This window comes from Flagellimonas crocea, from assembly GCF_033441595.1.
Taxonomy (GTDB): Bacteria; Bacteroidota; Bacteroidia; order Flavobacteriales; family Flavobacteriaceae; genus Flagellimonas; species Flagellimonas crocea.
The window spans coordinates 1-57,671 of the sequence record NZ_JAUZVX010000006.1; the positions used below are offsets into that span (position 1 = coordinate 1).

Consider the following 57,671-nt stretch of genomic DNA (forward strand, 5'->3'; position numbering starts at 1 on the left):
CTGCCACACCAGGTGGGAGAGTAGGTCGCCGCCTTCCTCAAGGCCCTTCACAAAAGTGAAGGGCCTTTTTTTGTTTTTATGCATTATCTTTAGTGAAAACAAAACCAACCATGCGGAAATCTCAACTAACCCTTTATTTTTTACTTATCACATTTTGTGTGTTTTCCCAAGAAAGCCATTTAAAAGCTCTGGTAGGAGGAACATTGATTGATGGGTACGGCTCAGAACCCATCAAAAATAGTGTAATCCTTATTGAAGGCGAACGTATTAAGGCTGTAGGAACAGTGGAAACTCTTCCTATACCGGAGAATGCAAAAATCATATCCACAGAAGGAATGAGCGTACTGCCAGGTCTTTGGGATATGCATGTGCATACTATGATCAATGGTCATGCCGACTACGCCTACTGGGACAAAACCTATCCTCCTTTGCTCAAAGATGTTATCATGCCGGCTTCTGCACACCAATTGTTGTTGGCGGGTGTGACCAGCGCCCGAGATTTGGGAGCGCCGTTGGAAGAAAGTATTGCTGTGAGGGATGCCATCAATTCAGGAAAAATACCAGGGGCGACTTTATACGTTTCCGGACCTTTTATCCAACATGAACCGTATCCAGGAACGGAGGATTTTAGATGGGGCGTCAATGGTCCTGAGGACGGTCGAAAAAAAATAAGGAAATTGGCCAATGCTGGAGTAGATGTCATCAAACTGATTGACCATGACCAAATGACCATGGAAGAGCTGAATGCTGTTGTGGACGAAGCACACAAACATAACCTAAAGGTTGTGGCACATGGACATCGACCTGAAGAAATCCGTAGGGGGTTGCAAGTAGGGGTAGATTGTTTTGAACATACAGGATTATCATCTGCGCCAAGTTATCCGGATGATATCATAAAGATGATTGAGGAGCGTACTGCCCAAATGAACAAAGGTCCTCTGTTTTGGTGTCCGACCGTGGAAGGACTATATAATTATGAATATTTGCGGGACCATCAAGAGGTACTGGACAATGATTCATGGCATTTGGGATTACCGGATTCGGTCATCACCGACATCAAAAACAGTTTTAAACATCCCGATAGACTTCCTTATTTTCAATTAACGCCTTCGCGAAGACCAACTTTACAGACCAAAGTACAACAATTATTGGATGCCGGTGTGGTGTTATTGATCGGCACAGATAGTGGAATTCCAATGAAGTTTCATAGCCAATCCACATGGAATGAGCTTGATGTTTGGGTAAACGAGTTTGGGATTGATCCTATGTATGCCATTCGGTCTGCTACGTATTGGCCTGCCCTTTGGATGGGAGTGGCGGACGAGGTAGGAACGGTGACACCAGGTAAATATGCCGATATTATTGCTGTAAAAGGTGATGTGTTGCGATATATTAACCTGCTTCAAGATGTGGATTTAGTGGTGAAACATGGTAAACAGTATAAATAGCTTTTCTTGACATTTAAATCACGTTCAGTCTTACTTGAGGAGAAATTAAATGCCTACTCCCATGCTGTTGGAATTGTATTTGCTGTCATAGGGGGAGTGGTTTTATTTAAAAACTATTTGGGCAACATCCCTTTTATGAAGGTAAGCATCATTACCTATACTTCATCTTTGATTTTGTTGTTCACCGCCTCCACCATTTATCATGCGGTGGAAAATCCCAAACTCAAAAGACGGCTAAGGATTCTAGATCATATCAGTATTTACTACTTGATTGCTGGCACCTATACCCCTGTGTGTCTTACAGTGCTTTTGCCCTCAAAAGGATGGTTGTTGTTTTATTTGGTGTGGGGCATTGCGTTGTTCGGAACAGTGCTTAAAATATTTTTTACAGGAAGATTTGAAGCATTTTCTTTAGTGCTATATGGTGTGATGGGCTGGCTTATCGTAATAGACCTACCTTATTTATTGGAGCATATGTCAACCGCAGGATTGTTCTATCTTTCGCTAGGAGGTGTTTTTTATACGATTGGAATCATATTTTATGCTGTAAAAAAAATACCGTACAATCATTTGATATGGCATTTTTTTGTGCTAGGAGGAGCAATTTCACATTGGTACTTAATACTTGAAATATTAAATTAAATGGATTCTAATCAAATAGCCAATAAAAGTAGTCATAGGAATCGCTGGTAGCCAATGGATTTCTATTGAATACACTTTCTATTCTAGGGGATGCCAAATGAGGAGATTTATTATCTTTTATCACTTTTTGTAAGTAATCGTCATAATTAGAAATACCTTCATATTTTTTGATATCCACTTGTTGAATGAAGAGGGCTTTCTCCACAAAATGGGTATAAAAATCCCATGACTTTATGGTCTCAGGTAATTCTGGAATTTTAACCGAACTTGTTTCAGCACTGTTGAAAATTATGTTCCAATCGTACGGAACAAAATTTTCATCTCCATGATTATCTATTCCAAGTTCAATTTTTCCCAATATATCACCTGAACTGGATTTGTTTATGGTAATTTCTCTATTGGTTTCAACCCAATCAACCGTCCATTCTGGAACAGTGAATGACTCGATTACTGATCCAAAACTTGTAAGCTGGTAACCTTGAGTTGAGGGTTGATAATTGCGTAGTTTGATTTTAGTAGCGTAGGATTTAAAGTCATCATTATAATTATATCCAATGCCATTTGGACCTACTTCCCAATAGCTTATTGAATTTTCATCCATTAGATGATAATTATCACCTATAAACTCTTCTTCATTTAAATAGCCCAAAATTTGCAAATGAAGTTGGTAATTACTCGATGGGAGGTTGTAAGCTTGTACGAATCTTTGTTCGATACCCGCTGTGGTAAAGTTTCGTTTATCTAAAACGGTATTATCATCTATCGGAGCTGGTATCCATGTATATTGGTAAGGTTGTGTATCAGAATCTAATATTATAAAGTAGTAATTCTCCATTTCATATGCCGGACAAGTGGAACAATCCATATTATAGAATTGGAATCTATTTGAATCATCCCAAACCAAATTACCTTGATATTTAGTACTTGCAGCCCTTACTGCATGTCTGTCATCCGTAGTAAAACCACTAGCTTGATAATATTCATAGCTGTGCTCCAATATCGGTTTATAGTCTAGATTGATGATAGGAAGTACATTGATGTCAATATCTGAAATAGAATAAAATCTTGCGAAATCATTATTATAGCTAGGACTGTTTAACGCGAAGGTTAACATCATTTTATCCTCCGGTTCCAAATCCAAGGCAGTTCTAAAAACAATCTGTTGCTCATCTTGTGAAACTATGGACTCATCCAATAGGGAGCCATCCAGTTTGGAAAGAAAAAGTATTACTTCAAGATTATTTTGAAAATAATTGGCTGGAATGTTTACTTCGAGCAAACGTCTTAGAATAGTTACTGGGATTTCTAACTCGGTAGTATTCAATAGTGCATCTTTTGCAATAATTTTGAATGTGCCAGGTCCAGTTGGATACTGATTCGGGTCAAAATCCAACAACTCAACTATACCTTCTGTAGACGCGGTGAATTCAACAGCTGCGGTTAATATTTCTATATCTGTAAGTAAAATCTCAATATGGGTTACCGTTGAGTACTCATCTGTTAGAGAAGTAGATAGTACGATGGGTTTATCTAAAATTTGATTGGCTTCGATGGAATTTAAATCAATCACTGGACCTGTATTATCAGAAATGAAAGGAACTTCAAAAAGAGCAATATTGTCCGCTAAGTCTCGTGCTACAATCTTAAGTGTGTTTGCTCCGTCTGTTAGACCTGATGTTTGCAAGTTAAAACTAAAACTGTCGGTATCAAGTTCTTGATACAGTTGGTTGTTGAGATAGATTTCAACGGATTCCAAACCTTGGTTTTCTTCAATATCAAAGGTAACTTCATTTAAGTCGCCCCCAATGATAGTATTCTCCGAAATGGAAATATTGGAGATGACAGGAATCTCATTATCGATGTTGATTACTTGTTCCTTGGAAGTCTCATTTCCGGAAGTGTCGGTAGCTAAGATTTTAAGCACATAATCCTGGAATTTTGATGTTCCAGCTGTTTTGGAGGCAAAGCCCGAAATATCAATTGTTATTTGATAGGGCGCGGTAGTGTCTTCCCCAACTTTTTCTCCATTGATAAATGCTTCCACTTTTGCTATTCCTCTTTCGTCTTCTGCATCAACATTAATTTGAATTTGACTGCTGACCACCACGGTTTGGGAGTTTTCGGAATCAGGTACGCCTGCAATGGTAAAATCAACTGTAGGTGCTACAGTATCAGGTTCTGAATTGGGGTCATCAGAATCTGATGAACAAGAAAACAACAAGAGTGCGTAAAAAAGTATGAGATAATTTAGGTTGGTTAATTTCATTGTGGCAATTTAAACGAACCTAAATCTAAACCTTTTCTATTTGATTGAATAACTTCAACCTGTAAAGGGTGGGGAAATTCGTTAAAAAGTAGGTAAGACTATATGTGTTGTTTTAAACCAAATAGGCAATCCCTATTCCTAAAATGATTACGAGAACTTTACGAAGATTAAAGGAATGGCCCTGGGAACTTTCAAACAGGATAATGGTGGATATGTGGAAAAACACCCCAATGGCCAAGGCCGTCAATAAATGCCCATAATTGGCTATCCAAGGCGAGGTGGAGATATAACTGCCCAAAGGGGTCATCAATGAAAAAGAGGCGATGAACAATAGGGTAGTGGCCAACTTCATTTTTGAATTGATCAAAAATATACTCAAAATGATGGCTATCGGAATCTTGTGAATGATGATTCCGTAAAGAATGGAATCGTTATCATGTATGGGAACCCCCTCAACCAAAGCATGTATGGACAAACTCAAAAATAGCAACGTAGGGAATTTGTTTTCTTCCAAATGGACGTGCATATGCCCATGTTCTGCTCCTTTGGAGAAAAACTCCAAAAATACCTGCAGCAATATTCCTCCCAAAATATAAAGTGCAATGGTCTTGGGATTATCATGCGCATAAACATCGGGCAATAGTTCAAAAAACGTTAAGGACAATAGGAATGCACCACTAAAGGCCAACAAGAGCTTAATGTTGTCGTTGTTCTTGGGTTTTGAGAACCAAACAAAAGCAAAACCTGCCCAAACGGCCAAAATGGGAATAATATAAATGATGCTGGAAGGAAAATTCATGCTCTAAATCAAGGGAGCAAAAATAGTCTATTTTTGTTGAAAGAAATTACAGGATCATGTCAGGAAATTTTAAGATGATGGCCAAAACCCTTTACGGATTCGAGCCGATTTTGGCGAAGGAACTACGTAATCTGGGTGCTGGCCATGTGGAAGAAGGGGTTCGTAACGTAACTTTTGAAGGGGATACCGGCTTTATGTACAAGGCCAACCTGTGTCTTAGAACGGCATTGAAAGTTTTTAAACCTATCAAGACCTTTCAGGTTTTTAACGAGAAAGATCTTTATAGGCATATTTATGACCTGGATTGGCCAGGTTATTTTGATATAGAGAAAACCTTTGCCATTGACAGTATTGCCAATACAGAGGTTTTTGACAATTCCATGTTTGTTTCCCTCAAGGCAAAAGATGCCATTGTGGACAAATTTAGGGACTTGGTAAGGGATAGGCCCAATGTGAAGACCCAGGACCCGGATGTGCGAATCAATATCCATATTTATAAAAATACCTGTACGGTTTCATTGGATAGTTCGGGAAACTCGCTTCATCAACGTGGGTACCGTATTTTGACCAACATTGCTCCGATTAACGAGGTCTTGGCGGCAGGTCTTTTGCTTCAGAGCGGATGGGACGGTCAAACCGATTTTTTTGACCCTATGTGCGGAAGTGGAACTTTTTTGATTGAGGCCGCCATGATTGCCTGCAATATTCCAGCGAACATCAACCGGGAGTCCTATGCATTTATGCATTGGAAGGATTATGATTCTGAGCTGCACCACAAAATCGTGGACACCAGCCTGAAAAAAGTCCGGGAATTCCATTATAAAATTATAGGTCATGATAAAGCGCCATCTGCGGTAAGGAAGTGCCAAGAGAATATAGAGCATGCAAACTTAATGGAGTATATTACGGTGGACCGGAAGGATTTTTTCAGGACCGATAAACCAGTGACCGGAAAATTGCACATGGTATTCAATCCCCCTTATGGTGAACGTTTGCCTATAGAAATGGAGGCGTTTTACGGTAAAATAGGAGATACCTTAAAACAGTGTTACCCGGGAACGGAGGCATGGTTGATTACTTCCAACCTTGAGGCATTAAAGCACGTAGGGCTAAAACCATCCAGAAAAATAAAGGCCTTTAATGGAAAATTGGAGGCCAGATTGGTGAAATATGATATTTATGAGGGCAGTAAGAAAACCAAGGTTCACAATAACAATTAGTGATATTTATAACAAACTAGAGGTGGATTGCCAAAAAATGATTTGGCGCAAAGCAAAATAAATGTTTAGATTTGGACGTGTTTTTAAAACACAACTAACTAACTCAACCAAATTTTGATAAAGGAGTCCCTAGCGGGGCTCCTTTTATTTTTCGGACCATATAGCGAGCTCGTTTCCCGATGGGTCCGCAAAATGGAACCTTTTGCCTCCAGGAAATTCGAAGATTTCTTTTACGATTTTACCACCTGCAGCAAGTACTTTTTCTTTGATTTCAACGAGATTGTCATGATGCAACACGACCAGTACACCATTTACAATCGGTTCGGTGGTCAGTTCAAAACCGCCATCAACACCATTTTTGGAAAATGAAGTGTAGTTGGGGCCATAATCGGTGAAGACCCATCCAAAGGCTTCCTTATAAAATTTCTTGGTTTGCCCTATATCGGTGGTCTTGAATTCGATGTAATCTATAGGTGTCTTCATTCTATTGGCCTTTTTCTTCTTTCTTTTTCTTGTCCTTTTTATAAAGAGGAATAAAATAGCTGATGGAGTAATTGTAGTTCACCCCAAAATTACTGCCGTCGGTGACCTTGTTGAACCCGGGAATCCAAAGGTTTGGAAATTGTTCATCTTCCTTGTTTGTGATAAGATACCCCAAACGTGCGCTCATTCCCACGAAGATATTGGCAAATAGCTCCACTTTGGCCCCCACCACAAACTCCAACCAAGAAGCGGAAAGGCCACTAAACTCCCGATTGGGATTTTCACCGGGCAGAAAATCCGGATTAAAGAACTGACTGGTTTCATAAAGGCTGTAATCGTTCAATGTTTGGCTAAAACTTGCCACTGCATAGCGACCACCTATGGTAATGGCATTGTTCATCCCATACCAGTTCTCATAGGTGTTCATATCCACCCCGGCCTTTATATAGCTACCAGAGGTTTCATAATCATATAGGACCGTATTGTTAAGATTTTCGTCCTGTCTTTTGGTCTCGTTGCCAATTTCTGCTGCCAAGTATAGTTTATGGGTAAGCCGGTAGTCCCCAACCAGTTCAAGTCCTGTGTAATCTTCGTCAGCAAAGGAAAGTATCAGTTTACTAATGTCGGCCCCAACACGAAGACCATATCTCTCCTTGTAGACCACGGTGTCTTTTTGCGAAAGATCTATGGGTTCACCTTGCGCTTGCGCTATAATGGGCAGTAGTCCAAGGAAGATACTAATGAAATATTTTGACATGGATGTTATTGCTATTTTCTACGTTAGATTTGACCACGTTAATATCTTGAATCCAGTTTTCCTCACTTTCCGGTACGGTAACGGATATATTATTGTAATTGGCCACAAAACCACAGGCTCTCGAAACAAAAGCTTCACCAAGTTCGTAGGTGATGGTCAACGTATCAATATTTCCAGTTTCCTGATCGGTCTCGTCATTATCCGCTGAACCCGAAATGATGGCATAGGTGGTAGTGGTCGCATTGCTTCTTAAAGGAACGCGCAGCGAATCGGGCGAATTTGAACGATCGGTGAAAGAGTCGTTGGTCAGGATGCTATCTATATCAATGTTTCTGATGCGGATGGAAGAAACCCTTTTGGCCACGGTGGTGTCGTTAATGTCAAAAAAACCGATCACTAAAAGCGGGGTGTCACCATCAACGCAGATATCGTCCTTTTCGCAAGAGGAAACATACCCCAGTATTGTAATGATAAGTAGGATGGGAATTATTTTTCTCATTCAGGTTATTTGTGGATTTTGGTTCAAAAATTATACCCGTTTTTTCAAAAGTACAACATTTTCAACGTGGTGCGTTTGCGGGAACATATCAACGGGCTGCACCTTTACAATTTCGTATAGTTCTTTCATAAGGGACAAATCTCTCGCCTGGGTGGCACTGTTGCAGCTCACGTACACAATTTTTGGCGGTGCCACTTGCAGCAGTTGCTCCACCACTTGTTTGTGCATGCCATCCCTTGGAGGGTCGGTGATAATGACATCGGGCCGACCGTTTTTGGCAATAAAATCGTCATTGAACACATTTTTCATGTCTCCCACATAAAATTCCACGTTGGAAATATCGTTGTGCCGCGCGTTTGCCTTGGCATCTTCAATGGCTTCCGGTACCGATTCCACGCCAACCACTTTTTTTGCATTTTTTGAGACAAATTGTGCTATGGTGCCCGTTCCGGTATATAGATCATAGACCAATTCGTTCCCGGCAAGACCGGCAAAATCGCGTGCGACCTTATAAAGTTCATAGGCCTGCTCGGAATTGGTTTGGTAAAAGGATTTTGCATTGATCTTGAACTGAAGCCCTTCCATCTCCTCAAAAATATGGTCGCGGCCAGAATAACAGACCACCTCTTGGTCGTAAATGGTATCGTTGCCTTTGGGATTGATCACGTATAGCAGGGAGGTAATTTCAGGAAATGTTTCCTTCAGATGCCCCAGCAATAACTCTCGGCTCGTAGCATCATCTGCAAAGAACTGAATAAGCACCATAATTTCTCCCGTGGACGATGTACGAATCATCAAGGTTCGTAAAAGCCCTTCCTGTTTTCTTGGGTTAAAAAAGGCAAGGCCGTTTTTGTTGGCAAAATTTTTCACTTCCAACCTGATTGCATTGGATGGGTCCTGCTGTAGGTGACATTTTTTAATGTCCAAGATCTTATCCCACATTCCGGGTATATGAAAGCCCAGTGCATTTCTATCTTCAATCTCCTCTTCCGAATTGATTTCACGTTGCGTCAACCAACGGCTATCAGAAAACGAGAATTCCATTTTGTTCCTGTAAAAATATTGCTTTTTGGAACCAAGAATCGATGATGTTTCGGGAAGTTCCAAATGGCCAATGCGCTTTAAATTGTTCTCTACTTCTTTTTGCTTAAAGTGGAGCTGGTGCTCATACCCCATGTTTTGCCATTTGCAACCTCCACAGGTTCCAAAGTGTTCGCATACCGGCTCTGTTCTTTTATCGGAAAGCGTGTGAAAATCGGTGGCAACACCCTCATAATAAGCTTTTCGTTTTTTCGTGGTCATTACGTCCACGACATCGCCGGGCACTGCATTGGTCAAAAAAATGACCCTTCCGTCCGGGGTCTTGCCCACGGATTTCCCCTTTGCACCTGCATCGACTACCTCAACGTTTTCGAACGTTTTTCTTCTTCTGTTTTTACGCATGCCGCAAAAGTAAGTTCTTTTTGCTATTTCGTGGAAAACCACTTCTTAAATTGCGTTTAAACTTTTGGTGTGATTGACTGTAATGAGCGTTGGAAAAATTATATTTTCAGCAATAAATTTGTAATTTGCGGGCACTCCAAGGGATGATTTCTCTCCCACGCTGCTTTTTCGCCCCGATTGCTATCGGGACTTCGAAAGAAAAAAGGTACAGTAGGAATGGTTATTTTATCAATTTTAATCATTTAATGAAATGGCTGTTTTAGAGCATTTAACGTCGCAGCAAGCGATAGATTTGGAAAACAAGTACGGAGCACACAACTATCACCCGCTACCCGTGGTTTTGAGCAAGGGCGAGGGGGTTTACGTGTGGGACGTGGAAGGAAAAAAATATTATGATTTTCTTTCGGCTTATTCCGCAGTAAACCAAGGGCATTGCCATCCCAAGATTGTTGGTGCCATGATAGATCAGGCACGGAACCTTACTTTGACTTCCCGTGCTTTTTATAATGATATGTTGGGGAAGTACGAGAAATATGTGACGGAAACCTTTGGTTTTGATAAGCTATTGCCCATGAATACCGGGGCAGAGGCGGTAGAAACTGCCTTAAAGATCTGTAGAAGATGGGCGTACGAAAAGAAGGGCATTCCTGAGAACCAAGCCAAAGTGATTGTTTGTGAAAATAATTTTCATGGAAGGACCACCACTATTATTTCCTTTTCCAATGATGAAGTGGCAAGGGAAAATTATGGGCCGTATACCGAAGGGTTCGTGAGGATTGAATACGATAATCTTATTGCTTTGGAAAAGGCACTGGAAAGCAATCCGCACGTAGCAGGTTTCTTGGTGGAACCCATTCAGGGCGAAGCCGGGGTCTATGTGCCCTCCGAAGGGTATTTGAAAAAGGCCAAGGCCCTTTGCGAAAAATACAATGTACTTTTTATCGCAGATGAAGTGCAGACGGGCGTGGCCCGAACCGGTAGGCTTTTGGCCACCTGTGGCAATTGCTCTTGCGAGGATAAAAATTGCAGTGGTACACCCGAGGTTAAACCGGACATTCTTATCTTGGGAAAGGCACTTTCAGGAGGAGTATATCCCGTTTCCGGTGTTTTGGCAGATGATGAGATCATGGAAGTGATCACCCCCGGTAGCCATGGGAGCACTTTTGGTGGGAACCCTGTTGCCGCGGCGGTGAGTACTGCGGCCCTTGAGGTGGTCAAAGAAGAAAATTTGGCCCAGAATGCCTATGAATTGGGTGAATTGTTCCGGGAAGAACTCAACAAGTTTATCCCTACCTGCGATTTGGTGGTGAAGGTCCGCGGCAAGGGATTGTTGAACGCCATTGTGATCAATGATTCCGAAGAGAGTTCTACGGCCTGGGATATTTGCATGGCACTGAAGGAAAACGGACTGCTGGCAAAGCCTACCCATGGTAACATTATCCGATTTGCACCGCCTTTGGTAATGAACCGGGAACAATTGATGGATTGCGTATCCATTATCATCAAGACCTTAAAGGAATTTCAGAAATAAAAGTTCGGACCTTATTATTGATTCAACCAGAAGGTCCCGAAAAATAAAAGGCGGGCAAAGATTTCTTTGCCCGCCTTTTTTATGATAACTAAATGTTGTTACAGGAATTTGTAGCCCAATCCAACGGTCAAGTAATTGCCCTTAACTTTCACATCTTCACTACCGGTATAGGAGTTGTTCACTTGGAACGTGTACCTAGCTTCGATAAAAAAGTCTTCGTCGATGTCGTAGCCTAGTCCACCTGCAATGTCGAATTCAACGCTGCTAAAATCTTCGGGTGTTTCTTCAAGCGAGAAAACCAATTGTGGACCAACCTGAATATTGAACTTTTCAGAAATAGCGAATTTTCCTAGAATGGGAAGAAGCAAACCGTCCGATTCATCGATAACACCGTAAAGCAGTTCTGGTTGGATACTGAAATTTTCAGACACACCAAAGTCAGCTACAGCGCCTACATAGAACCCGGACTCCGAAGCGGAAACACTGATTCCCTCAGCTTTAACGCTACCCCTTACATTCAGGAAACCGGCTGTGGCCCCAAAACGAACATCTTGAGCTTGGGTAGAACAAACAAATACAAATGTCGCAACAATTGATAGAAAACTATTGTACCCTTGTTGCAATTTTGACCCGGCTATATTTCTTCCTTGGATTCAATGGACATTTCGCAGCCATAAGTGTCCGCGAAAAAGTTGTCCAGATCATCGGCCTTTAAGGCAAGATTCTTTAGATTTTCCTTGATGGTTTCGGCGTGATCGGTGAAAATATCAGAAAGGTGTGCCCTATACGAAAGATAGATTTGGTTTTGGTGGATACCTAAATAATAGGGTTCCACATTCTTCTCCAGCAAATGGGTCAAGAGTTCCTGAATGTTTTGTTTTGGCAAATTGTTCATGGGTGATGTCGCTACCAAATAATCGCGTTTGAACACAAAAATCCTGATAAGCGCACTACCTTGGTGAAACTGCCAAAAATCCCTGCCAGCTCTTCCCAACACTGGGTCAATCCCAAGGTCGGTGAGGGCGCTTTCCACAAATTGGGCAAAATGGCTTTTCTCAAATTCCTCCCAAATCGATATATCCATGTTGTTGCCACAATTGCTACAGAATTCGGATTCTTGATCGGTATAGTTATCGCAGGAATTGCACTTTACATTGTAGTGTACGGTATTTTGCAGAACGGCAAAATCATTAAGTTCCTTTATCAGGTCCGTATGTTTGATCCCAAACCCGACATTATCGGCATTGTTGAATTTGGAAGTGGTCACACCAACAAGCACTCCAGCTTCGTTCAACATGGGGCCACCGGAGTTGCCCGGGTTCACTGCGGCATCCGTTTGGATATAGTTTCTACTGCCCATGGGCTGGCTCACGGATGACACGATGCCCTCGGTAATGGTGTAGGGCATACCAAAGGGATAGCCATTTATAAAAATTCTCTGGGTATTGGCAATTACGATTTCTTCCTGTAATGTGATATCCGCCTGGGTGTTCTCAAACCCATCTATGCTCAAAAAGGCGAGGTCCACTTCTGGATTCACCATAACCACCTTTGCCACGAACCTATCTTTTTTATAGTCTTCCACGGCCACCGTTTTATCCCCTTTGATTACATGGTAATTGGTGATGATATGATTGTGGCCATCTACGGTAAAACCACTTCCTGTACCGGAAGCCGTAACGATTTTGAATACTGATTTCCTTATATTTTCCACTTGATTGTATGTTTTTTATTAACTGAATAATTTTGCAAAAAGGCTTTTTTTAGCAGGCTTTCCGGAATGGGCACCACTGATCTTACCCTCTAAAAAGCTCTGATAGGTATGCAGCAACATGGGCTTGGCCTCATGCATTTCTTTCCCGGAAACCTTTTCAAGAACATCGTAGATGGCATTCTTTTGATGCTCTTCCAAGTTGTAGTCATAAATCAATTTTAGAAGAGAGTACTGCAGATAGTAACAGAGCATCATATTGTTATTGTCCTTAATGTAGGTGTTCACATATTTCTCCATGTTCTGGGCATAATTCTGTACTATTTCTGTGGAGCTCCGCCATTTTAAGGAAATCAGTGTCTCAGCATGATAGATGTTCTCAAAAAACTCTTCTTTCGGTTTTTCAAGAAGTTTTTGCATAAAGTTTACGCCTTTGTCTATCCTGTGGTTAAAATCGATTTGCCCATTGAACAAGTTGGCCACATATTCTTCTAGTTTGGTCCGTAAGGAACCGTGTACGCATGGGATGTTTGCAATTTTCAATAAGGAGACCACGATAATGTCCCACTGAAAATCATCCCATCTTTTTTCTTTGAAAAATAGGCTGAAGTTGTTGTAGTCCTCCAAAATTTCACTGATCTGCTGCCAAACTTTTTCTTTTTCCTCCTCCGTTAGGGGCGTCACTTTTGGTTCTTGGTAAAAATCTGCCTTGTACTTGTCTATGAATTCATCATCATAATTATCCGCATATACACTGATTTCACGCAATAGATCATAGACCTTGTAGGGTTGGCACAGGGCTATTGGTGTTTCATATTCAAACCAAAGCGTATCCTGTTTGAGATGAATCTGTGTCAAAGTCAATGGATTAAAGTTGATTTCGGCCACCCTTCGGAACAGCGCAACTTTGTTGGTCTGTTCGGTAATTTTCACAAAAGGTGCCGTAATGGTAAAAGTGTCCTTTGTGATGGAAATATGGATTTCCGCCGAACCCTGTCCTTGGACAATTTGGATATCTCCTTCGGTGGAGCAATTTTCCAGAACATTGGAGTTGATGTAATTGATGGTTTCGATCAGGGCGGTCCGATAATCTTTGGCATCATAGGCATCCATTGCCTTGGTCCAGTAAGAAACATCCATACGTGGGTCGTCCTTACTAACAATAGGTCTTTGAAACCTAGGTAGTACGTTTTTCATAGATTCGTAGGTTAATAAATTACAATTCAGATATAAACGAGGCTGAGGTGCTGTTTCTGAAGAGGTTGTGATGAAACAGCCGGACTAATATCGTCTTTTTTTTAAAAAAACGATGAAAAAAATTAAGAAGATGTGATTTCTGAGAATCGGGTCCTTTGTTAGAGGACAGCTGCTTCCATGAGCCGCAATTGTTTTTTATGAGCGTTAAAAGATGCTTCCACCCCAACGGGAATAGTAGCGTTTTGTGGAATGTGACCAAAGCTCATACCATAAACTGCGGGGACACCCAATCGGGAAATTCGGTCCGTGATGACTTCTTTGAGTGTAAAGTTTTCCGTTGTTCTTTTGCGATCACAGCCTTTGCAGACACCGAAGATTACCCCTCTAGCGTTTAAAAAACTCTCCACATTGAGGAGTTGGGTGAGCATACGGTCCATTCGGTATGGAGCCTCTTCCACATCTTCCAGAAAAACGAGTTTATCGGTAAAATCGATTTCATAGGGAGTGCCTACCATGGCGGTAACCAAGGAGAGACTTCCTCCTACAAGTTCGCCCTGTGCAATTCCCGGGGTTATGGTATATCGGTAGTATTCGCTGTTGCGGTATTGCTTTGGATCCTTGAGAATGGCATTTTTTATAACAAGCGATTCCTGGGGTTCCATCAACACCTTTTTAAAGTAGGATTGACTGTACTCGTCGTCAATGGTGCTGCCCACAGGTCCATGAAAGCCTACCAGTCCTGTTTTTTTATAGATGGCGTTGAGCAATGCCGTAATGTCACTAAAGCCGATCAAGGCTTTCGGGTTGTTTTCAATGATCTCGTAATCCAATAGATCCAGGATACGTGTGCAGCCATAACCGCCCCTTGCGCAAAGAACGGCATCTATATCGGGGTTGGCGAACATTTCGTTTACATCCTTTGCCCGTTCTTCGTCGGTATTGCTAAAATAGCCGTAATTGCCTTTTATGCGATCGGTATGATAGGTTTTGAACCCCATTTTTTCCAATGCTTCCAATGCGAGATAAAGCGTTTCCGGCTTTATGGCAAAACCAGGTGCTACCAGACCAATAGTGTCCCCAAGCTTTATTTTCTTTGGCTTTATCTTGGTCTTGTTCTGCGCAGTAGGCAGGTTTCCCCAGCTTCTTTGGTGTAATAGGGTGGCCGCGCCAAGCGCTGTTGCCGATTTTATAAAGCTTCTTCTTTTGGACATTTTCTTCGAATTATGCAAAGCAGGGATAAAAATGCGCAAAATTTAGAAGAAAATCATTAACTAATCACTGTTTCTTTCCTCGCGGCGTAGTTGTCTCTGGATTTTTCTGATGGCCGATTCAATGGATTTTTCAGGTTCAATAATGTTGTATTCGCCCCAAAAGTCAGGGTCGGAAAACCCAGAGGCCTCATCACTCAGGATGATGGATTTTTTAATTCTTTCCCGATATCTCGGTTTGTCGCCATCCATATTTTTCTCCCAGTCCGTAATGGCCATCTCCGCCGTCATACTGTATTGTGAATTGAACCATTTATCGTTCCAATCCACTTTAAACTCCATAAAAACACTGCTGTATCCATAGAACCACTTTCCGTCTTTTTCCCTGTAATCCACACGGTAAGAAACTTCTGTGGGCCAAACATCCACTTTGGCCGGTTTTTTTCTGACAAAGAGCTGTGCTGCCATGTTCCTATCTGTAATGTTCAACGAGAAAATGGCACCGGTCAATATTTTCTTTTCTACATCAATAAAGAGTTCCCCACGATAAAGAGGTTCGGCAATACCTTCGTATTGATCGAACCTGATCACATAGATCAATCTATCGTTGGTTCTTGTGGAACGATCAAAAGAGAATTTATAGTTGGCCAGGGATTCTTCGGAAAATATGTACTCCGGATACTTCATCATATCCACATACAACGTATTGTAGGGACCGCCCTGAAGTTTTAGGGCCACTGTGTCCAATTTGCTGTAGTCCGTGCTTTTTCTGGCTTTGTAAAGTTCTACGGCATCATCCCTTGTGGAGCTGTACGGAGTCTTGTAAACACTTACCACCGCCTCTGCCAAGGAAACATTCTTTCTGCGTTTTTTGATGGTCTCCCGGTAAAAAGCGGTCATTAGGGCCGGATCTTCAAAATAGTTTTGGTCACGGTTCTTCAAGGTTTCCTTTACCAGTGCCAATGCATCTTTTGGGGCATTGATGTTTATTTCGGAAAGTTGGGTAATGGATACCTCCAGCGAAATTTTATTGCCTTCGGGCTGTAGGCTCGCAAGTGGAATGGCCTTGGTCCTATACCCCAAGAAAGAGACCATAACATTTCTGTCCGTATAGTTTTTTGGCACCTTTAAAAGAAAGTTGCCCTCGGTGTTGGTAATGGTGCTGATATTGGTGCCTTCCACAGTAAGGGTGGCAAAAACCAAAGGTTTGTTGCTTGATTCTTCCGTGACTTCACCACTATACTGATCAAAGTCTACGCTAACATCGTCTTCTTGTTGGAGTGCCAGAGATTCTCCCGGCCACAACATGGACAAGGCACATATTGTGAACAACGCAAATGCCTTAGATCTTAAATTTACAATCAGTGAAGAGGTTCTCAGTTTCATATCCGCAATTTTTCTTTATTATTATTAATAAATATACAAAAACGGGATATAAGAACATACAATATGCTAGTTAAAAAAAGCAATAATTGTCTTTAAATCAGGCAGAAGGATGTTTAGTCAACCATAAAAAGCGCATTGGCAAAAAATAGCTTCCCATTTTCCCAAAATCCACGGAAAAGAGGATTGTCCACCATATATATCACTTGGCCACGCCCGTAGTTTTCTGTTCCGAAAATCAATGACCCAGAAATCTTCTTGAGCGCCTCGGTACCGGCAAAGCCTGAAAATGGTTTTGCGTTTTCTTCCAAATAAGCGGCGTTTCCGTTTTCTAGGTATTCATAGGCACTACTTCCCAATTTTAACGAGAAATAATCCGCACCATACCCGTAGGCCAATGGATTGGTATTGTCCACCTTGGTTTTGAAGATAGCACCTGTAATGGCACCTTTGATCCGTTCCCTTTCCCAATCCTTGTAGGGCTGGGGGGTGTTTTCACTGGAATCCTTTTCCAATTTCTTTTTTTCTATTCCAAAGCCTTTTTCACCGTCAAGAGCATCGATGGAACCGCCCATGGCAATGATCTTTCCTCCTTTTCTTACCCAGTCCTTGAGCTCGCCCAGTTGGTCCTCATTAAAATGGTTTCCGTATCGGCCATCGGGCAAAACAAGAATGTTGTATTCGTTCAAATCCACCCTATTGGCATACTCATCATCGATTACCGTGAGGGGATAATGCAACTGCTGCTCAAAAAAGTGCCATATTTCCCCAAACCGAAGGGTCGAAGTAGGACCTCCCGACAATACTGCAATTTTGGGTTTGGTGATCATTTGAATGGAAGAAGATCCAAAGTCCTTTCCAGAATCCACAAAACCGGTACTTGTAGCGGTGATATCTTTTTCAAATTGGGTCGCCAAGGTTTGAAGCGTTTTAATGAACCCTTCTTCATGTTCGTTATCACCTTTGGTAATAATCAAAGTGCCACGGTCAAATGATTTTCCTTCTATACTGAACGGATGGTCTGCTTTTCGAACACGAATGCCTTCCTTGAGCAAAGCTGCCAAAAAGCGGGCATCATCCATACTGTTCCAATCGGTGAGGTAAGCATAACTTCCGGGATCAATACTGGAGGAGCCCATTCTTTGCTGTGACTCCTGACCAGTTATGGGAGAGGTGGACGCTATTGCATCCAGCCCATAAGCATAGGGTAAGGACCAAGCAGTGATGTCATAAGTGAGCGAATCCGAAAGTTTTGCATTGGGCTCGAACAAAACTTTGACCAAGGTACCTTTGGGTTGGTCGGTGGAGACAACCATACCATTTTCTTTAATGGACAGGCTGCCCGTATTTCCAGTGCTATAGTCATGGCCTTTGTAAGAACCGCTCGCAAGGTCACCGTATTTTATGTTATGTTTTTCCAGTAGCGATTTCAGGGCCTTCAATTTGTCCTTGTCGCCCCGTAGCACATAGCTTTTATACTTGAAATTTTTGTTTTCATGGAATTTCCTGAATTCTTCGTTCAATTTTTCCGCATTTTGAGAGGAAACTTCCACCGTGGAAATCCCTGTTGTAAAATGGTGTGCAATCCTGTCCTTCAAGGTCAGTGTGTCGCCAATATCCGTGATTATTCCCAGTCCGGCCCTTCCGCTGCCGCCTTGCTCGTAGGTCATTCCAATGGAGCCGTTATAAATGGGATAGGTATCACCATAGCTGGGATAAAGAAGATCAAAAACTTCTTTGGTGAAGTAAAACCAGCCATTCGCATCAAAATATTTTGCATGGTTTCTACCCAAGGTCACTTGGAAATTTCTTTGAAAATCAGTGATCACTTCGTGATAGGGCTCTGCGGCAGGAGCAAAATAATAGGGGTTGTTCACTCCCTGCTCGTGAAAGTCCACATGGATATGAGGAAGCCACTGATTGAACATTTTAAGCCTCTGTTGGCTTTCTACCTGTGTAAGCCACGCCCAGTCGCGGTTTAGGTCGAACATATAGTGGTTACTGCGCCCGCTCCACCAACCTTCGTGGTGCTCCTTGCTATTGGGGTCCACTTGGTAAGGTGTGTTCTTATATTGGTTGTACCAGTTACTATATCGGTCCCGCCCATCCGGATTGATACATGGATCCATGATCACAACGGTATTTTCCAGGTACGAGCTCTTTTGGGTCAAGAGTTCATAAATCGTCTTCATGGAGGCCTCGGTGCTCACGCTCTCGTTGCCATGCACGTTGTAGCTCAACCAAACGATGGCTTTTGAGGAATTTCCCGCTCCTTGGGTATCCTTTAAATGCTCTTGTCTGATGGTTTCCAAGTTGGCCAAATTTTCCGCGGACGACACGTATGCCAGTATCAATGGCCTGCGCTCGTTGGTTTTCCCATACACCGTAAGCTTTACCCTATCCGGGGCCGATTCGGCCAAATATTCGTAATAATCCACAACTTCATGATGACGGGTGAACTGGGTTCCAAGTTCGTAGCCCAAGAATTCAGAAGGGGACTTAAGTTGCTGTGCAGAAAGGGAAATCGATGCTAAAACAATGAGGGAAAATAAAAATTTGGTCATGCTAAGGTTAATTGGTTTAACCAAATCTAATAATAAATTGAAGCAGAATCCTAATTTTATTGGGGTTGCCAACTTAAATTTGTGAAAAATTCAATTAACGTATTTTTAGGCTGAGAAAAAAAGAAGAGACTTATCTTTGAAAACCTCATTACAGATTTAATGGAAGTAGAATGTATACCTTTTAAGGACACCGGTTATTTTTCCCAACTTATTTGCGATTATATTGACCAAAAAGAAGTGCTGGCCCCTTTTTTTAACCGATTTCCGCTACCCGAAAATTTTACGGCACAGATTTCCGAGAAGGCGGTAAACTATCCAAAATCCAACAGGGCAGTGCTCGTAAGCTCCTTAAAAAGACAATACCAAGGCATTGAGGTAAGCGGCACTACACAAAAGAACATCGACGCGCTATCGGCGGAAAATACCTTCACTGTAACCACAGGGCATCAATTGAATTTGTTCACAGGGCCATTGTATTTCCTCTATAAAATTGTTTCCACGATCAATCTTTCCAAAAAACTCCAAAAAGAACATCCTAAAAATCATTTTGTGCCGGTTTATTGGATGGCGACGGAGGATCACGATTTTGAAGAAATCAATTTTTTCAATCTCCATGGCAAAAAGGTCCATTGGAACCGGAGAGCAGCCGGTGCGGTGGGTAGACTTTCCACAGATGGGCTGGATGATGTGTTCGAGATTTTCTCGGCAGAATTGGGTAATTTGGGATTGACGGAGGAATTAAAAAAGCTGTTCAAAAACGCATATTTGGAACATGAAACCTTGACGGAAGCAACCCGTTACCTTGCCAACGAGTTGTTTAAAGATCAAGGTTTGGTAATTGTTGATGGTGATGATAAGGATTTGAAGGAACTTTTGATCCCTTATGCCAAAAAAGACATTTTGGACCACACGCCCAATGAAAAAATAATGGAGACGATAGGTGCATTGGAGAAGGTTTCCTCCGATTACAACATTCAGGTAAACCCTAGGGAAATCAATTATTTTTATTTGAAGGATGGCATACGGGAACGAATTATAAAGAAAAAGGGAAAATTCCATGTGATCAATACCCATATTGATTTTTCGGAGGAAGAACTTTTAGATGAGTTGTCCGCACACCCCGAAAGATTTTCGCCTAATGTGGTGGCACGTCCCCTGTACCAAGAAGTGATCTTGCCCAACCTCTGCTATATTGGAGGAGGAGGGGAGCTGGCTTATTGGTTGGAGCTAAAATCCTATTTTGATGAGGTCGGAATCACATTTCCTATGCTGATGTTACGGAATTCAGCTTTGCTGATAACCGAAAAGCAGTCCGAAAAAGTGGAAAAAATGGGATTGAAGGTTTCTCATTTATTCATGAAGCAGCATTCGCTCATCAATAAAAAAATCAGGGACATCTCCAATATTGACATTGATTTTTCGCCCCAAAAAAAGCTGCTGGAAGAACAGTTCCAGCACATGTACGAACTCGCGGAACAAACCGATAAGAGTTTCTTGGGCGCGGTAAAGGCGCAAGAGGTAAAACAGAAGAAAGGTCTGGATGCTCTTGAAAAGCGCCTGTTAAAAGCCCAAAAACGAAAATTGCGGGACCATGTGGTGCGGTTGACAGATCTTCAAAACGAATTGTTCCCCAACCAGTCGCTGCAAGAAAGACAGCTTAACTTTTCAGAAATGTATTTGGAAATGGGCGACACTTTGATTCCTTTGTTATTGGAAAAATTGGATCCATTCTCGGATCAGTTTACCATTTTAAGGCGTCGTTAAATAGCTATTCCCTGCCACTGAATATTCTTCGTTCAGAAAAAAAATAAAATCCAGGTAGGGTATTTTTTCTTCCGGTTGTTATATACATGAAAATTGCTATGAAAAAGTAAACTTTTTGAGTTGGTTAACTCATATGTTTAGGTTGGTTTTGATTTTATTGAAAAGCCCCGGAGTGGTTCCCGGGGCTTTTTGCTTTTTAGAGTCAAACAATTTTAGAACAGTTCCTTAAAGTAAGATTTGACCTCGAACAGCGTCGCCTCCTTCATGGTGTTGAACCGAATATCCGCGTGTCCTACCCGTTCTTCTGGACCAATGCCCACACTATGGAATTTTCCGGCTTTGGCGGCATCGATTCCTTTTTCGGCATCTTCAAAAACAATACAGTTTTGCGGTTGCAGCCCCAGTTTTTCCGAAGCATACAGAAAAATATCGGGAGCGGGCTTGCTCTTGGAAACACTGTTTCCATCCCCGATCACATCAAAATAATGAGTGGCCTTGAGCTGTTGCAAAACCTTATGGGCATTCTTGCTTGCACTTCCCAGCGCCACGCTGAATCCTTCCGAACGTAAATGAGTCAAAAGCTCCCTGGCACCAGGCAAATAATCATTGGGTGTCATACTGTCCAAACTTTCCACGTAGATGTCGTTTTTTTTCGTGGCCAGTTCAACGATGGTTTCCCTGTCGAGGGATACCCCATTGTGATCCATGATCACTTTTATGGAATCCATTCTCGAAATTCCCCTCAACGATTCATTCAGGTCGCGATCAAAATGCCAGCCCATTTCATCCGATAACTTTTTCCAAGCCTCATAGTGAAGTTCGGCGGTATCCGTAATTACACCGTCCAAATCAAAAATAAAACCCTTGATCATGGTTTGTGTTGTTTTAAAGCAAAGAAATAAGGAAAAAACCTAAGAAAAAAATTATATAAGGGTTTGATTTTTCATAGAAAAATGTAAGATTCACCCAAAATGAAGGGCTTGTTGATAACCCGTTGGAATAACTACGTGGAAAAACTTGTCATAAATATCCTTTAAAAGATACTTTTGCAACTAAAGCAAATTGCTATTTTTGCCCATGCATAACAACGTACTCATCCTAGACTTTGGTTCCCAGTATACTCAATTGATCGCAAGGCGCGTGAGGGAACTCAACATTTACTCGGAAATTAAGCCATACAACAAGTTGCCCGAAAACTTATCGTACTACAAGGCAGTGATCCTATCGGGATCGCCATCTTCAGTTCGGTCGGATAAGGCTCCGCACCCGGATCTATCCCAAATAAAAGGTAAGTTGCCACTGCTCGGTATCTGTTACGGGGCGCAATATTTGTCGCACTTTCATGGTGGTAATGTTGCCCCATCGGCAACCCGCGAATACGGAAGGGCCAATCTGTCCTACGTGAAGAAAAATGAAGAATTTTTACAGGGTTTGGGCGAAGGAAGCCAAGTGTGGATGAGCCATAGCGATACCATTAAGGAACTGCCCGAAGGAGCTGTTCGCTTGGCAAGTACCCACGATGTGGAGAATGCCGCTTACAGGATAGATGGTGAAAGAACCTATGGGATTCAATTTCACCCCGAAGTATACCATACCACCGATGGCAAAAGACTGTTGGAAAACTTTTTGGTGAACATTGCAGGTCTGGAACAGGATTGGACCCCGGATGCTTTCGTGGAAACAGCCGTTGAAGAATTAAAAAAAGAGATAGGGGACGAAAAAGTGATTTTGGGTCTTTCTGGAGGAGTGGATTCCAGCGTAGCAGCCATGTTGCTCCACAAAGCCATTGGAGACCACCTTTACTGTATCTTCGTGAACAACGGTCTTTTGCGCAAAAATGAGTTCGAGAGCGTTCTGGACCAATACAAGCACATGGGACTGAACGTTAAGGGCGTCGATGCTTCGGCACGTTTTTTGGATGCCTTGAAAGGTGAGTCCGACCCGGAAGGAAAAAGAAAGATCATAGGAAGGGTTTTTATCGAGGTTTTCGATGACGAATCCCACCAAGTGGAAAATGCAAAATGGTTGGCCCAAGGCACCATTTATCCGGATAGAATTGAATCCGTTTCAGCTAGTGGAGGGCCATCAGCAGTGATAAAAAGTCACCACAATGTCGGAGGATTGCCCGATTATATGAAATTGAAAGTAGTGGAGCCCTTGAAAATGCTGTTTAAGGATGAGGTAAGGAGAGTAGGGGCCAGTATGGATATGCCCGCGGAAATTTTGGGAAGGCATCCGTTCCCCGGACCTGGTCTTGGAATCCGTATCTTGGGGGACATAACCCCGGAAAAAGTGACTATTTTGCAAGAAGTGGATGCCATTTTTGTTGAGGGATTGAAAAAATGGGGACTTTATGACAAGGTCTGGCAGGCCGGAGCCATGCTTTTGCCCGTAGATAGTGTAGGAGTTATGGGAGATGAGCGTACCTATGAAAAATGTGTGGCGCTCAGAGCGGTGGAAAGTACCGATGGTATGACGGCCGATTGGGTAAATTTGCCCTATGAATTCCTGCAAAAGACCTCGAATGATATAATAAACAAGGTTAAAGGCGTTAATAGAGTGGTGTATGACATTAGCTCAAAACCACCGGCAACTATAGAATGGGAATGAAAAAAAATATTTTACGACTGGTTTTTACCGTGGTCTTTTTATTGGCCATGGTACCGGTCTCTGCACAAAACTATGCAACACATGCCGTAAAGGAGGGGGAGACCCTTAAGAGTATATCCCAAAAATACAGGGTAACTCCGTACAGCATATTACAGGCCAACAAGGAAATTAAAAGTGCTTCCGACGTAAAGGTGAACACTATCCTTATTATTCCATTGAGCGTGAAACCGTTTGAGGAAAAGAAAGTGGTCAAGGAGGAAGAACACCAGAAGGAAGAAATCAAACCAATCCGTTTTACCCGCCATCGGGTGCGCAGAAAGGAAACACTTTTCGGCCTGACCCAGAAATACAACATTACTGAAGAGCAACTCAAAAGGTACAATACCAGGTTATATTCAGAAGTTCTGGACAAGGGTATGGTGCTTCAAATTCCGGTATTCCCAGAGGTTGACCCCGAAGAGGAAAAAGAATTGGATTTTGAGGTCTATACCGTTCAACCCAAAGAAACCCGATGGAGCATCGCCCATAAATATGGAATAAGCGTAGACAGTCTGTTGGTACTGAACCCAAAACTGGACAAGAACACCAATTATTTGGCCGCAGGGGAAGAACTTAAATTGCCTCGGCCGAAAGGGGACAGTCTTAAGGAACAAAAAACGGAAATCTTTACATCTTATACCGTTCCACCAAAAATGACCCTTTACAGTTTGGGCAGGGAATACGGTATTCCTACGGATTCCATCGTAAGGTTGAACCCAGAGATCATGAAACAGGGCGGACTTAAGGAAGGCATGGTAGTCCGACTTCCTAAAAAGAAGGATAAAGAAGGAATTGTGAATACCGATAACTTTATCTTCTACGAAGTAAAGCCCAAACAGAACATTTTTAGAATCACCCAAAATCTTAAAATTACGCGTGATGACCTGTTCCGGTTGAACCCCGCACTGGAAAATGGGCTTAAAGCTGGAATGGTGCTAAAATTGCCCAAAGAAAAGGCTGGCGAATTAGAGGTGAAGAATGCACTGGTATTGGACAAGATCAATTTGGTGGACAGCATCAATGTGGAGAATAGACCCAAATTGGTGTTTATGCTTCCCTTTAGATTGGACAAGGTAAATGTCGCCGACACAGAAAAAGCCGAGGAGCTTATAAAAAACCGCAGGGACCTGGCCCTGAGCCTTGGTTTTTACACCGGGGCCATGGTGGCATTGGATTCTATCAAAAAATTAGGAGTATCGGTCGATGTAAAGACGTATGACACCCAGTTGGATCAGGCCAAAGTCAAAGAAATTTTGTTCAGGGAGAACCTCAACGGGGTGGATGCCATCATAGGCCCATTGGCGGCAGGCCCTTTGGATGAAGTAGCCGTGCAGGCATCTGCAAAAAATATACCCGTGATAGCACCTATTTCCTCCGACAGTAAATTGAGCCATGGCAATGTGTTCTTCTCAGTGCCCACGGACGCCATTCTTAGGGATAAAATGCTATCCTACGTAGAAAAAATACATAAGAACGAGAATATCATAATTATTGCAGACTCTACGCATCAAGTGGCGCACGATTCCATTTTGAGCAAGTTTCCTTCGGCCCGGATAGCCAAGGTAATCGACAACAAATCTTTGCATCTGGATGAATTTTTGATACAACTTTCAGAGGACAATGAAAACTGGGTCTTTTTGGAAACAGACCAACCGAACATGGTGGCCAGTGTCACATCCATTTTAAATTCTGCGAACACCGCTGCGATGAACTCCGAAGGAGAAAGGCTGATCAAGGTGCGTATGTTCACCACAAACTACAACGCTGCCTTTGATGACGATGCCGTGTCGAGGACACATTTGTCCAACCTTAAGTTCACGTACCCTTCTATAAACAGGGAATCGGACAATGATTCCTTCACTAGGGCATATATGAAAAAGTACAATGGGGTTTTCCCCGATAGGTATGCCGTACGAGGGTTCGACCTTACCATGGATGTATTGTTGAAGCTAGCCTACAAGAACAATCTTTTTGAAACATCAAAATATATAGGTCTTACCGAATACGCCGGAAACGGTTTCGATTATTTGAATGATTGGACCTCGGGCTATTTCAATAGAGCATCTTTTATCATGGAGTACGATAACCTACAAATTAAAGAAGTAAAGCCAAAGGATGACTTCAAAAGTAACCTATAACGGAAACCTGCGCACCACATGCGTACACCTGCGTTCCGGAAACGAGTATATTACCGATGCCCCGGTGGACAACAATGGCAAGGGCGAAGCGTTTTCTCCAACCGATACCGTGGCCACCGGACTAGCTAATTGCATGATGACCATGATGGGCATCAAGGCAAGGGATTTGGAAATAGATCTAACAGGGTCGACCGCTGAGGTGACCAAGCACATGGCCGCGAATCCACGGAGGATTTCCAAGATCGAGGTCAAGTTTGAACTACCGGCATCAGTGTCCGAAAAGAACCGTAAGATATTGGTGCATACCGCCAACACCTGTCCGGTACATTACAGTTTGCATCCTGATATTGAAAAAGTAATCGATTTCAATTGGGTAAAGTAATCATTTTAGGGATCATTATACTTCTTGGTTTTTTGGGCTTTTCGCAAGAAATCGAGGAAGTTGTTCCATGGAATGAAAACAAGCGCCTTAATTGGTCGGATTTTAAGGGAAAAGTGCCTCCGGCAGAAGAATCTGCGGCAACCACAGCAAGCGGTATCAGTTACTCGTACTCTGCCAATCTTTTGCATCATGAGGTGAAGCTGGATTTTGAGGTGAACGCCTATTTTTACCCGAACGAATCTTGGTACAAGCCCGAACTGTGCAACGAAAACACCTTGGCGCACGAGCGTCTTCACTTTGACATTACGGAACTTTTTGCCAGAAAAATGCGTGAAAAACTTCGCCGTACCTCCTTCTCGGATGATGTAAAGGCCGAGGTCAGAAAAATCTATACCGATATTTTAAGGGAGCTGCAGGACTATCAGGAAAAGTATGACTGGCAGACCAATTTTTCCCGGAACAGGGAAAAACAAGCGGAATGGAACCAAAAAATTGCGAGTGCGCTTAAAAATGAAAGTTCATATTGAACTTGTGCTTGATTTCATCATTTAATTTCTTGATCAACCCTTTTTTTCAATTTACGCCCGTTTTCCGCGACAGTTTTGGCCATACGCCTGGTTCGGTACCCGTACGTGAGTTCGTGATCGATAAGTTGGCGAAACTTTATGGTTTTCAATTCCTCCAAAAATTCACCAATGTCATAGGTGTTGACATAGCTGGGATTGTCATTGTCGAAAGGGCGAATGGAATTTATATAATTGCCATATTCCGTATTGTACCTTTTGGATAGCTCCGCTTGTACTTTCATGTCGGTGTAGAACTCGGACAACCCCTTTCTTAAGCTATCGTTACTGATCAAACGCAAATTACCTGTACTTACAAGTTCTTGATACGCCTCATCATCTACCAGATAAAAACCACTGAATGATGCAGCTCCTTTTGCAATGGTATTGATAAAATGAATGGTATCTACAATGGTATAGGGTGCCTCTATATATTTTTTTGCAAAAAGTAGATTCTCAATTTTTTCGTCAAATTGGTCCACATAAATGCGCTGTGTATTAAAAATTAAATTTTCCAGATCGGCCGAAATGGAAATAAGATAATCTTGCTCTAGGTCTGCATTTTTCCGTCCCTCATTCCAATTATTGATTTGCAGTGCTATCAAAATTCCAATCACCACCAAAATGATTTCACCAAAAGCATATAGCAGGTATTTGCTGATTTTATTCCCGGAAATCAATTGTTCCCTGATTCTTCTAAAAAAGGTGAGCATGTAGAGGTTGGTTGATATTTATGTATTAAAACTACGATTAATTATGGTTTGCGTCCATAAAAATCCATCTTCCACCCCAACGATTTTATCATTCCAGATAATGGTTCTTTCACAATTTATTTGTTTCTCTCCAGTTAGTGAGACCAACCTTCAGTATGCTTAGCAATCTTTTTTAAGATACTGTCAAATAAATATGTGTAGCTTCCTTCACTGTCCAAGGTCTTTAGTTGGTTAATGATGAAATAGAGTTCATCTTGGATGTATTTGTCGTTTTTTCCATAGTTCCAGATGGGGAGGATACATTTCTCGAACAGCTCTTTGAACGTTGATGAAGGTCTATATATTCTTGGGGTTCCTTCATCATCATGTATGGTTTCCGGGAGTTTATGGGTCATCTTAAAGTAAAATAGGTCCGAAAGTGCATGCAATGCGATCACTGCGGTTCCAGGGTCATTAATGCCAGGGCTCAATGCTTTTATGGCTACTTCGCTCAGTTGTGTAAAACCATAATCGGAATTTCTTTCAACAGGTTGTCCGTCATAAAAATCAACTGTGGAGAGGATGATTTTGATATCATCATCATCAAGGCTTTCCTTCCCATAAATTTCCATGAAAACAGCATTTTTTAAAACGTAGGTGGTAGGTTTGAAAAGAAAATTGGCATGTAAGTTTTGATCCGTCATCAACTGCAATAATTTTTTTTCGTCAAAACTTTGAAAATAGTTTGATGCTGGGGACTTTAATTCAATCTTTGGCAACGTTTCCCAATTCGGTCTTTGCGTTTGGCCCTTTTCGAATTTGGATTCCATGGACTCCATCACTTTGTTCTGCAAGCGACCAATAACGGTCTCGTAACGCACGGTTTTGGTAACATAGTCCAAAAAATAAATGAAGAGGAAAATATCGATGACCGTCAACAAAATCAGTACGTAGACACTCAGCGAAGGCACTGTAATACCACTACTGTTATCCCGAATGGTACTGAGGAGCAATAATGCGTACACAATGGTGCCAATATAAAAGCCAAGGATCAACTGCTGAAAGCGGTTCTCGATCATTCCATGCAGCACCCGATTGCTCATTTGTGAAGCCGCCTGGTTCAGTACGATCATCACCATGGAAAAACTGAACACCGTCAATGAGATTATTGCAGCTGCCACAGTGGAAACAAGTGATCTGGCCGTGCTGGCATCCTTAATTCTCAACCAACTAAAATCAGCTTTTAAATTTTGGCCCCATTCCGAAAAATCAACAGCCAACAAAATCCATATCAGCAAAAGAAAAGCAAGGGCGCTAATTCCAGGAATAAAGGCAATGCTCCCTGTAACCTTGTTGTAATATATACGTATCCATTTGCTTATGGGTATTATCATTTTAAAACATTAAGACGGTTAAACGAATACGTACCTGCAGTACTATTTTAAAAGCTTTTCTTGAGTGGGAGCCAATTGATCCTATCCGCAAAATTTAAATATCACACCGCATAAACCCATCTTTGAGCGCCGCGATTTTATCCTCCCAGGTCACAATAAATTCTTGGGCCACGTAGCCCTTGAATCCCGTTGCATGGATGGCCTTGATAATGGCCGGATAGTAAAGCTCTTGGGTCTCATCGATTTCGTGCCTGCCAGGAACACCGGCAGTGTGGTAATGCCCAAAATACGGGTGGTAGTTCTGTATGCTTCGGATAATATCACCTTCCTGGATCTGCATGTGGTAGATATCGAACAACAATTTAAAATTATCGCTGCCCAAGTGTTTGCAGAGTTCTACGCCCCAAAGCGAATTGTCGCACATATAATCGGGGTGGTTCACTTGGTTAAAGAGCTCCATCTGGATCACGACACCGTGTTTCTCGGCCAAGGGCATGATCTGCGATAGCCCGTCCACACAGTTTTGCAATCCCACATAATCGTTCATGCCATCACGGTTTCCACTAAAACAGATAAGATTGGTATAACCGGCCTCGGCCACTTTCGGAATCATTTCTGTGTAGTTTTTAATGAGCTGCTCGTGGTATTTGGGATTGTTCCAACCCTTGTCCAGACCAATTTCGGCACCATTGCACATGGAACAATGGATATCGTACTTCTTCAATATGGGCCATCTATCCGGCCCGACCAAATCAATGGCCTTAACACCCAATTCGTTTAAGGTCTTTAAGAAATCCTCAAGGGGAATATCGTTAAAACACCATTCGCATACACTATGGTTAATGTTTCCCTTGAGTTTAAATTCTTTGGATTGCCCTTGATCAGAGGTCATGGCAGATACGGAGGCCAGTCCTGCCGACCCGACCGCGGCGGTGGCGATAAAATTTCTACGTTTCATTATGAGGATTTGTTATCGGAAAGATAGTATTTTAGACCTATATATGGAAATGCGCCCGGATACCGAACAGCTTTTGGAGCTTGCACATTACAAAATGCCCTTTGGTAAGTTCAAGGGGCGCTATCTGGTGGATCTTCCCTTGCCCTATCTGGTCTGGTTCCGCCAAAAAGGTTTTCCCGAAGGGAAATTGGGCAACTACCTCAATACCATGTTGACCATTAAGGACAACAACCTGGAGCCCCTTATTAGAAAACTGCAAAAAGATTTTCCTCGTAAATCTTCCTGATTTTTCTTCGGCAATTAGTAACTTTACGCCCCGTAATAGAAAGATCAATATGTCAGATACCAAGTACATTTTCGTTACGGGAGGCGTTACTTCTTCCTTGGGTAAAGGAATTATCGCCGCATCCTTGGCTAAACTACTACAGGCCAGGGGATACCGGACCACCATACAAAAATTAGATCCATATATCAATGTAGATCCGGGAACACTGAATCCGTACGAGCATGGCGAATGTTATGTGACCGATGATGGCGCCGAAACCGACTTGGACCTTGGACATTACGAACGATTTTTGAACGTACGCACTTCCCAGGCCAATAATGTGACCACCGGACGAATTTACCAAAGCGTCATAGAAAAGGAACGCCGGGGCGAATTTTTGGGCAAGACCGTGCAAGTTGTACCGCACATCACCAATGAGATCAAGGAGCGTGTCCAAATTTTGGGAAATAGCGGGGATTACGACATTATCATCACCGAAATCGGTGGTACGGTAGGGGATATTGAATCCTTACCTTATATAGAAGCTGTAAGACAATTGCTTTGGGAGCTGGGCGAGCACAATGGAATCGTTATCCATCTGACCTTGGTGCCATTTTTGTCAGCTGCCGGGGAGTTAAAGACCAAGCCCACGCAGCACTCCGTTAAAACATTGATGGAAAGCGGAATTAAGGCCGATATTTTAGTTTGCCGAACAGAGCATGAGATTTCTGAGGATATCAAGGAAAAATTGGCCCTTTTCTGCAACGTGCGGAAGGAAGCCGTAATCCAATCCATAGATGCATCCACGATTTACGATGTGCCCTTGATGATGCAGGAAGAAGGACTGGATAAGGTCACTTTGGAAAAATTGGCCTTGCCCAACGATACCGAACCCAATCTAGATCAATGGAAAGGGTTCTTGAAAAGACACAAAAATCCAAAGGATAAAGTCGTCATAGGATTGATAGGTAAATATGTGGAGCTTCCCGATTCCTATAAATCCATTCAAGAAGCATTTATCCATGCGGGCGCTGCCAACGAAGTGGATGTTGAGGTAAAATCCATTCACTCCGAACACTTGTCCGAAAAGAACATTGTGAACAAGCTAAAAGGGTTGGACGGTATTCTGGTCGCTCCCGGTTTTGGGGAAAGAGGGATTGAAGGCAAGGTGACAGCAGTTAAATATGCACGGGAGAACAACATTCCTTTTCTGGGCATATGTTTGGGTATGCAGATGGCCGTAATCGAATTTGCAAGAACCGTCCTTGGCCTGGAAAAGGCCAATTCCACCGAAATGAACAAAGAAACCCCGGACCCCGTGATAAGCTTGATGGAAGAACAAAAATCCATTACCGACATGGGCGGAACCATGCGTTTGGGTTCTTGGGACTGCCATTTAAAAGAGGACAGCTTGGTAAAGGAGGTCTATGGTTCTACCGATATCGAGGAACGCCACAGGCACCGGTACGAATTCAACAATAAATACAAGGAACAAATGGAAGAGGCCGGTTTGGTGGCCTCCGGGTTCAACCCCAAGACCGGTCTTGTGGAGGTCGTGGAAATACCATCCCACCCTTGGTTTATCGGAGTGCAGTACCATCCGGAATACAAGAGTACAGTGGCAAGTCCACATCCTTTGTTTGTGGGGTTCGTTAAGGCCGTTTTGGACCAAAAGCAAAAACAAAACAATGCCAGTTTGGCATAAAACGCAGTTTTGGGCATATATTTGCCATCTGGATTACCAATAAATATTTCTACTAAATAATATTCATGGAAGAAAAGAAGCTGGATATTAAATCCGTTATTGGATTTGTACTGATTTTTGGAATACTGATTTTCATGTTCTACCAAAATCAGCCTACACCAGAAGAGCTAGAAGCACAAAAAGCAGAGCGGGCAAAAGTTGAAGCCGAGGAAAACAAGGTCGAGGAAGCGACCAAAACGGCACCCATCAAAGAGACCAAAACCGTAGACCTTACCGATTCCACTGCGGTGGCACAGTACAAGAACAACGTTGGCGCATTTGGTTACACCACAACTTCCGAAGGAACCACTATATTGGAAAATGAGGTATTGAGACTGGAAGTTTCCAACCAAGGGGGGCAAATTGTTGAGGCCAAGATGAAGAATTTTGTGACCCACGATTCAGTTCCGGTATATTTGGTGAAAGATGGCAATGCCAATTTTGCGTTGAGCTTCACTACAACGGACAATAGGGTCCTTAGTACGACAGACCTGTTTTTTGAACCATCCCTTACAAAAAGCGGGGACAATCAGGTGCTTTCCATGAAGGCCAAAGTGGCGGACAACCAGTTCTTGGAATATCGCTATGAAATGAAGCCGAATGAGTATTTGGTGGACTTTACGGTTCGTTCACAAGGATTGAGCGGTGTATTCAATACAAGCAAGCCCGTTACCTTGGAATGGGACCTAAAAGGTATCCGACATGATCAGAGTATCCAGTACGAAAATAGATATACCCGCCTAACATACAATCATGATGACGGGGATATCAGCAAGTTATCCGAGAGCAGCGATTTTGATGAGGAAACGGAAGTGGATATAAAATGGCTATCGTACCGTCAACACTTTTTTAGCTCTATTTTAGCTACGGACGATCACTTTAAAACTGCCGATCTTACCTCCACCAACTTGGTAGAGGAAGAAAGTAAAGAACTTCTTTTTACCAAAGAGTACACCACCCGCGCTCCCTTGGAACTGCAAGGAGGTGAACTATCACAGAACATGTACTGGTATTATGGCCCCACGGATGTTAAAATACTGGACGATTACCAAGATTTGGGCCTAGCGGACTCCATTCCATTTGGTTGGGGAATTTTTGGATGGATCAACAGGTACATATTTACGCCCTTTTACACTTTCTTGAGTTCGTTCCTTCCCTATGGAATCGCCATCGTTATCATGACCATATTGGTACGTTTGGCACTTTCTCCGGTGACCTATAAATCGTATCTGTCCCAGGCGAAAATGAAGGTATTGAAGCCCGAGATTACCGAAATCAATGAAAAGTACAAGGACAATGCCATGAAAAAGCAGCAGGAGACCATGAAGCTCTACAACAAGGCTGGGGTAAGCCCAATGAGCGGCTGTATACCGGCACTGTTGCAATTGCCGATTTTCTACGCACTGTTCATGTTCTTCCCCACATCTTTTGCATTGCGGCAAAAATCCTTCTTATGGGCAGAGGATTTATCCTCTTACGACACCATATTTGAACTGCCGTTCACCATACCTTTTTATGGTGACCACGTATCATTGTTCCCGATTTTGGCTTCCATCGCTATTTTCTTCTACATGCAGATGACCACGGGTCAGAGCATGCAGATGCAACAACAGCCGGGTATGCCGAACATGAAGTTTATTATGTACCTATCGCCCATTATGATGTTGTTCTTCTTTAACAATTATGCGAGTGGATTGAGTTTGTACTACTTCATCTCCAACTTGATTACCATCTTTATAATGTTGGCCATTAAGAACTATATTTTGGACGAGGATAAAATCCATGCCCAGATTCAGGAGAACAAGAAAAAGCCCAAAAAGGAAAACAAGTTCCAGCGTAAGATGCGGGAGATGATGGAGCAGGCCGAGGAGCAGAAGAAGTCTGGAAAAAGATAATAGGTAAACTACACAGGATATTTTTCTTTAAAAAACAAAAAAACTCCCTCAAGATGTCTTGGGGGAGTTTTCATTTACAGGTTTAGTTTGGAAAGATTTGGGACTCCAAAGATGGGAGATTACTTACATTCTAAAAATTAAAAGTTGTAAAACCCGTTGTTTCTGTGGGTAAACAATACCTCTTTGATGTGTCATCGATGAACGGTAAATAGATGTCGATAAAAAGCCCCCTCAAAATTAATTGAGGGGGCTTTTATGCACTATTTATGAATCAAAATTTAATTAGTCGTATCTGGAATCAAAACAGTATCCACAACGTGGATTACACCATTGATGGCCTGAACATCCACAAAGTCGATTCCAATTCCTGTGTTTCCTGCACCATCGGTTATATCGGCAATATTTTCACCTGTTCCTGGTAGATTTATAGTAATCATGTCACCTTCCAGAGTAGTTGCCGTAGCACCATCGCTCAAGTCACCAGAACGTACATTGGCTCCTGCCACAACATGGTGTTGTAGTATCGGTATCAAATCAGCTTCTGCAGGAATACTTGACAGAGCGGCAAAAGCATCGTTGGTAGGAGCGAATACGGTAAATGGATCGCTACCTGCTCCATCTTGAGCGGACAATACACTTACAAAATCAGTGCTTGGTGTCAATTCGGTCAATGCTTGTACCAAAGTGGAGAAATTAGGATCTGCTGCAGCAAACGTTACCACAGTTGGTAAGTCGATTACGGCATCCACAGTATGAATAACTCCATTGGTGGCCACAATGTCTGGCATAACTACACTACTTGTTCCGTTTAAGGTTACACCATCATCATCTGCATTTACATATAAACTTATATTCTCATCTGCTGCAAACTCAGCTTCAGTATTCACATAAGTGGTCGTCAAATCTGAACGGTATAGAGCAGCTCCCATCACTACGTGATTTGCTAATACCGCATTGATATCATTTGAATTCGGGTTCGTAAATGCGCTGAAAGCATCGTTTCCAGGAGCAAATACGGTGAAAGTTTCTGCTTCATTGGAAAGTAAATCTGTAAAGGTTGTGTTTCCACCGTCAGTAAGTGCACCTACCAAAGAAGATAGTCCAGGATTGGCCACAGCATGGTCCACAATATTGGGAACATCAATAACAGCATCCACCACATGTACGATTCCGTTAAGCGCCTTAACATCTGGGGTTACAACTGTGGAAGTGCCATTAAAAGTTACATCACCAGTAGCATCAAAATATAAGCTCATATTTCGCTCGCCTGCGCCGAGAGCCAATGTACTGGTGTAACCTGCTCCAAGTCCAACCAAATCTTCGGAAGTCACTTCTCCACTTATCACGTGGTTCAGCAATACGTTGGTCAGTACATCAACAGGAACATCTTCCAAGGCTGCACCATCAAGGAACGTTTCAAACGCTGTATCCGTTGGGGCCAAGACAGTATAGGGTCCGGCACCGCGAAGAACGGTTGGCAAATCACCATTGGCAGCCTGTAATGCAGCGACCAAGCTTTGTAAATTTTCATTGGCTATGGCCAAATCGGTAATCGGCACTAAAATAATATCGGCCAACTCATCCAAAATGGCTTGTGGCAGCAATACTTTATCTATAATATGTACCACACCATTGGAAGTTTCAATATCCGCAGTGGTCACTTCAGCGGCCACATCCGTTGCGTCTTGGATAAATACTCCTCCTTCTGTTGATACTTGCAAAGTGGAGCCTTGTACGGTTGTCAAGCTCATTCCATTGCTCAAGTCAGTTGATAATGCTTCCTGTCCCACCACATGATAGGTAAGGATTACTGCTAGCAAATCTTGCAGTTGCTCTGTGTTGAAATCATCGAGGGAATCAAATCCATCAAGTTGGGCCAATAAATCGTTGAAAGCTTGATTGGTCGGTGCGAACACGGTAAACGAACCTTCACCACTCAAGGTAGCTACCAAATCGTTGTTTGCACTCTCATCCGCCTTCTGAAGCGCAGCGACCAAAGTGCTCAATTCTGCCGTGGCTTGGGCAGCACCTACAATGGTTACTTCGTTCTCTGGCGGCATGGGCCCGTTGTCGTCATTGGAGCACGACGTGAATCCAATCAATAGGAGTAATAATGTAAGTCGGGTTAAAATTGTCAGTGTTTTCATTTCGGAGATTTGTTTTGTTTAACATTTTAAAGTTATAAGTAAACAAAATAAATACAATGTTGTTTAACATTTTAGCTTAAAACTTTAACAAAATTAAAATTTCGATAACTTTTGATTTACAGATTGGACACTTTCGCTTTAAGACATAATTATGTTTTAAGTGCGCATCAATTTGTATTTTTGTACCCTTAAAACATTGCCATGAAAAAGGTTGTTGTAGGACTTTCCGGGGGAGTTGATTCAAGCGTAGCCGCCTATTTGCTCAAAGAGCAGGGGTACGAGGTTATCGGTCTGTTCATGAAGAACTGGCATGATGATTCCGTTACCATTTCCGAAGAGTGCCCTTGGCTGGAGGATAGCAATGACGCCCTCATCGTGGCCGAAAAGCTGGGCATTCCTTTCCAAACGGTGGATTTGAGCACCGAGTACAAAGAACGGATCGTGGATTATATGTTCAACGAGTACGAAAGGGGCAGAACCCCCAATCCCGATGTGCTCTGCAACCGCGAGATCAAGTTTGATGTTTTCATGAAAATCGCCCTGCAATTAGGGGCCGATTACGTGGCAACTGGCCATTATTGTAGAAAGGGAACCATACAAAATGAAGATGGGACCGAAACTTATCAATTATTGGCCGGAAAAGATCCCAACAAAGATCAATCCTATTTCCTTTGCCAACTCTCGCAGGAACAGTTGGCCAAGACCTTGTTTCCCATAGGCGAACTGTTAAAGCCGGAAGTAAGAAAAATTGCTGCTGAGAACAATTTGATCACGGCGGACAAAAAAGATTCCCAAGGCTTGTGTTTTGTGGGCAAAGTACATCTGCCAGAATTCTTGCAACAAAAATTAAAGCCCAAAAAAGGGGTGATTGTGGAAGTGCCGAGCAATGCCGCTCAATTTTCCAATGCCGTTCCCGAATTTCAGAACGAAAGGGAAAAACTGTTTTTCCAAGCAGAAAAGCCTGTTTACTCAGAGACTGATGGAAAAGTGGTAGGGGAGCATCAAGGCGCTCACTATTTTACCATAGGCCAACGCAAGGGCCTGAATGTGGGCGGAACCAAGGAACCCTTGTTCGTGATCGATACCGATGTGGATAAGAACATTATTTACACGGGACAAGGGAAAACACATCCCGGTCTTTTACGAAACACCCTCTTTATCAAGGACGATGAACTCCACTGGGTACGCCCCGATCTTGCTTTGGATGTGGATGGGACCATGGAGGTCAAGGCCCGTATCCGTTACCGTCAACCTTTGCAAACCGCAACCCTCTACAAAGTAGAGAATGGATTGTTCGTTGATTTTAAGGAGAAACAATCAGCCATTACCGAAGGGCAGTTTGCTGCGTGGTACGTTAACGATGAACTGATAGGTTCCGGGGTTATCTCCTAATTCAAATCCTATTTATTTTGATTATTTTGGTGGAAACTTGAACAAGATTTCCATGCAGAACAAAATCACACAACTTTTCGGAATAGAACACCCCATCATCCAGGCAGGGATGGTCTGGGCCAGCGGCTGGCGTTTGGCCTCGGCCGTTTCAAATGCCGGTGGATTGGGCTTGTTGGGAGCGGGAAGCATGTATCCCGAAATTTTGGAAGAGCACATCATCAAATGTAAAAAAGCAACGGATAAACCTTTTGGTGTCAATGTACCCATGCTGTACCCCGACATTGAAAAGTTGATGGACATTATAGTAAAGCACGAAGTCAAGATTGTGTTTACTTCAGCGGGAAATCCGAAAATATGGACCAAATTTTTACAAGATAAGGGAATCACCGTTGTACATGTGGTCAGTAGCGTAAAGTTTGCTTTAAAAGCGCAGGAGGCTGGGGTGGATGCCGTTGTTGCAGAAGGTTTTGAAGCAGGGGGACACAACGGGCGAGACGAGACCACGACCATGGTGCTTATACCTTCGGTCAAAGAAAAAATAGAAATTCCCTTGATAGCAGCCGGAGGAATTGCCACGGGAAGGGCCATGCTGGCGGCCATGGTGCTCGGGGCCGATGCCGTTCAGGTAGGGAGCAGGTTCGTAGCATCCCCGGAAGCATCTTCGCATGAGCTTTTTAAAAAATGGGTGGTGGATGCCAAAGAAGGCGATACGCAATTGACCTTAAAAGAACTAGCGCCGGTCAGGTTACTCAAGAACAAGTTTTTCAATGATGTGCAAGAGGCGTATTCCAAAGGTGCCACCCAAGAAGATTTGAAACGACTCTTGGGCAGGGCCAGGGCCAAAAAAGGCATGTTTGAAGGCGATATGGAAGAAGGCGAACTGGAAATTGGTCAAGTTTCCGGTTTGATTCATAGTATAATGCCTGCTGCTGAAATTGTTGCTGAATTATTGTCCGAGTACCAAAGGGCAAAAGCCGAAATATGCGACAATTAAGGCATTGCACCGATAGTTTGGGCAACTTTTAATATATTTAGCCAGCGCAATGAGAACACTAATCCCCACAATACTCCTTTTTGTGCTCGCATCGCATTGCCATGGGCAAGTGGAGCGGGACAAAGCACTCCATTTTTTGGGAGGCAATCTATTTGGTCTTGCCGGGGCCGGAATTGCCAAGCAAGCCACCGATGGCAACCGTATTTGGACCTTTGTGGGTTCCGTAGCGGGAAGCACCCTTATTGGACTGGCCAAAGAGACCGTAGATGCGGGACAGCGTGAAAATGGATGGGACAACGATGATTTGGCGGCTACTATTCTGGGAGGCGTTACTGTTGGGGTCACTATTGACCTTTTCTCCAAAAAAGATGATAAAAAACGCTTGAGGGGCCATTATTCCCAGCTTGACCTTAAAAAGAAAAATCAATTGCTCCTGCCAAAATCAGAATTTGTGGTATTGGACGGGAAGCTACCATCCTTGAACATCTTGGGGCTCTCCAATCAAGAGTTTTCAAGGTAATCCATTCTGTATGGGTTGGAATTATTTTTGGATTTCGACTGCGCTCAACCTTACATCAATTAAATGATTCCCCTTGCTTTTATTTCCAGATACTTATTGATGGTGTTCACTGTCAGTTCTTCCGGTTTGGTCAAAATGGTCTGGATGCCGTACTTCTGAAGTTCTTTCTGCATCAAGCGTTTTTCCAAAGAAAACTTCTCTGCAATGGTCTTAAGGTAAATGGCCTGTAAATCTTCCGCATCTTCTGCCACAAGTGATTCAAGCTCTGTATTTTCAAAGAAGATGACCACCAATACATGCTTTTTGGCCATCGCCAAAATATAGGGCAGTTGCCTTTTTAATCCGGATATGTGTTCAAAATTAGTGTAGAGTAGTAGAAGACTGCGCTGGTTGACTTTTCGTTTCACATGGGCATACAGCAATCCAAAATCCGAATCGGAGTAATCTGTCGAAATATTGTACAGACTCTCCATAATGGTGTTGAGGTGTGTGATTTTTTGAACAGCCGGCACAAATGTTTCAATCTTTTTGGAAAAGGTGAGCAATCCCGTTTTGTCGTTTCTTTTTAGGGCAACATTGGAAAACGCCAATGCGGAATTGATGGCATAATCCAACAAGCTCAATCCATTGAAGGGCATTTTCATGACCCTTCCCGTATCGATTATGGAATAAATGGGTTGCGAGCGCTCATCCTGGTACTGGTTCACCATCAGTTGGTTCTTTTTGGCCGTGGCCTTCCAGTTGATGGTGCGGACATCGTCTCCCTTGATGTATTCCTTGATCTGTTCAAATTCTTGTGTGTGTCCAATTCGCCTAATCTTTTTAAGCCCGAATTCGGTCAATCGATTGCTTGTGGCCAAAAAATCATACTGCTGCATTTGTATGATGGATGGGTACACGGGAACCATTTGATCCTTCTGGAACACATACTTTCTTTTGATGATGCGTAGGGGAGAGGAGGCAAAAACGATGAGATTGCCAAAAACATATTCCCCACGTTCCACAGGACGGACGGAGTATTCAAAAATTTGGGATTCGCCCTTTTGCAATCGAGTCCTGTGCTCAAAATCCCTCTTTTGAAATTGAACGGGCAGTTCGTCGATAACGCAGACGTCTGTTGCGAAAGGATATTTGGAAGTCAAGTGTACCGATAGGACGTTTTCATCGCTGTTCGATAATTTCTTGGGAAGATTACGATGCGCCATGATGGCGTTCGTGGAGGCATACATCATATAAAGGTCCAAAAAGAAGAATGCCAACAGCAGAAACACCAATAGCCAAGCAATGGGGTAAATCTCTGGTAACCAGTAGGAAAGTACAAAACATCCCGATAGTACGGCGATATACCGAAAGAAAACGTTGTGTATATAAAGGGACCTTAAAAATGCCATGTTTATCTTGGAATTTCAACGGACTCCATGATCATGGAAACCACATTTTCGGTCGTCATGCCTTCCATTTCCCGTTCCGGAGTCAGGATTACCCGGTGGTTGAGCACAGGAACCAAGGCTTTTTTTACATCCTCTGGTGTTACAAAATCCCGCCCTGAGATTGCGGCAAAGGCCTTTGCTGCGGTGAGCGTGGCAATGGAGGCCCTTGGTGATGCCCCAAGGTACAAATGTGGATGGTTTCGTGTCTGTGTGATGATGTTGGCTATATAATCCAATATTTTTTGCTCCACGATCACATCGTGAATGTTCTTTTTGAACTCCACCAATTTTTTGGGAGTTAGCACTGCCTTGATCTGGTCCTGTGGTTTTTCACCTTTACGTTCGTGGTGATTTTGCAGGATGACGACCTCTTCTTCCACAGAAGGATAATCCACCTTGATCTTGAACAGGAAACGGTCCAATTGTGCTTCCGGAAGTGCGTAGGTACCTTCTTGCTCAATGGGATTCTGTGTGGCTAGAACCATAAAGGGTTGCCCCATTTTATAGGTAGTACCGTCCACAGTGGCTTGCCTTTCTTCCATGGTCTCAAATAGGGCCGCCTGAGTTTTTGCAGGGGCACGGTTGATCTCATCGATCAGGATAATATTTGAAAAAATGGGTCCCTTTTTAAATTCAAACTCATTGGTCTTGGTATTGAAAACAGAAGTTCCCAAAATATCACTGGGCATCAGATCCGGAGTAAACTGGATTCGGTTGAATTCTGTTTTGAGCGTTTTGGCAAAAAGTTTTGCGGTCACGGTTTTTGCGATTCCCGGTACGCCTTCGATCAGGGCATGTCCATCCGACAATATGGCCACGATGAGCAGTTCCACAAAATCTTTCTGACCCACGATTATGGTGGCCAGTTCCTTTTTTATCTGTGCTACGGTGTCCCGCAATTCCTCCAAGGGTACACGGTTGTCAAAGTTCAAGTCGTTATTTTCATTATTTTCCATCAACGTTGGCTTTAAATGCTTGTATTTTTTCGTTCAGACTTTTTAATTCAGTTTCTGTCACTCGGGAACCTTCCCTAAGTTTTATGATCAGTTCCATTAAGGATTTTACATCCTCCAATTTGGTATTGCTGCGCATGGCAAGGTTTTCCATGAACCTTTTATCCTGTAGATCTTGCGTAGCAACATGCAGCTTGGTTCGTATATATTCCAAAAAATAATCAATTTTGTGTTTTGTGATAAGGGGCAGTTCTCCTTTTTCAAAGTACATGTCGGCAATGGTCTTGGTAAATGCCACGGTCTGGTTTTTAATGGGGGGCACTATGGGGATTGCCCGTTGCTTTCGTTTTCCTTCAAAAATAATATAGATTAGGGCGCCAATTAGCGTAAGATAATAGGCCCATTTGAATTCCTTGGTATTCAGGAACAAATACATGGGAGAGGTGTAGAACGATTTCCCCGATTTATGAAAATTGTCCATATAAATCTGTCCCTCCCTGTTGAGATAGGAAAGAAGACCGGCGGTATATTCCTGATTGTTATCCTTTAGGATAAAATAGTTGGTGAAAGCCTTGGGGAAACTGGTCAATATAATTTCTCCATCACCAAACGGCTGTTTAATGCTGTTCACATGTTTTTTAATGGAATTTGTACTGTCTGGCCGGGTATAAACCTGACCAAGAACGGTAGTATGCAAAGTGTCCAACTTATCAAAACTGGTGGTATAATAGTCTTTGGTAAATTGCACTATTTTCTTGGTAAGCTGCGGATTTGAAAGCTCAAAATAGAACTGGGGTTCCAATTCACCATCATTGTAGACGTTGCCCTGTTCCAGGTTCAGGGTATCCAAGAGTTTTTTTTCAAAATAGTCCGAGGCCACAAAAAGTTGATTGCCCTGTGCCACCCAATCCAGAAGAGCGTTTAGTTCCGCTTCTTCAAAAGAGACGGTCTCGTTCACAAAAAAATAGGTTCCTTTGATGGTGTCCGTTCGTGACAATAATTCGAAAGGAGGTTTTTGGACCTGTTCTATGTTGTCGGGAAAGTACTTGTCCATCAAATCGTTCAAAACATAGGTGCCATAGGGTATTTTATGGTGCGAGACATAGGAGGGAAACCAATTGATGTCCTTGGGCTTATTATACTCCATGGCAAATATGGCCGCTAGGGTCAAAACTCCGATAATGATATATGTCCACCCTTTTTTAGACATTGGTTATCGCATTTTTTAAGGATTTGAATACCGTTTCTGCTTTGTCGAAACGTTCCTGGTCAATTTCAAATTCACCGTACCAAACATAGTCATAAAGCATGGTAGCCCTTCGAAATTCATTTTTGAAATCGCTCTCCGCTAGCTCCGTCATGTAATCGTCGTTGGTTTTTTGCTGTTGCCAATCAATCAGGTCCCTTTCGGACAAAAGTTGTAAAATATAAAGGTAATAGTACCGTATCGCGAGCCTATATTTTTTCTCGGCAAGCGCATTGCCGATCAGGGTTTGAATATCCTCGTTTTTGATGATATGCTCTTCCTCGGATAGGGAGACCACATTCGGATTTTTCCTGTTTCTACCGATTCCATACAGATTGGACCTTACGAAAAAGCGGATTACCAAATACAGAAAAAGGACCAAGAGCAAATAGGGAAGTATTTTCATGAAGGCCGCCAAATAGCCTTCGGCATTTCCCACGCCAAAAATCCATTCGAAAAAACGCCGTAAAATATTGTAGAACCAATTCATTATATCGGTCCACCAGGTACTTTCCGTTTTTATTTCCTCATAATCGAAGGCAGGATCTTCTTTGTAGGCCTCAAAATCTTCCTGGCTGAATTCAATGGGCGCAATATCTGAATCATCATACTTGACCACGGAATCGTTCTGGGCAAAAAGAATTGTCCAGGTCGATAGCAGGCATGATAAAATCAGTATTTTGTGCATCTATTCCTCTGAAGATTTACCGAGGCTTTCAATGCGTTCAAAAGTTCCCGTGAAATTTTTCTTTTCATTAAGGTTGAAAAAAATGAAGGCCGTGGAGACCAATAAAATAAGGTTCATAAGAAACTGCACCAACGAGCTGATGATGTTCAGTAAAAGATAAATGGGGTCGCTGAACAAATTCATGCTTTCGGCGTCCATCTCCCCGGAGAATATCCCCATTTTTATCCATGAATAAATAAAAGTGGGCAAACTAAAGGCATAGGATGCAACGGCCACAATAATATAGATCACAAAAAGTGTGGCAAACGTGATCCACCAATTTTCACGGATAAGTGTAAAACTGTATTGGTACGATTCCATGGTGTCCTTTTTCAGAAAAACCAAAATGGCAAAGGAAACGGACAATGGCACCGCCAGGTAGATACCCGGTACTAAACAGAACATGGCTCCGACAAATACGGACAGCCCCACTATAATTCCCAAACCAATGAGGGACCAAAAGGAACCGTATACCCCTTGTCGGATTTCGTCAAAATTTGTGCTGCCCTTGTGGTCTATGTAGGATTTTATATAGTACAGCACGGTTCCCTGTGCCAGTACATACGCGGCAATGGAACTAAAGATGAGTGCCAATACCGATAGGACCATAAAAATGGGTGAAAATGTGTTGTAGGTACCGCCAATGGAGGTAATATTAAAAATATCCCCAATGGTGAACATGTAAAAGCCCATCGCGATCAGCATGACCAAAATATAGGGGCCGACAATTTTTAAGATAGTACCAAAAAAGGGTTTGAACTCAGCGCGCATAAAGCCAAAAGTATCGGAAAGTATCTCTCCCAGTTCGCGCTGTTTTTTAAATTCTATGTATTTACTGGATGTTTGCATGAGTGGTTTTTCTATGGATTTGGTTTGGATAAATGATGTAATAGTATATGATCAATGACAACGAACCGAGTATGATCAAAATTGCCAACCAATCGGGCATTTCGGTATGTCTGGTAACAAAACCTTCCAAAAATCCGGCGACAATAAAGAAAGGTACGGTGCTCACCATTATTTTAAGTCCGTTCTTGACCCCTCTTTTAAAGGATTCCAGCCTCGTGTAGGTACCAGGAAACAAAATGCCATTGGCAAGTACCAGTCCGGCACAGCCTGCAATGATGATTACGGATATTTCAATGGTACCATGTATCCAAATGGTCCTGGCAGATTCCCAAAGAAGCCCCTTGTCATAAAAAAAATACTGAAAGCTCCCCAGCATAATGGCGTTTTGAAGCAGTATGTAAAGCGTGCCCACTCCTAAAAAAATGCCAAAGGCAAAGGCATAAATGGCCACTTTGATATTGTTGATGGTAATGCCCAGAAACATATTGAAGGCCCCTTGTTCCTTGTAAACGGCCATGGGGTCGCCTTTTTCAATGTTCTCCAAGGTCATGTTCACATAACCATTGCCCAATATCGATCGGACAAAATCCCCTTCGTTGGCGGAAGAGAAGGCGCCCACTGTCACAAAAAAGGCAAAGACCAAAAAAGAGATCAAGAGTTCCCGATGATGTTGTTTGAACATGGTAGGGAACTCCGTTTTCCAAAAATGGACAATACGGTTTCTGGATTCCCGTTTGGTCTTGTATATTTTTTGGTGCGCTTGCGAGGCAAGTGTGTTCAGGTAAATTTGGGTGTTGCTCCCGGGATAAAAGGTCTTTGCGTAGCTGAGGTGGTCGGTAATCTCGATGTAAAGATCCGAAAGCTCATCTGGATGAAGTTGACCTTTATTGAGCAGGGCGCTTTCAAAAGCGGCCCATTTATCCTTATTTTGCCTAACGAAAGCGGCCTCGCGCATTAAATCCTTTGGTTTGTAAGTAAAGAAACTAAAATATGGAACAATTTCAAATAGAAACAGCCCAAAATATAACCATCAACCAGAATACCTCCCACCTTGGCGAGCGTATGTTGGCTTATATAATCGACAGTTTCATAATCTTGGTCTATACCATATTGGTGATTGTTTTTTTGCTCTCGTTGGATGTGGATATCGAGGACCAATGGGCATTTTATTTGATACTTACCCTACCCGCATTTTTTTACTACCTACTTTTTGAGACTTTGATGGATGGGAGGACCATTGGCAAGGGAACCATGAAACTGCGTGTGGTAAAACTGGATGGCTCCAAACCCAATTTTGGAAATTACTTTGTACGCTGGGCGCTCCGTATTATCGATGTAAGCTTAACTTCCGGAGGGGGAGCGGTACTTACCATTTTGATTCGGGGGAAGGGACAGCGAATCGGTGATATTGCCGCTGGGACCACGGTGATAAGCGAAAAAAAACAGGTGTCGTTGAGAGATACCCTGCTCAGGGAATTACCGGAAGATTATCGGCCGACATTTCCACAGGTGACCGTTTTTAAGGATGAAGAAATGCGGACCATAAAGGAGTTGTACGATGGGGCCAGACGAAATGGAAATCACAATATTATAGTCTCATTGGATAAACGGATCAAGGAGATTCTCGGTGTACAAACGGCTTTAAAACCCATCGATTTTGTGGATGTGATCATCAAGGATTATAACTACTACACTCAAAAAATGTAAGGATGCTATATCAAACCATTGATGTTTTGGGAACAGTGGCCTTCGCCATATCCGGGGTTTTGGTCGCCATGGAAAAGCGTTTGGATTTGTTCGGTGTACTAATCATAGCATTTGTGACCGCAATCGGTGGCGGCACCCTTCGGGATATGATGATCGGGAACATGCCAGTAGCTTGGATGCAAGATTTGACCTATGTGATCACCATATTTATTTCGGTCGTTTTTGCCATCATATTCGTGAACAAGCTCAAGTACCTTAGGAAATCCCTCTTCCTGTTTGATACGATAGGAATTGGATTGTATACCATGGTCGGTGTAGAAAAAGGTTTGGAAGCAGGCCTGATGCCCATCATATGTGTGTTTTTGGGAACCATGACGGCCTGTTTTGGAGGGGTCATCCGGGATATGCTTTGCAACGAGATTCCCATTATTTTTCGAAGAAAGGAGATATATGCGACTACCTGTATTGTTGGCGGGGCCAGTTATTTTCTTTTTGTCCAATTTCCGATCAAGGACAGTTATGCTTATGTGGCGGCCATTTTGGTCGTAATTTCGCTGAGGCTCATAGCCGTAAAGTTTGATGTTCGTTTGCCCAACATCTATAAAAAATCGTACTGAAACGCTATTTACCAACCTTTCATCAATAGCCGTTAATTATTCTTTAGTGTCCTTAACCTCTCATTAATCAATATTACTCTTTCATTAGTCAAAACCCCTTGGCTATAGATCTACTTTGGCTTCCCAATAGAACAAACAACCTTTCAGGGAGCGGACATCACTATCTTTCGTTTCCTTGATGAACCAATCAATTTTACAGGTATGAGAACATCAAGAACACTGGTTTTAACATTTTTGGGGTTGATTTCATTTTTTGGAATCGATCGCGCAAATGCACAAGGCTGCGTTGCCATTCGGCATTTTTCCTCTTGCGTAGGGAACACTTTGGAGAATAATTTATTGGGTCCCGGCGATATTCAAATAGGGAGCAACTACAGATACTTTAAATCGTTTCGCCATTTTAGGGGTACCGAGGAGGAGCCTGATCGGGTTTCCAATGAGACCGAGGTAATCAATCATTCGCACTCATGGGATTTCTTTTTGACTTACGGAATCTCGAACCGATTGTATGCCAGTATCACCATTCCAACAGTAATCAATACGCGTTCCTCCTTGTACGAGCATGGAAGGGATGAGCGAAACACCACATTTTCACGTGGTTTGGCCGACATTCGAGTGGGGGTAGGATATTGGCTCTTTGATTTGGAAAAAAATCAAAACGGAAATTTAGCCTTGGGATTGGGCGTGAAGTTGCCAACGGGCAGTTACAATGCTTCCGATATCTTTTACAATGTTGGCCCCGAGGGAGGTCCACAGGTAAGGCCCGTAGATCAAAGTATTCAACCGGGTGACGGTGGTTTTGGTGTTACGTTGGATTTTCAGTTTTACCAAAAAATTGCCGAACGGTTTTTTGCCTACGGAGGTGGTTTTTACTTGATCAATCCAAGGGAAACGAATGGAACGAGGACCTTTAGGGAAACGTTGAGCCCAATCCTACAAAATGAGGCCATTATGGCAGTGCCGGACCAATTTTCGCTCCGGGCCGGGGTGAGCCATAGTCTGAGCAATACCATTTCGGCATCTTTGGGTGCCAGATACGAAGGGGTTCCCGTAAAGGATTTGATAGGGGGCAACGAAGGTTTTAGGAGACCGGGCAATGTGCTTTCCATAGATCCAGGAATCGCTTTTATGAAAGATAATTTTTCACTGAACCTTAATGTGCCTTTTGCGGTAAGAAGGGAACGTCCGCAAAGTGTTACCGATAAGCAAACGGAGCAGGCCACCGGGGAACCCAGGATGGGAGACGCCGCATTTGCGGATTATTTGATCAACGTAGGCATATCGTACAGGTTCGCCCGAAGCAAGGTGAAGGTTGACCCAGAATTGATGAACGAATTCAATAAATAAAATCTTAAAAATGAGAAAGTCTCTTAAAGAAAGGCTTGTGCTCATATCCTTGGGTATCGTTTACCTATGGTTCGGGGCATTAAAGTTTGTCCCGAACCTTAGTCCTGCCGAAGACTTGGCAAAGAACACCATTCATCAGCTAACCATGGGAACCATACCCGATAAGGTTTCCATTGTATTGCTTGCCATATGGGAAGTGGCGTTGGGTTTGATGTTTGTTTTTGGTCTGTTCCGAAAGCGTGCCGTCATCATGGCGTTGGTGCACATGATTTTTACATTTTCCCCACTTTTCTTTTTTCCGGATGATGTATTTGGTGAAGGACCACTTTCATTGACTTTGGTCGGTCAGTATATAATGAAAAACCTCATTATTATAGCAGCCCTTATTTCCATTTATGAAAGAAAAGGTAATGTTGTTGAGCAAAAAATATCAGAAGACAATAAGAGGGAGAATTTGCTTTCCCTTCCCATATTAATTGGAAAAAACCTCTTTAAAAAAGTTTGACATTCTCTTCCAGGACCTTTCGGTGGCCAATGGGCTGTATACCATTCCATCATCCGGCGCGTTGGCATTGGGGTTGGTGAACGCATGTCCCGTATGTCCAAAAATGTCCATTTCCCAAACCGCGTTACGGTCCGTTAGCTCATAGCCCAAGGCAACTACATCCTTTGGAAAGGCCATAGGGTCCTCCCAGCCATGGAGCACCAATATCTTGGCCTTGATATCCTCTTCCTGTTCCAGATTATTGGAATCCAATAGACCGTGAAAGGAAACAGCTCCTTTAAAATTGGTACCTGAACGTGCCAAATCCAAGGCGCATTTGCCCCCGAAACAAAACCCGATTATTCCTATATTGTCGGTATCTGCCAATTCGTGTTGTTTGATATTGTCCAGGGCAAGAAGAATCCGGTCGAGCAGTTTTTGACGGTTTTTGGCAACATTGTTCATTAGTTTTTCCGCCTCTGTAGCGTCCTTTGCCCTTTTTCCCTGTCCGTAAACATCTATAGCAAATGCCAGATAACCAAGTTTGGCAAGTTCGGCCGCTTTATCTGCCTCAAATTGGGATTGTCCCACCCAGGTATGGGCCACCAATACCACAGGGCGCTTGCCCGTTATGCCGTCGTCGTAGGCAACCACACCTTGGTAGGATTTGCCGTTATCCGAGTAAATAAAATCGTTGGTATGTATCATGTTGAGTGTAGTTATGTTTTGATACCGATGAAATTATAGTATTTTTTGATCGGTTCACAAGACTTCTGCCTTGAGGATATAAACATTTTTCAACGGCCAATCTCCATCACCCACGGGAACGTTGTTGATGGCGTCCACAACATCCATTCCCTCTATCACGCGGCCAAATGGGGTATAGGAGCCATCAAGGTGATAGGAGCCCGGATCGGTGACCACAATGAAGAACTCGTACGGAGAGGCCAATTTATGCGGGTTGTCCCTTTCGCTACTTGGCATGGAAATGGTCCCCCGATGGTGTTTATGGCCTTTATTGGTATCCGGGGGGAGCAGGTATCTCCCGATTTTTCCACGCTTCCTTGCCGTTCTGCGGTCATCGGAATTGCCACCTTGAATAATAAAGTCTTTCACCACCCGGTGAAACTGGGTACTGTCAAAATATTTCTGTCGGGCCAAATAAATAAAGTTGGATTTGTGGTAAGGCACGTCATCGTACAATTGCACCGTGAAGCTGCCCATAGTGGTGGTAACCTTTACTTTGTCCTTTTTTAGCTTTTTGGAGTAATCAAAAAAGAAATCTATGGCATTTTCCTCGGTCAGTTTAAAAGGTTCTTTCTCTTCCTCGTTGGCGGATTCAACGGAATCTTTTTCAATTTTTTGTAAAGTGTCCGTTTTTGCGATATTTTCCTCAACTTTGTCCTTCTCCTTTTTAGGGGTTTCTCCGCAGGAAACGAATAAAAATAAAATTATACTTGCAGTTAAAGCCGTTTGTCTCAATAGCATGGATTTTAATGAATTTTGTCAACTCGCTTTAAAATTAAAAAATCTGCCACTTCCGGGAGAGGATTCCCATAATAAAATGTCCCCCCAACTACGTATTCAGTGGTTCAAGGACAATAGGATAGAGGACCTTAGGCCTAAAAGGGCAGGGGTAATGGCATTGTTCTACCCAGATCAGGACAAGAACGCCCGATTGCTCTTGATCCTACGCAAAGTTTATCAGGGTGTCCACTCTAACCAAATCGGGTTTCCGGGCGGAAAGGTGGAAAAACAGGACAGGAACCTTATGGATACCGCTTTGCGCGAAACACACGAAGAAGTTGGCGTGCCTCCGGACAAGGTTGAGATTATCAAGGAGCTTAGCGAAGTGTATATTCCGCCGAGCAATTTTTTGGTACAGCCGTTCATGGGAATATATCCGGACCCGCAACCTTTTGTCAAGGAAGAGAGCGAAGTGGAACGTCTGGTGGAGGTATATCTGAAGGATTTTTTGGACGATTCCAATCATATCGAGGAAATTCTTAGCACTTCTTACGCAAAAAATATCAATGTACCGGCCTTTAAATTAAATGGTTACACGGTTTGGGGCGCTACGGCCATGATGTTGAGCGAGATCAAAGAGCTTTTGCGTCAAGTGCTTTAGAGTCTATTTTGTAAATTTGCAGTTAACAACCAACACTACATATGGGCCTTTTTAAGAAAAATCCTTTTGGTCATATTTTATTTTTTAAACGATGGCTGATACGTATTGCTGGTATGATGACTCACCAGCGTTACAAGGGTTTCAATACCCTAGAAATAGAAGGGTCGCAGATTATTCGTGATCTGCCCGAAAACAACGTCCTTTTTGTCAGCAACCATCAAACGTATTTTGCGGATGTAGTGGCTATGTTCCACGTGTTCAATGCCAGTTTAAAGGGAAGGGACGATAACATCAGAAACTTGGGCTATCTATGGAATCCTAAATTGAACATCTACTACGTGGCGGCCAAGGAAACCATGGGAAAGAGTTTGCTTACCAAGATTTTGGCCTACGCGGGTTCCATAAGTATAGAGAGAACCTGGAGGGCCGATGGTCAAAATGTGAACAGACAGGTCAAGTTCAGTGATATTTCGAACATTGGAAAGGCCTTGGACGATGGTTGGGTGATCACCTTTCCCCAAGGAACCACTACGCCTTGGAAACCGTTGCGCAAGGGCACGGCACACATTATCAAAAAATATAAGCCTGTCGTAGTGCCCGTGGTGATCGATGGTTTTAGACGTTCGTTCGATAAAAAAGGGCTTCGGGTAAAGAAAAAGGGAATTTTGCAGTCCATGCAGATCAAGGAGCCATTGGAAATAGATTACGACAACGAGTCCATTGATTCCATATTGGAGAAGCTGGAGTATGCGATTGAACAGCATCCATCCTTCCTAAAGGTAATACCGGAAAAGGAACTTCTTGCCTACGAGGAGGAAAACCGAAAAAGGCGATACGATTACAAGGGCAAGCTGGACGACTAGACTTCCAGCCTTTTCAACTCGTTATAGTTCTTTCGTAGCTTTTTCAGCAGAATACCGTAAAGCAGTTTATAGAATAGCCAGATGATGAACAGTACGGCAGTGGTAATTGCTATGGATGTGATGATCATCAGTACCCAAAACTCTGTACCGCCACCATTTTCAGCAGCCGCTGAAACCAATTCTTGACCCTCTGGAGTGTAAAGCAGCACCCCGTATCCATAAATAATCGCACTGATCGTAAAGATGATCAGGTTGAACCACACGTATTGGGTCACGGTACGTTTTACCTTGAGAATGGTCCTCATTAAATTCTTGGAAGAATCCGTGAACGATATTTTTTTGTAGTTGATGTAAAATTTATAGATAAAATAGAGGATGATGCCGTAGTTGACCACATTCAGGGCCATAACCACCTTATAAATATGCATGGATTTAAGTTCTTCCATGGTCTCGGGACCACTAAAGATGATATTGATGCCCGCCCAAAAAACAAATTCTATGATACTGATATAGAATATCCACTTTACAATGGATGACGATTTTTTCTTGGTCATCGGATAGATTTGCCCATAGGACAATTTGGGAAGGTCTGCCTCCCTTTTATGCCAATCTTTTTTCAAGAGCTCCAGTTCATCCAGCATAATTAAGGATTTAAGATTGTTCTTAATTTATTTTTCACTCTGCTCATTTTTACCCTTGCATTTACTTCAGAAATACCCAAAGTTTCGGCGATTTCAGAATAATCCTTGTCTTCCAGGTAAAGGAAGACCAAGGCTTTGTCGATATCGCCAAGTTGCTTGATTGCATCGTACATGAGTTTTAATTGTCGCTCCTCGGTGTCATCGTAATCCTTGGCCTTGATTTTATACAGGACGGCATCGAAATCTTGGGTTTTCACCCTTTTTTTTGATTTCCTGTATTGTGTTATGGCCGTATTCAATGCAACGCGGTACATCCATGTACTGAACTTGGCATCTCCCCGAAACTTTGGGTATGCTTTCCATAATTGGATAGTGATTTCTTGGAACAGGTCGTTGTGCGAGTCCTTGTCGTTGGTGTACAGGCTGCACACCTTATGGACAATGTTTTGATTGTCCTCAAGTTCCGTAACAAAACGATGTTCCAGTTCTTTGTTCACTAAAGGTTGGTAAGTTTGCTTTTTTAGATAAGTCTAGTAAAAACAGTTTTTGTTACAATACCATTTAAAAAAAATTACTTTCGGTAATCCAGAGCCGGAGGCCTGTTGCCCAACATCGGAATATATTTGAAGTCTTTTCCCCTTCTTTCCTCCAATTCTTTTTTGGCAGCTTCCACAGTTTTTGGATTTTCAAAAATATCCATGGCGGAAAGGGCCAAGGTTTTGGCGGCGACCATCATACCCTTGGAACCAATGCTCATTCCGCCTGCTGCAACGGCTTGCCAGCTGTGCGCCGGAGTTCCGGGAACCCATGTGGCAGTACCGAGTCCTGCTGTTGGAACCGTAAAGCTAACATCCCCAACATCCGTAGAACCACCTGCTTTGGCAGTTTCTTTATAAGGTTGGATTTTTTCTGCCGTGGCAATGTCAGGAGAATCTTTGCCCAAAGTTTTCGAGATTTTTTCGGCAAAGGCCTTTTCTTTTTCATTATAGGTAACACCACCTACCTTCACCAAGTTATCGTACATTATTTTTTGAACTGTCAAGTTGGGCAAAAGCTCATAGGTTCCACCGATCATCTCATATTCCATAGTGGTCCCGGTTCCCAATGCAGCTCCTTCCGCAGCTTTAACGATCCGGTCAAAAATATCGATGACCACGTCCCTTGAGTTATGTCTGGCATAGTAGTAGACTTCGGCAAAATCGGGAACCACGTTGGGGGCTTTGCCACCATTGGTAATCACATAGTGTATTCTTGCGTCTTCCGGAATATGCTCTCTCATCATATTTACCATGGCATTCATCGCCTCTACGCCATCCAGTGCGGAACGTCCCATTTGAGGTGCCGCTGCTGCGTGTGCAGAAACCCCATGGAAACGGAATTTAGCGGATTTATTGGCCAATGCGGCACCAGCACTTGCTGCGTTTGCCGAACTGGGGTGCCAATGCAGAGCTACGTCGACATCGTCAAAAACACCTTCACGGACCATATATACTTTCCCTGACCCGCCTTCTTCGGCAGGGCATCCATAAAATCGAATGGTTCCTTTGATATTGTTGGTTTCCATCCAATCCTTTACCGAGATGGCGGCAGCAGTGGATGCAGTTCCGAACAAGTGGTGACCACAGGCATGTCCTGCAGCCCCGCCCGCGGATTTTTTTTCTGGCACGGCCTCTTGTGACAGTCCGGGCAAGGCATCGAACTCGCCTAAAATAGCAATGACAGGATAACCGGAACCGTATTCGGCCTTAAAAGCGGTGGGAATTCCCGCAACTCCTTTATCAATGGTAAAACCTGCATCGGATAGGGTTTCTTGCAAAAGCGCGGAGCTTTGCTCCTCCAAATACCCCATCTCTGCCAGTTCCCAAATTTCATGGGCGATTTCGCTATATTTTTCAGATTTGGAATCTAGATTTTTGAGGACGTCATTTTTCTTTTTTTGGGCATTGATACCCAAGGTGCATAGAAGGAACAATGCACCTAACGGGAGAAATCTTCTCATTGGTTGAAGTTTTTTTGAGTTAGAGGCTAAATATACAAAAAAGCAACCTTGGGATGGTTTAGGGTGGTGCGGAATACGTAAATTTGCTCGTATGTCTAGCATGAACATTCCTCAATCCAGTTATCCAAGGGTCGTTATTATTGGCGGCGGTTTTGGAGGCATTGCATTAGCCAAAAAATTAAGAAAAAGAGAAGCCCAGGTGGTTTTGTTGGATAAGCACAATTACCATAATTTTCAACCACTGCTGTATCAAGTTTCCACAGGGGGACTTGAACCGGATTCCATTGCTTATCCCATACGAAAAGTATTGCAGGGCTATCCCCATTTCTATTTTAGGTTGGCACAGGTGACCGAGGTAAAAACCGATACCAAACGGATCAAAACCAATATTGGGGAAATCCATTACGATTATCTCGTGGTCGCCACTGGGTCGGAAACCAACTTTTTTGGCAATAAGGGAATCGAAAGCAAGGGAATGGCCATGAAGACCATACCCCAGTCCTTGAACCTGCGAAGCTTGATCCTTGAAAATTTTGAGCAAGCACTTTTGACGGATGATCTTCATGAGCGCGATGCACTTATGAACTTTGTGATTGTTGGTGGCGGTCCTACCGGTGTTGAACTTGCAGGAGCCCTTGCGGAGATAAAAAAAGGTATCCTACCAAAAGATTACCCCGATCTGGATACCAGACGGGCACAGATCAACCTGATTCAGGCGGGAGATCGGATTCTGCCCGCCATGAGCGAAAAAGCTTCGGAAAAGGCGGAAAAATTTTTGGAGGAGCTTGGTGTCAACGTTTGGAAGAACATCCGGGTTGTTGATTATGATGGAAAAAAAGTGGCCACAAGCACCACGACCATTTTCGAGGCAGAAACCTTGGTCTGGGCGGCCGGTGTCAAGGCTGTAAGTTTAAAAGGACTGGATGCTTTGGAACTGCTTTCCAGGGGCAGTCGCCTTATAGTTAACGAATATCACCAAGTTAAGGGGATGGAAAATGTTTTTGCCATAGGCGATGTGGCGCAAATGGAGACCGAAGAGTTCCCCCATGGCCACCCTATGATGGCCCAGCCGGCAATTCAGCAAGGCAGGAATTTAGGGGAGAACCTGGTTCGTTTGATCGACGGTAAGCCCATGAAACCTTTTGTTTATAAAGACAAGGGAAGTATGGCCACGGTAGGGAGGAACAAAGCGGTGGTAGATCTGCCCAAGTTTAAATTCCAAGGGGTTTTTGCTTGGTTTGTATGGATGTTCGTGCATTTGTACTTCTTGATTGGATTTAGGAACAGGGTGGTGGTATTCATCAATTGGGTCTATAATTATATCCGTTTTGATCGTGAGGCCAGATTGATCATACGTCCCTTCAAAAAACAGAACAAGGTGAAAAAAGATACCTTGATGCAGGATTAGTCTTGCTGCCGTCTTGGATGAAATTCTTGTAGCACCTTGGTCAGATGAACACGGTTCACGTGCATATAGACTTCCGTAGTGGTGATGCTCTCGTGGCCCAACATTTGTTGAATGGCACGGAGGTCGGCACCGTTTTCCAAAAGATGCGTCGCAAAGGAGTGTCTAAATGTATGGGGACTGATGTTTTTCCTCAGCCCGATTTCCTCCGCAAGCCGTTTGATAATTGTGAAAATCATCGCCCGGGTCAATTGTTTGCCCCTTCGGTTCAGAAAAACAAAATCCTCATGGTCTTTTTTAATGGGCAAATGTATCCGTACTTCTTTCCAATAGATGTTGATGTATTTTTGGTTAATCTCACTGATCGGTACAAAGCGCTGTTTGTTTCCCTTGCCCGTTACCTTTATAAAATCCTCATCAAAATATAGATCGGATAATCTAAGGTTGATGAGCTCCGATACGCGAAGTCCGCACCCGTACAAAGTTTCCAAAATGGCGCGGTTTCGCTCTCCCTCTGGTTTGGAGAGGTCTATGGCCGCTATCAACCCATTGATTTCCTCTTCGGAAAGGGTATCGGGGAGTTTTCTTCCAATTTTTGGGGTCTCTATCAGGTCCATGGGATTGTCCTCCCTGTAATCCTCAAAGACCAAATAGGTAAAAAAACCTTTCAACCCGGATATGATTCGTGCCTGCGTTCGCGGGTTGACGGTCTTGGCAATATCATAAATGAACTGCTGTACGGTATCCCTCGCTATTTTTTCTGGTTTTTCCTCTATGGAGTGTTCCCCAAGATAACCTTCCAATTTCTTGAGGTCAAGTGTGTAGTTTGCTATCGAATTTTGGGATAGTCCACGTTCTATCTTCAAATAATTTTGATAGTCGTTTATGGCTTGGCTCCAGTTCATGAATTCAAATATAGTGACAATACAATTCCTATGTTGGTCAAAACAATGTATTGGTCAATCCATAAGGCCGTTTGGTCAAATGGCAGGTTGAAAACATGATGGATTTCTATATTTTTCCAACGGAAAATTGAATAACAAAAATTGAAAGCTAAATCATTTTGTAGGAAATTTATGTCATTAGACACTTTTTTAGTAATGACTACGTTCTGTTGTTAATAAAATTTTAACAATGAAGAAAAAGATATCTTTAATGGTAATCATAGCATTGATTGCCTTCAGTTTTTCGTCCATGGCCCAGCGAGTGGACCGTACAAATTTTAAGGCAGGAATTCATTTTGGGGTACCCTTCGGTGACATTTCCGAGATTTCAAATTTTGAATTGGGCTTGGATCTGGGTTATCATTGGGGAGTGTCCGAACTTGTAGATGTTGGGCTTTCAACAGGGTTCATGAATGCTTTTGTAAACAACGATACTGTTGATTTTGGTTCGTTTGTTATTGAAGGTGACTTTCCAAATATTCAGTATGTTCCTGCGGCCGTTGCGGTCCGTCTTTATCCGACCTATGATTTTAAATTGGGAGCTGATGTAGGCTATGCAGTGGGCGTTAATGAAGGAAATACCGGTGGATTTTATGTGCGGCCCCAAATCGGTGTCAATGTAAGCGACAATACCGAAATAAACATTTCCTATGTCAAAATAAGCGATGATTACGATTATTCCATGGCAGCATTGGGAATTTTGTTTCTGTTCTAAATATTATAAAAAACTGTGTAACCCCAAATCTTACAGTTTAAACCATGAATATTAACCACTAATTACACTTGAAATGAAAAAATTAATTTTAGTTTTTACCCTTGTTATGCTTGGCAATTTGGCCGTGAAGGCACAGACCAATTATCGCGCTGCCCTGGGGTTGGGCATTGACCTTTATGACGAGGCCACCTTTTTTGGTGCCACGGGAAAATACTTTTTCTCGGATAACCATGTAGGCCAAGCGGATTTGGGATTTGAGGACAATGCGACCATTGCTACCTTCCTTTACTCTTATCACAAGGAGTTTTTTAGGGCACCGGGACTGCGCTGGTATGCAGGTATTGGTCCAAGCATCATATTCATCAAAGACTTTGATAATATTTTTGCATTACGTCCTCATTTGGGACTTGATTTTAAGATCGATGGCGTGCCCTTTGTGCTCAACTTTGATTGGCGTCCATCGGTAGTGCTGAGCGATGTTGGTGAAAACCAGGTCGCGGCTTTTGGCTTCGGGTTACAGTTTGCCATCAATAATTGATGAACAAAAGTACAAGAGATTAAGGATGTCTAAAAAGTCTTAATAACTTGATTTGTCAGGTTGAGCCTGTCGAAACCGATATTGATTGTCAGTAAGTTGAAAATATTTCGACAAGCTCAATATGACATCGCCTTACTTTTTAGACACCCTTTTCTTTTTATTGTATTTTTGACGGCATGAAACTAATGATCATCAACGGGCCCAACCTGAACCTATTGGGAAAACGTGAACCCGAAGTGTACGGGAGCACTACTTTTGAAGACTATTTTGGGCAACTTAAAAAAAAGTTTCCCGATGTGGAACTTGAATATTATCAATCCAATATCGAGGGAGAGCTCATTGGTAAAATACAGGAGGTTGGATTTGATTATGATGGCATCATTCTAAATGCTGCAGCTTACACCCATACTTCTGTTGGAATCGGTGATGC

The 57,671-nt window shown here is 42.8% G+C and carries 54 protein-coding genes (1 of these 54 running past the window's edge); 25 read left to right on the forward strand and 29 right to left on the reverse strand.

Annotated features, from left to right (window positions below; all coding sequences use genetic code 11):
• Positions 1-110 precede the first annotated feature (110 nt).
• The gene (locus SD449_RS17390; RefSeq protein ID WP_318312390.1) at positions 111-1,448 is read left to right on the forward strand and encodes an amidohydrolase family protein; all 1,338 of its coding nucleotides are present in this window, start codon (positions 111-113) and stop codon (positions 1,446-1,448) included.
• Between the two features lie 6 nt (positions 1,449-1,454).
• Positions 1,455-2,090, forward strand: a complete 636-nt coding sequence (gene trhA, locus SD449_RS17395; RefSeq protein WP_318312391.1) for a PAQR family membrane homeostasis protein TrhA — start codon at positions 1,455-1,457, stop codon at positions 2,088-2,090.
• A gap of 7 nt (positions 2,091-2,097) precedes the next feature.
• Here the strand turns inward: trhA and SD449_RS17400 are convergent, their stop codons facing one another.
• Both SD449_RS17400 and SD449_RS17405 read right to left on the reverse strand, forming a co-directional pair.
• Entirely contained in the window at positions 2,098-4,356 is a 2,259-nt protein-coding gene (locus tag SD449_RS17400; protein WP_318312392.1) for an Ig-like domain-containing protein, read from the reverse strand.
• A gap of 112 nt (positions 4,357-4,468) precedes the next feature.
• Positions 4,469-5,155 carry a ZIP family metal transporter gene (locus SD449_RS17405; protein WP_318312394.1) on the reverse strand — a complete coding sequence of 229 codons (687 nt, stop codon included), beginning with the start codon at positions 5,153-5,155 and terminating at the stop codon, positions 4,469-4,471.
• Between the two features lie 56 nt (positions 5,156-5,211).
• Here SD449_RS17405 and SD449_RS17410 point away from each other — a divergent pair, with 56 nt between their 5' ends.
• A complete protein-coding gene (locus SD449_RS17410) occupies positions 5,212-6,375 on the forward strand; it encodes a THUMP domain-containing class I SAM-dependent RNA methyltransferase (protein ID WP_318312396.1) in 1,164 nt (387 codons plus the stop codon).
• A 144-nt stretch (positions 6,376-6,519) separates the two neighbouring features.
• On the opposite strand, the gene SD449_RS17415 is transcribed toward SD449_RS17410, so the two are convergent.
• From SD449_RS17415 to rlmD, 4 genes are read right to left on the reverse strand one after another with little or no spacing between them, the layout of a single operon-like run.
• Positions 6,520-6,858: a VOC family protein gene (locus SD449_RS17415; RefSeq protein ID WP_318312398.1), complete on the reverse strand. Its 339-nt coding sequence runs from the start codon at positions 6,856-6,858 to the stop codon at positions 6,520-6,522.
• A gap of 1 nt (position 6,859) precedes the next feature.
• Positions 6,860-7,615, reverse strand: coding sequence for a DUF6048 family protein (locus tag SD449_RS17420; protein ID WP_318312400.1), 756 nt, complete (start codon positions 7,613-7,615; stop codon positions 6,860-6,862).
• Positions 7,596-8,114 (reverse strand): DUF6452 family protein, encoded by a 519-nt coding sequence (locus tag SD449_RS17425; RefSeq protein ID WP_318312401.1) that lies wholly within the window; start codon positions 8,112-8,114, stop codon positions 7,596-7,598. The genes SD449_RS17420 and SD449_RS17425 overlap by 20 nt, the downstream gene beginning before the upstream one ends.
• Positions 8,115-8,144: 30 nt before the next feature.
• Complete coding sequence (gene rlmD / locus SD449_RS17430) at positions 8,145-9,557, reverse strand: 23S rRNA (uracil(1939)-C(5))-methyltransferase RlmD (protein ID WP_318312403.1); 1,413 nt, start codon at positions 9,555-9,557, stop codon at positions 8,145-8,147.
• Between the two features lie 250 nt (positions 9,558-9,807).
• Between rlmD and rocD the strand changes: the two genes are divergently transcribed.
• The gene (gene rocD, locus SD449_RS17435; RefSeq protein ID WP_318312404.1) at positions 9,808-11,088 is read left to right on the forward strand and encodes an ornithine--oxo-acid transaminase; all 1,281 of its coding nucleotides are present in this window, start codon (positions 9,808-9,810) and stop codon (positions 11,086-11,088) included.
• 98 nt (positions 11,089-11,186) lie between these two features.
• On the opposite strand, the gene SD449_RS17440 is transcribed toward rocD, so the two are convergent.
• The 6 genes from SD449_RS17440 to SD449_RS17465 all read right to left on the reverse strand — a co-directional run bounded on the left by SD449_RS17440 (position 11,187) and on the right by SD449_RS17465 (position 19,151).
• Entirely contained in the window at positions 11,187-11,711 is a 525-nt protein-coding gene (locus tag SD449_RS17440; protein ID WP_318312405.1) for a porin family protein, read from the reverse strand.
• An 11-nt stretch (positions 11,712-11,722) separates the two neighbouring features.
• Positions 11,723-12,802, reverse strand: a complete 1,080-nt coding sequence (locus SD449_RS17445) for a trypsin-like peptidase domain-containing protein (protein WP_318312406.1) — start codon at positions 12,800-12,802, stop codon at positions 11,723-11,725.
• Positions 12,803-12,820: 18 nt separating this feature from the next.
• The gene (locus SD449_RS17450) at positions 12,821-13,996 is read right to left on the reverse strand and encodes a type III secretion system chaperone family protein (protein WP_318312408.1); all 1,176 of its coding nucleotides are present in this window, start codon (positions 13,994-13,996) and stop codon (positions 12,821-12,823) included.
• Positions 13,997-14,154: 158 nt separating this feature from the next.
• Positions 14,155-15,207: a S66 peptidase family protein gene (locus tag SD449_RS17455; RefSeq protein WP_318312410.1), complete on the reverse strand. Its 1,053-nt coding sequence runs from the start codon at positions 15,205-15,207 to the stop codon at positions 14,155-14,157.
• 60 nt (positions 15,208-15,267) lie between these two features.
• Complete coding sequence (locus tag SD449_RS17460; RefSeq protein ID WP_318312412.1) at positions 15,268-16,590, reverse strand: carboxypeptidase-like regulatory domain-containing protein; 1,323 nt, start codon at positions 16,588-16,590, stop codon at positions 15,268-15,270.
• Positions 16,591-16,703: 113 nt separating this feature from the next.
• Positions 16,704-19,151, reverse strand: a complete 2,448-nt coding sequence (locus tag SD449_RS17465; protein WP_318312413.1) for a M14 family metallopeptidase — start codon at positions 19,149-19,151, stop codon at positions 16,704-16,706.
• A gap of 159 nt (positions 19,152-19,310) precedes the next feature.
• On the opposite strand from SD449_RS17465, the gene bshC reads away from it, so the two are divergent.
• On the forward strand, positions 19,311-20,915 hold the full coding sequence (bshC, locus tag SD449_RS17470) for a bacillithiol biosynthesis cysteine-adding enzyme BshC (RefSeq protein ID WP_318312414.1): 1,605 nt from the start codon (positions 19,311-19,313) through the stop codon (positions 20,913-20,915).
• A 212-nt stretch (positions 20,916-21,127) separates the two neighbouring features.
• Here the strand turns inward: bshC and pgmB are convergent, their stop codons facing one another.
• Complete coding sequence (pgmB, locus tag SD449_RS17475; RefSeq protein WP_318312416.1) at positions 21,128-21,787, reverse strand: beta-phosphoglucomutase; 660 nt, start codon at positions 21,785-21,787, stop codon at positions 21,128-21,130.
• Between the two features lie 205 nt (positions 21,788-21,992).
• Between pgmB and guaA the strand changes: the two genes are divergently transcribed.
• From guaA to SD449_RS17495, 4 genes are read left to right on the forward strand one after another with little or no spacing between them, the layout of a single operon-like run.
• Entirely contained in the window at positions 21,993-23,525 is a 1,533-nt protein-coding gene (gene guaA, locus SD449_RS17480; RefSeq protein WP_318312418.1) for a glutamine-hydrolyzing GMP synthase, read from the forward strand.
• Entirely contained in the window at positions 23,522-25,702 is a 2,181-nt protein-coding gene (locus tag SD449_RS17485; protein WP_318312420.1) for a LysM peptidoglycan-binding domain-containing protein, read from the forward strand. The genes guaA and SD449_RS17485 overlap by 4 nt, the downstream gene beginning before the upstream one ends.
• On the forward strand, positions 25,680-26,084 hold the full coding sequence (locus tag SD449_RS17490; protein WP_318312422.1) for an OsmC family protein: 405 nt from the start codon (positions 25,680-25,682) through the stop codon (positions 26,082-26,084). Before SD449_RS17485 ends, SD449_RS17490 begins: the two co-directional genes overlap by 23 nt.
• Positions 26,072-26,611: a DUF922 domain-containing protein gene (locus tag SD449_RS17495; RefSeq protein WP_318312423.1), complete on the forward strand. Its 540-nt coding sequence runs from the start codon at positions 26,072-26,074 to the stop codon at positions 26,609-26,611. Before SD449_RS17490 ends, SD449_RS17495 begins: the two co-directional genes overlap by 13 nt.
• Before the next feature lie 17 nt (positions 26,612-26,628).
• Here the strand turns inward: SD449_RS17495 and SD449_RS17500 are convergent, their stop codons facing one another.
• From SD449_RS17500 to SD449_RS17510, 3 genes are all read right to left on the reverse strand, one after another.
• On the reverse strand, positions 26,629-27,360 hold the full coding sequence (locus SD449_RS17500) for a DUF6090 family protein (protein WP_318312424.1): 732 nt from the start codon (positions 27,358-27,360) through the stop codon (positions 26,629-26,631).
• 134 nt (positions 27,361-27,494) lie between these two features.
• Entirely contained in the window at positions 27,495-28,733 is a 1,239-nt protein-coding gene (locus SD449_RS17505) for a DUF2254 domain-containing protein (RefSeq protein WP_318312425.1), read from the reverse strand.
• 94 nt (positions 28,734-28,827) lie between these two features.
• Complete coding sequence (locus tag SD449_RS17510) at positions 28,828-29,691, reverse strand: hydroxypyruvate isomerase family protein (protein ID WP_318312426.1); 864 nt, start codon at positions 29,689-29,691, stop codon at positions 28,828-28,830.
• Between the two features lie 43 nt (positions 29,692-29,734).
• On the opposite strand from SD449_RS17510, the gene SD449_RS17515 reads away from it, so the two are divergent.
• The 3 genes from SD449_RS17515 (at position 29,735) to yidC (ending at position 33,595) form a co-directional block, all read left to right on the forward strand.
• Positions 29,735-29,977 (forward strand): DUF3820 family protein, encoded by a 243-nt coding sequence (locus SD449_RS17515; protein ID WP_318312671.1) that lies wholly within the window; start codon positions 29,735-29,737, stop codon positions 29,975-29,977.
• A gap of 49 nt (positions 29,978-30,026) precedes the next feature.
• On the forward strand, positions 30,027-31,661 hold the full coding sequence (locus tag SD449_RS17520; protein ID WP_318312428.1) for a CTP synthase: 1,635 nt from the start codon (positions 30,027-30,029) through the stop codon (positions 31,659-31,661).
• A 65-nt stretch (positions 31,662-31,726) separates the two neighbouring features.
• On the forward strand, positions 31,727-33,595 hold the full coding sequence (gene yidC, locus SD449_RS17525) for a membrane protein insertase YidC (RefSeq protein WP_318312429.1): 1,869 nt from the start codon (positions 31,727-31,729) through the stop codon (positions 33,593-33,595).
• Between the two features lie 278 nt (positions 33,596-33,873).
• Here the strand turns inward: yidC and SD449_RS17530 are convergent, their stop codons facing one another.
• Positions 33,874-35,742, reverse strand: coding sequence for a fasciclin domain-containing protein (locus tag SD449_RS17530; RefSeq protein WP_318312431.1), 1,869 nt, complete (start codon positions 35,740-35,742; stop codon positions 33,874-33,876).
• A gap of 201 nt (positions 35,743-35,943) precedes the next feature.
• Here SD449_RS17530 and mnmA point away from each other — a divergent pair, with 201 nt between their 5' ends.
• The 3 genes from mnmA to SD449_RS17545 are packed head-to-tail and all read left to right on the forward strand — an operon-like array spanning position 35,944 to position 38,648.
• Positions 35,944-37,134 (forward strand): tRNA 2-thiouridine(34) synthase MnmA, encoded by a 1,191-nt coding sequence (gene mnmA, locus SD449_RS17535; protein WP_318312433.1) that lies wholly within the window; start codon positions 35,944-35,946, stop codon positions 37,132-37,134.
• Between the two features lie 52 nt (positions 37,135-37,186).
• On the forward strand, positions 37,187-38,128 hold the full coding sequence (locus SD449_RS17540) for an NAD(P)H-dependent flavin oxidoreductase (protein WP_318312435.1): 942 nt from the start codon (positions 37,187-37,189) through the stop codon (positions 38,126-38,128).
• 49 nt (positions 38,129-38,177) lie between these two features.
• The gene (locus SD449_RS17545; RefSeq protein WP_318312436.1) at positions 38,178-38,648 is read left to right on the forward strand and encodes a hypothetical protein; all 471 of its coding nucleotides are present in this window, start codon (positions 38,178-38,180) and stop codon (positions 38,646-38,648) included.
• Positions 38,649-38,707: 59 nt separating this feature from the next.
• Here SD449_RS17545 and SD449_RS17550 read toward each other — a convergent pair whose 3' ends face one another.
• The 6 genes from SD449_RS17550 to SD449_RS17575 are packed head-to-tail and all read right to left on the reverse strand — an operon-like array spanning position 38,708 to position 44,808.
• The gene (locus SD449_RS17550) at positions 38,708-40,039 is read right to left on the reverse strand and encodes a DUF58 domain-containing protein (RefSeq protein WP_318312438.1); all 1,332 of its coding nucleotides are present in this window, start codon (positions 40,037-40,039) and stop codon (positions 38,708-38,710) included.
• A gap of 2 nt (positions 40,040-40,041) precedes the next feature.
• Positions 40,042-41,034: an AAA family ATPase gene (locus tag SD449_RS17555; RefSeq protein ID WP_318312439.1), complete on the reverse strand. Its 993-nt coding sequence runs from the start codon at positions 41,032-41,034 to the stop codon at positions 40,042-40,044.
• Positions 41,024-42,241 (reverse strand): DUF4350 domain-containing protein, encoded by a 1,218-nt coding sequence (locus tag SD449_RS17560; RefSeq protein ID WP_318312441.1) that lies wholly within the window; start codon positions 42,239-42,241, stop codon positions 41,024-41,026. The genes SD449_RS17555 and SD449_RS17560 overlap by 11 nt, the downstream gene beginning before the upstream one ends.
• Positions 42,234-42,965, reverse strand: a complete 732-nt coding sequence (locus tag SD449_RS17565; protein WP_318312443.1) for a DUF4129 domain-containing protein — start codon at positions 42,963-42,965, stop codon at positions 42,234-42,236. The genes SD449_RS17560 and SD449_RS17565 overlap by 8 nt, the downstream gene beginning before the upstream one ends.
• Positions 42,966-43,853 (reverse strand): hypothetical protein, encoded by an 888-nt coding sequence (locus SD449_RS17570; protein ID WP_318312445.1) that lies wholly within the window; start codon positions 43,851-43,853, stop codon positions 42,966-42,968. It abuts the gene before it with no gap.
• Complete coding sequence (locus SD449_RS17575) at positions 43,837-44,808, reverse strand: stage II sporulation protein M (protein ID WP_318312446.1); 972 nt, start codon at positions 44,806-44,808, stop codon at positions 43,837-43,839. The genes SD449_RS17570 and SD449_RS17575 overlap by 17 nt, the downstream gene beginning before the upstream one ends.
• 35 nt (positions 44,809-44,843) lie before the next feature.
• Between SD449_RS17575 and SD449_RS17580 the strand changes: the two genes are divergently transcribed.
• The 4 genes from SD449_RS17580 to SD449_RS17595 all read left to right on the forward strand — a co-directional run bounded on the left by SD449_RS17580 (position 44,844) and on the right by SD449_RS17595 (position 48,029).
• Positions 44,844-45,560, forward strand: a complete 717-nt coding sequence (locus tag SD449_RS17580; protein ID WP_318312447.1) for an RDD family protein — start codon at positions 44,844-44,846, stop codon at positions 45,558-45,560.
• A 2-nt stretch (positions 45,561-45,562) separates the two neighbouring features.
• Positions 45,563-46,177 carry a trimeric intracellular cation channel family protein gene (locus tag SD449_RS17585; RefSeq protein ID WP_318312449.1) on the forward strand — a complete coding sequence of 205 codons (615 nt, stop codon included), beginning with the start codon at positions 45,563-45,565 and terminating at the stop codon, positions 46,175-46,177.
• A gap of 201 nt (positions 46,178-46,378) precedes the next feature.
• On the forward strand, positions 46,379-47,524 hold the full coding sequence (locus SD449_RS17590) for a hypothetical protein (protein ID WP_318312451.1): 1,146 nt from the start codon (positions 46,379-46,381) through the stop codon (positions 47,522-47,524).
• 10 nt (positions 47,525-47,534) lie between these two features.
• Positions 47,535-48,029, forward strand: a complete 495-nt coding sequence (locus tag SD449_RS17595; RefSeq protein WP_318312453.1) for a hypothetical protein — start codon at positions 47,535-47,537, stop codon at positions 48,027-48,029.
• Here SD449_RS17595 and SD449_RS17600 read toward each other — a convergent pair.
• The gene (locus tag SD449_RS17600; protein WP_318312455.1) at positions 47,997-48,716 is read right to left on the reverse strand and encodes a dienelactone hydrolase family protein; all 720 of its coding nucleotides are present in this window, start codon (positions 48,714-48,716) and stop codon (positions 47,997-47,999) included. The two genes, SD449_RS17595 and SD449_RS17600, sit on opposite strands and share 33 nt — an antisense overlap.
• Before the next feature lie 54 nt (positions 48,717-48,770).
• The gene (locus SD449_RS17605) at positions 48,771-49,490 is read right to left on the reverse strand and encodes a peptidylprolyl isomerase (protein ID WP_404828080.1); all 720 of its coding nucleotides are present in this window, start codon (positions 49,488-49,490) and stop codon (positions 48,771-48,773) included.
• A 4-nt stretch (positions 49,491-49,494) separates the two neighbouring features.
• Between SD449_RS17605 and SD449_RS17610 the strand changes: the two genes are divergently transcribed.
• Entirely contained in the window at positions 49,495-50,136 is a 642-nt protein-coding gene (locus SD449_RS17610; RefSeq protein ID WP_318312459.1) for an NUDIX hydrolase, read from the forward strand.
• 41 nt (positions 50,137-50,177) lie between these two features.
• A complete protein-coding gene (locus SD449_RS17615) occupies positions 50,178-50,999 on the forward strand; it encodes a lysophospholipid acyltransferase family protein (protein WP_318312460.1) in 822 nt (273 codons plus the stop codon).
• Here the strand turns inward: SD449_RS17615 and SD449_RS17620 are convergent.
• From SD449_RS17620 to SD449_RS17630, 3 genes are all read right to left on the reverse strand, one after another.
• Complete coding sequence (locus tag SD449_RS17620; protein WP_318312461.1) at positions 50,996-51,640, reverse strand: hypothetical protein; 645 nt, start codon at positions 51,638-51,640, stop codon at positions 50,996-50,998. The genes SD449_RS17615 and SD449_RS17620 overlap by 4 nt on opposite strands.
• Positions 51,641-51,642: 2 nt before the next feature.
• Complete coding sequence (locus SD449_RS17625; RefSeq protein ID WP_318312462.1) at positions 51,643-52,137, reverse strand: RNA polymerase sigma factor; 495 nt, start codon at positions 52,135-52,137, stop codon at positions 51,643-51,645.
• 74 nt (positions 52,138-52,211) lie between these two features.
• On the reverse strand, positions 52,212-53,639 hold the full coding sequence (locus tag SD449_RS17630; RefSeq protein ID WP_318312463.1) for an amidohydrolase: 1,428 nt from the start codon (positions 53,637-53,639) through the stop codon (positions 52,212-52,214).
• 100 nt (positions 53,640-53,739) lie between these two features.
• On the opposite strand from SD449_RS17630, the gene SD449_RS17635 reads away from it, so the two are divergent.
• Positions 53,740-55,047: an NAD(P)/FAD-dependent oxidoreductase gene (locus tag SD449_RS17635; RefSeq protein ID WP_318312673.1), complete on the forward strand. Its 1,308-nt coding sequence runs from the start codon at positions 53,740-53,742 to the stop codon at positions 55,045-55,047.
• On the opposite strand, the gene xerD is transcribed toward SD449_RS17635, so the two are convergent.
• Entirely contained in the window at positions 55,044-55,949 is a 906-nt protein-coding gene (xerD, locus tag SD449_RS17640; RefSeq protein WP_318312465.1) for a site-specific tyrosine recombinase XerD, read from the reverse strand. The genes SD449_RS17635 and xerD overlap by 4 nt on opposite strands.
• Before the next feature lie 229 nt (positions 55,950-56,178).
• Between xerD and SD449_RS17645 the strand changes: the two genes are divergently transcribed.
• The 3 genes from SD449_RS17645 to aroQ all read left to right on the forward strand — a co-directional run.
• Complete coding sequence (locus SD449_RS17645) at positions 56,179-56,703, forward strand: outer membrane beta-barrel protein (protein WP_318312467.1); 525 nt, start codon at positions 56,179-56,181, stop codon at positions 56,701-56,703.
• Between the two features lie 73 nt (positions 56,704-56,776).
• A complete protein-coding gene (locus SD449_RS17650; protein WP_318312469.1) occupies positions 56,777-57,241 on the forward strand; it encodes a hypothetical protein in 465 nt (154 codons plus the stop codon).
• Positions 57,242-57,417: 176 nt separating this feature from the next.
• A protein-coding gene (gene aroQ / locus SD449_RS17655) for a type II 3-dehydroquinate dehydratase (RefSeq protein ID WP_318312471.1) crosses the window boundary here: on the forward strand, positions 57,418-57,671 show its 5' portion. It continues 163 nt past the right edge of the window; the window shows 254 of its 417 coding nt (coding positions 1-254); its start codon is at positions 57,418-57,420; the stop codon falls past the right edge of the window.

What these genes read in the sequence shown, in the direction of transcription:
- SD449_RS17515 (WP_318312671.1), top strand. Translation starts at nt 29,735, where the DNA reads ATGGAAATGCGCCCGGATACCGAACAGCTTTTGGAGCTTGCACATTAC.
- SD449_RS17600 (WP_318312455.1), bottom strand. Translation starts at nt 48,716, where the DNA reads ATGATACATACCAACGATTTTATTTACTCGGATAACGGCAAATCCTAC.
- rlmD (WP_318312403.1), bottom strand. Translation starts at nt 9,557, where the DNA reads ATGCGTAAAAACAGAAGAAGAAAAACGTTCGAAAACGTTGAGGTAGTC.
- SD449_RS17410 (WP_318312396.1), top strand. Translation starts at nt 5,212, where the DNA reads ATGTCAGGAAATTTTAAGATGATGGCCAAAACCCTTTACGGATTCGAG.
- SD449_RS17405 (WP_318312394.1), bottom strand. Translation starts at nt 5,155, where the DNA reads ATGAATTTTCCTTCCAGCATCATTTATATTATTCCCATTTTGGCCGTT.
- pgmB (WP_318312416.1), bottom strand. Translation starts at nt 21,787, where the DNA reads ATGATCAAGGGTTTTATTTTTGATTTGGACGGTGTAATTACGGATACC.
- SD449_RS17500 (WP_318312424.1), bottom strand. Translation starts at nt 27,360, where the DNA reads ATGCTCACCTTTTTTAGAAGAATCAGGGAACAATTGATTTCCGGGAAT.
- SD449_RS17595 (WP_318312453.1), top strand. Translation starts at nt 47,535, where the DNA reads ATGAGAAAGTCTCTTAAAGAAAGGCTTGTGCTCATATCCTTGGGTATC.
- SD449_RS17555 (WP_318312439.1), bottom strand. Translation starts at nt 41,034, where the DNA reads ATGGAAAATAATGAAAATAACGACTTGAACTTTGACAACCGTGTACCC.
- SD449_RS17505 (WP_318312425.1), bottom strand. Translation starts at nt 28,733, where the DNA reads ATGATAATACCCATAAGCAAATGGATACGTATATATTACAACAAGGTT.
- SD449_RS17560 (WP_318312441.1), bottom strand. Translation starts at nt 42,241, where the DNA reads ATGTCTAAAAAAGGGTGGACATATATCATTATCGGAGTTTTGACCCTA.
- SD449_RS17620 (WP_318312461.1), bottom strand. Translation starts at nt 51,640, where the DNA reads ATGCTGGATGAACTGGAGCTCTTGAAAAAAGATTGGCATAAAAGGGAG.
- SD449_RS17635 (WP_318312673.1), top strand. Translation starts at nt 53,740, where the DNA reads ATGAACATTCCTCAATCCAGTTATCCAAGGGTCGTTATTATTGGCGGC.
- SD449_RS17420 (WP_318312400.1), bottom strand. Translation starts at nt 7,615, where the DNA reads ATGTCAAAATATTTCATTAGTATCTTCCTTGGACTACTGCCCATTATA.
- SD449_RS17645 (WP_318312467.1), top strand. Translation starts at nt 56,179, where the DNA reads ATGAAGAAAAAGATATCTTTAATGGTAATCATAGCATTGATTGCCTTC.
- SD449_RS17540 (WP_318312435.1), top strand. Translation starts at nt 37,187, where the DNA reads ATGCAGAACAAAATCACACAACTTTTCGGAATAGAACACCCCATCATC.
- xerD (WP_318312465.1), bottom strand. Translation starts at nt 55,949, where the DNA reads ATGAACTGGAGCCAAGCCATAAACGACTATCAAAATTATTTGAAGATA.
- SD449_RS17510 (WP_318312426.1), bottom strand. Translation starts at nt 29,691, where the DNA reads ATGAAACGTAGAAATTTTATCGCCACCGCCGCGGTCGGGTCGGCAGGA.
- SD449_RS17455 (WP_318312410.1), bottom strand. Translation starts at nt 15,207, where the DNA reads ATGTCCAAAAGAAGAAGCTTTATAAAATCGGCAACAGCGCTTGGCGCG.
- SD449_RS17650 (WP_318312469.1), top strand. Translation starts at nt 56,777, where the DNA reads ATGAAAAAATTAATTTTAGTTTTTACCCTTGTTATGCTTGGCAATTTG.
- guaA (WP_318312418.1), top strand. Translation starts at nt 21,993, where the DNA reads ATGCATAACAACGTACTCATCCTAGACTTTGGTTCCCAGTATACTCAA.
- SD449_RS17575 (WP_318312446.1), bottom strand. Translation starts at nt 44,808, where the DNA reads ATGCGCGAGGCCGCTTTCGTTAGGCAAAATAAGGATAAATGGGCCGCT.
- mnmA (WP_318312433.1), top strand. Translation starts at nt 35,944, where the DNA reads ATGAAAAAGGTTGTTGTAGGACTTTCCGGGGGAGTTGATTCAAGCGTA.
- SD449_RS17400 (WP_318312392.1), bottom strand. Translation starts at nt 4,356, where the DNA reads ATGAAATTAACCAACCTAAATTATCTCATACTTTTTTACGCACTCTTG.
- yidC (WP_318312429.1), top strand. Translation starts at nt 31,727, where the DNA reads ATGGAAGAAAAGAAGCTGGATATTAAATCCGTTATTGGATTTGTACTG.
- SD449_RS17615 (WP_318312460.1), top strand. Translation starts at nt 50,178, where the DNA reads ATGGGCCTTTTTAAGAAAAATCCTTTTGGTCATATTTTATTTTTTAAA.
- SD449_RS17450 (WP_318312408.1), bottom strand. Translation starts at nt 13,996, where the DNA reads ATGAAAAACGTACTACCTAGGTTTCAAAGACCTATTGTTAGTAAGGAC.
- SD449_RS17490 (WP_318312422.1), top strand. Translation starts at nt 25,680, where the DNA reads ATGACTTCAAAAGTAACCTATAACGGAAACCTGCGCACCACATGCGTA.
- bshC (WP_318312414.1), top strand. Translation starts at nt 19,311, where the DNA reads ATGGAAGTAGAATGTATACCTTTTAAGGACACCGGTTATTTTTCCCAA.
- SD449_RS17565 (WP_318312443.1), bottom strand. Translation starts at nt 42,965, where the DNA reads ATGCACAAAATACTGATTTTATCATGCCTGCTATCGACCTGGACAATT.
- SD449_RS17545 (WP_318312436.1), top strand. Translation starts at nt 38,178, where the DNA reads ATGAGAACACTAATCCCCACAATACTCCTTTTTGTGCTCGCATCGCAT.
- SD449_RS17550 (WP_318312438.1), bottom strand. Translation starts at nt 40,039, where the DNA reads ATGGCATTTTTAAGGTCCCTTTATATACACAACGTTTTCTTTCGGTAT.
- SD449_RS17580 (WP_318312447.1), top strand. Translation starts at nt 44,844, where the DNA reads ATGGAACAATTTCAAATAGAAACAGCCCAAAATATAACCATCAACCAG.
- SD449_RS17630 (WP_318312463.1), bottom strand. Translation starts at nt 53,639, where the DNA reads ATGAGAAGATTTCTCCCGTTAGGTGCATTGTTCCTTCTATGCACCTTG.
- SD449_RS17610 (WP_318312459.1), top strand. Translation starts at nt 49,495, where the DNA reads ATGGATTTTAATGAATTTTGTCAACTCGCTTTAAAATTAAAAAATCTG.
- rocD (WP_318312404.1), top strand. Translation starts at nt 9,808, where the DNA reads ATGGCTGTTTTAGAGCATTTAACGTCGCAGCAAGCGATAGATTTGGAA.
- SD449_RS17425 (WP_318312401.1), bottom strand. Translation starts at nt 8,114, where the DNA reads ATGAGAAAAATAATTCCCATCCTACTTATCATTACAATACTGGGGTAT.
- SD449_RS17570 (WP_318312445.1), bottom strand. Translation starts at nt 43,853, where the DNA reads ATGCAAACATCCAGTAAATACATAGAATTTAAAAAACAGCGCGAACTG.
- SD449_RS17485 (WP_318312420.1), top strand. Translation starts at nt 23,522, where the DNA reads ATGAAAAAAAATATTTTACGACTGGTTTTTACCGTGGTCTTTTTATTG.
- SD449_RS17530 (WP_318312431.1), bottom strand. Translation starts at nt 35,742, where the DNA reads ATGAAAACACTGACAATTTTAACCCGACTTACATTATTACTCCTATTG.
- SD449_RS17415 (WP_318312398.1), bottom strand. Translation starts at nt 6,858, where the DNA reads ATGAAGACACCTATAGATTACATCGAATTCAAGACCACCGATATAGGG.
- SD449_RS17585 (WP_318312449.1), top strand. Translation starts at nt 45,563, where the DNA reads ATGCTATATCAAACCATTGATGTTTTGGGAACAGTGGCCTTCGCCATA.
- SD449_RS17520 (WP_318312428.1), top strand. Translation starts at nt 30,027, where the DNA reads ATGTCAGATACCAAGTACATTTTCGTTACGGGAGGCGTTACTTCTTCC.
- SD449_RS17390 (WP_318312390.1), top strand. Translation starts at nt 111, where the DNA reads ATGCGGAAATCTCAACTAACCCTTTATTTTTTACTTATCACATTTTGT.
- SD449_RS17460 (WP_318312412.1), bottom strand. Translation starts at nt 16,590, where the DNA reads ATGAAACTGAGAACCTCTTCACTGATTGTAAATTTAAGATCTAAGGCA.
- SD449_RS17465 (WP_318312413.1), bottom strand. Translation starts at nt 19,151, where the DNA reads ATGACCAAATTTTTATTTTCCCTCATTGTTTTAGCATCGATTTCCCTT.
- SD449_RS17590 (WP_318312451.1), top strand. Translation starts at nt 46,379, where the DNA reads ATGAGAACATCAAGAACACTGGTTTTAACATTTTTGGGGTTGATTTCA.